The sequence below is a fragment of the Robinsoniella sp. KNHs210 genome (assembly GCF_000686105.1).
In the GTDB taxonomy this organism is placed as follows: Bacteria; Bacillota; Clostridia; order Lachnospirales; family Lachnospiraceae; genus Robinsoniella; species Robinsoniella peoriensis.
In genome coordinates this window covers 461,373-519,043 of the sequence record NZ_JMLZ01000002.1, presented here as the reverse complement: position 1 = coordinate 519,043, position 57,671 = coordinate 461,373, and the positions used below count along the sequence as shown (strand labels likewise).

Genomic DNA, 57,671 nt, shown 5'->3' with positions numbered 1-57,671 from the left:
GCAGACTGCAGTTTTGTTTCCGTCCCTAGTAGCAGCAATAATATCCACTTTACCATTGCCCACTGCGCTGATCATTCCACTTGCATCCACCGTAGCCACCCTGCTGTCGGTAGACCGGAAGCTGACGGTTTTATCCGTTGCGTTCTGAGGAGATACTACTGCCTTTATCTGTACCCGTTCTCCTGCTTTTGTCAGGGTTACCGCAGTTTTATCCAGTTCTACTTTGCTGACCGGTATAACAGGAGCAGGAATCTCCACGGTTACCAGACAGGTTGCTTTTAGATCTGTACCTTCTACTGTGGCTGTTATTACAGATGTTCCATTGGCTTTGGCACTCACCAGACCTTCCTGGTTTACCACAGCCACACCCTGGTTGGATGACTCCCAGATGACATTTCTATTATCTGCATCCTCCGGTGTAACGACTGCCTCCAGCTGTAAGGTTTCATTTGCTTTTGTAAGCAATGCTTCCTCCTGGTTCAGGGTGATACCCGTTGGCGGAATTTCTTCGGGAGCAGCTTTTTCAAATACTTTGAATTCTGCAAATCCAGGCCAGTAATCGTATCCCGGGAATTTCGTCAGGATTACTTTCAGATAACGGTAAGTCCCGTTTGTCCCAAAGGTTCCGGTCTGTACTCTGGAACCGTCTGTATTATCTGACCTGTCAAATAACATTTCAAATTCATCGTCCGGACCTCTCCTTCCCTCAATCTGATATCCCCAGGCCTCTTCTTCATCCTGTTCAAATACCAATTCAAAGTTATTTAAATCATATTCCTGTCCAAGATCTACCATCCACCATTCGTTTAACTCATCTCCTGCATGAACCCACATGGTTCCTTCATTTCCGTCGTTTCCGCAGGATCCCGGATACTGGTCATTGCCGCTTGTGGTGACAGGCTTGTTCAGGGCAATGTTTACCGGTTCATATTCTCCTTTTTCCAGAAACAGGTTATCAAAATATACCCGGCTTCCTGCACTGCCTTCCACCGTTACGGTGAGATTATCAACCGCTGATGTAAGCCCTGTATTGAAATAGTTATTTGCGGAGGTTATCAGGAATGATTTCTTATATCCCTCTGCTTCCAGAGTTACCCATGCAGTCCCTTCACATTGTGCCTGAAAGCTTTTCAGTTTCTGGCCCTTAGGCAGGGAAATTACTCCACTGGTCTCTCCGTCAGCCAGATAAAGGGTTTTGAGTCCGTCTGCTGATCCTGTTCTCCACTCTGTGGAAAAGATACAGTCTTTGTACATTTGCGTAAATGGAGTTTCATCCTCCGGGCGGTCCTCAAAATCAATCGTACCCTCCGGTACCTGATTTGCTGCTTTGCTGTTGTCAGCTCCGATATTTGGTGCCCCTACAGCCGATACCGGATTGCCCCAGTAATCACGTCCGCCATTATCTTCAATTAATGTTCCAGCTTCTATACAGCCGGAATTTTCGCTCAGCTGATAACCGCCTACACTGTCAAGCCCCAGAGATCCTGTGCCTATATTTACAAAATCATCCGCAGTAACGGTAACTGCCTTCTCGTCATCGCTTCTTAAGATGCTGGCATCACTGCCTCCGTATGCATTGTTTTCAGCCATTCCCATTAAATCCTCGTGCCAGCCTTTGGAAGTGGCATCGCTGTAAATTACATTGTTGGTAAACCGGAAGTTCTCTTTCTTAACAGGAGTTCCATCCCAGTTATTGGTGATATAGCTGTTATGCCCCTCACTGAGATAAAAATCGTTGTTATATACATACATCCTGTTATTATCGCCGGTGGACCAGCCGCCCATTGTGACAATGGCGCCTCCACCATAGCTGTTTGTACCATAACCGTCATTCTGACTGATATTATATCGTATATGAGTGGTATATGTAGTGCCCAGTGCACATTCAAAATAAGCTCCGGAAGGATTGTCATGTGTATAATTATACTGTATGTAATTCAGTGTTGCATTCACATCCGCATCAAATGCCTGGGAATCTTCTTTAGACTCCGAAGCACCTGAACCGAATACCTCATTAAACTGTGCTACTGTGTATTCGCCATTTTCCCACCAGATCGGTACATTTCCATTTGGTCCGCTGTTGCAGCCGTCACAGGTATTATACTCAATCACTGCATTTGAATATGCGGTAGGGCAGATAGCCGCGTTTCCAATATCCTCACAATAATTGTTGCGGATTACCAGATTCGTGCTGTTATATCTTGAACCTGCATACTCACTGTCTGGAATTCCCGTTTCATGCTCAAAGCGGCTGCTTCCCCAGGTAGACATAAAATTGATTCCATAGTGGTTGATATTAGGACCTACAATATTGTTTTCCACGGTGATATCATTCCATCTGGTAGGAACCTGATTGCCTCTGATACTGTAAATGATTCCGCCGCGTCCGATACCTGCCTGCTGGCCAATGGGATGTGATACAATATCATGCACATAGAGATCCCTGCAGTTCATCTGCTCTAAGGTTCCCGCATCTTCCGCCATAATCAGTACGCCATATTTTTTAATATGGTCATCCGGATTGTCGCCGGGAATCCGATTGGTCACCTCAAGTGAGGTAATTTCCCAGTATTGCTGATTATAGAAATACACTGCCGCATTAAAAATCCTGTTTTCCAGGTCATCTCCGTTTTCACCGCACCAGTTATTTCCCTGTATGAGAGGCCTTGCTTCTGAATCTCCATAAGCACCTATCTCGATGGGGTTTCCTTTTTCCCCGGAGCCTTTTGGACTTAACTGACCAGTCCAGACATCTCCCTTTTGGAAGAGTATCTTATCACCGGGTTCAAAGGTAGTGCTGTTTATCTTCTCCAGAGATGACCATGCATCCTCTTCACTTGTTCCGGGATTCCCGTCATCCCCTCCGTCATAATCAATATAATACGTAGTTCCGGCTGACTCCTCTGCCTGAACTTCTACCCCCGGCACGAACAGGCTTCCTAATACCAGCATAGCACTAAGCCCCAGGCTAATCCATCTTTTGCTCTTTTTTAGCATAACTTTCTCCTTCCATTAACTGTTATTTTGTTCCGTGAGAAACCTTATAAAGCTTCCGACACCTCCTCCCACCTGCTTTACCTCATTTGGACGTAAGCCTTCTGTGTCTGACACATCGAAGAATTCCCCGTGTCTTGTTTTCTCCGTTATCATATAACTGTCACTTCCAAATAAGCATTCATCAAAACCGATATATTCATCACCCCAGAAGCTGCATTCCTCTTCCCGGATCTGATACTGATTACCAAAGTAATCCATGAAATCATTCACATTGTCGCTCTTACTGGAAATTCCCACCTCCAGATATTTGGCATCTGTAGTTGCACATACCGTTATGCCGTGTTTTCTTCCCATATCCTCTGCCAGGTCAATCAATCCCCTGATTCCTCCGGTAAATCCATGGCTGTTCAGATTTGCAATAAGCTGCTCCTTCTCCCCTTCCTGTAAAAACAGGGATTCTCCTCTGCTGTTTTCTACCATCAGATCGATCTTGCAGTAATTTGGACGGCTGAATACAATATCGGTAGGAATTTCATAATCCTCCTGTAAGCACCTGTGTATGTCATAGCAGATATCATGAATCCGGATTAATCCTGACTTAGCCGGGATCCGGTGGCTCAGCAGGTAAGGGCTGCCGTTTTCATCGAAAGCATAATTATATGCCCCTCTGCCAAGTCCTAAGAACAGGCTCTTACGCTCTTCTACCGTAAAATATTCATGCAGTTTTCCCTCCGCAATATTTTCCAGGGTTGTACCGCTTATGACCGCCAGTTTTACCCCCTGGGCAAGGAGGTTTTTCATGGGTGCCACCACCTCATCTACCGGTGCCTTCCTGGACAGCACCGCCGTACCATCCCAGTCAAAAAAAATCGCTTTATATTTTTTCACAGCAGCTTGCCTCCTTTTCTGATAGCTTTATTTTCTTTCCATTTACAGATAACTCTATTCCTTCACCGCTTATTAAAGTAAAGGTACACTGATCCTTCGTCATGCTGGCTTCCAGTATGCTTCCCCGGTAATTAATACGGAAGGCATATCCCTCAAAGCCGTCTGGCACAAATGGGTTAAACTGAAGAATTCCCGCATTTGTCCGAAGCCCGGCAAAACCATTTACGATAGCCAGCCAGGTGCCGGCCATATTGGCGGCATGTATTCCGGCATAAAAGTTATTATGATAATCATCCAGGTCCATTCTTGCTGACTGGGAAAAATACTCATATGCTTCCTCATGATATCCGATTTCGCTTGCCAGAATTCCAAATATACAGGTGGATAAAGAAGAGTGATGCAGCGTCACCTCCTGATAAAAGTCATAATTACGCTTCAGTTCCTCTCTGGTAAACAGGTTGCTGTGCAGATACATACCTAAAATCGCATCTGCCTGCTTGGACATCCGCTGGCGGTATATAAACAGCGGGTGATAATTCTCGTATAACAGATGCCGCTTCTCCACAGGAATCTTCGAATCATCCCATGGCTTTCTCATCATAAATCCGTCATCCAGCGGATAAACCTTGCGCTTTTCGTCATATGGAAAATACATATTTTCTACAATCCGCTTCCAATACTCCGTTTCCTGGTCTGTTATGGACAGCCTTCTGACAAACTCCTGATAAAATTCAGGTTCTGTTTCCTTAAGCCGGCTCAGTGCATTCAGCGCATACCGGATATTCTCTCTCGCCATCAGGTTGGTATAAAAATTATTGTCTACAATTGCATTGTATTCGTCTGGACCGGTCACTGCACAGATGCAGTACTTATTCCCTTTGCTCTCTGCAAAGCATCCCACGTCCGCCCATACTCTGGCTGTCTCGCAAAGTACCTCAGCCGCCATTTCCTTTAAAAACTGTGTATCCCCTGTAACATCCACATACAGCTGGAATGCATAGGCGATATCTCCATTGATATGGTACTGCGCCGTTCCCAGTGGAAAATAAGTGGATGCCTCCTCCCCATTAATGGTTCTCCAGGGATAGAGTGCGCCTGTTTCATGACCCAGCACCTTCGCACGCGCCCTTGCCTGATCCAGGGTATGGTAACGGTATTCCAGCAGCTTTTTCGCCAGTTTGGGCGCCGTATAGACAAACACCGGCAGCACATACATTTCTGTGTCCCAGAAATAATGGCCTTCGTACCCCTCTCCGGAAAGTCCTTTTGCTCCCAGGGAAGTACGTCCATCCCTGCCCGCAGCCTGCATAATATGGAACAGATTAAACCGTATTCCCTGCTGCAGCGCTTCATCTCCCTGTATCCTTACATCTGCAATGTCCCAAAATGCCTTCATATAATCCTTTTGTTTTTCTTTGAAGTAATCGTACCCCAGTGCGGTACACTCCCGGCACTTTCCTTCCACAAATCCAGCCAGACTGTCCTCCGGCATATCAAGGGAGGATGTACAAATGATAAATTTATCCAGTATTAGCTTTTCACTCCGCTGTCCGCGGTATGTCCACGCAAGCTCTGCATATGCATCCTTTTGCATTGCAGATATAGACTGAAAAGACATAGAACCGTGGCAGCTGTGTCCCACTCCAAAGGCAGCGGTCAATCCGCTTTTTTTCGTCTTTCCTTCAAAATACAGCAGTTCCTCAGAGGCACTGCATCGATTCTGCGTAATCCGCTTTCCAAACGGACCGTAATCCACTAAGGGGTTTGTCTTTCTCGTATGGTTTTCCACATCGGCATCTATATAGGAACATATCCTTACTTCACAGTCCTGATTCAGCAGCAAAAGGCTGAGCCTTTGCACCATTACATTTTTATCTGCAAAAGACACCATGCGTTCAAATAAAAGCCGGATCTTTTTCCCCTTGGGAGATGTCCAGTCCACCGACCTCACTACCGTCCCATTCTTCATGTTCAGCGTTCTCTGATAAAAATCCAGACACCCCTGCCTCATATCAAATAACTCATCGTCCAGATATATTTTTACGGGTTTTCCGTTGGGAAGATTCAAGAGGGACTGGCTCTTTAGCGGAAATCCGAAATTCCATTCCCCGTAACGTATATCTTCACTTTCATAAAAGCCGTTGATAAAATTCCCTTCCAGGCCCTCATCCACGGAAAAATCATAGTCTTCCTCGAAGGTTCCCCTTGTTCCGATATAACCGTTAGACAAGGCAAATGTTGTCTCATTCCTGTAGTTGTTCTCCATACAGAACCTGTCTTCTGTAATATTCCAGGGTTCTATGGGATATATTTTTTTATTATGTAATTCCATCCTGTGATTATCCTTTCACCGCACCTGCGGTTAAACTTTCCATTACCTGTCTCTGCAAAATGATAAATACGGCTATTGTTGGCAGAACAGTCATGACTACAGCAGCAAAAAGAGCCGAATAATTATTGGCAAATGTCCCCATGTAGTAATTCAATGCAATTGGTATCGTTCTTGCCGTATCCCCGCTGGTAAGCATTAAAGCAAAGTAAAATTCATTCCAGGTATTGATGAACTGCAAAAGTGCTATGGTAACCAGCCCCGGTTTTGCCAGAGGCAGAATAATATGCCAGAAGGTCTGCAAAAATGTTGCACCGTCAATATAAGCCGATTCCTCCAGTGCCATGGAAATCGTTTTATAGTAGCTCGTCATAACAAAGAATGACATAGGAATACCCATAGCAGAGTAAACAATAACAAGTCCAAGCTTCGTATCGAAGATCCCAAGCTTCTGGAAGATGGAAAATAACGGCTGGGATATGGCCTGTGCCGGAAGCATTAACGATGCCGAAATCAAAAGCACAATTAACGGCTTCATTTTGAACTCGAATCTTGAAATAATGTAGGCACACATAGCTACAAATGCCAGAGTTACCAGTACGCTGCAGCCTACAATAACTACACTGTTCAGAAAATATTTGGCTATAGGAGCATATTTAAAAGCTGCTTTATAGTTGTCCAGATTAAATGTGGACGGCCAGGACAGTGCAGAGGAATTGATCTCTGAATAGCTCTTAAAGGAACTTATAAATGCCCATACAATCGGACCTACTGCAATAAATACAAAGAATATTAAAAATATATATTTACCTATGACGGCACAGACGGTTGATACTTTTGATGTTTTCTTCAATTATTTCCCCTCCCTTATCTCTTTTTTTTCACGGAACAGCTGCTGAATCAGAACCACCAAAACCAGCCCCAGCACGATCTGTACAACCCCCACAGCATTTGCCTTTCCGTAGTTATTCTCAAGCGTCGCCGCTTTATATAAAAACATCGGCAGGTTTAAAGTGGTACTTCCGGGCCCGCCCTTTGTTGTCACATAGATGATGTCAAACTGTGATACCATTGCAACGGATGCCAGTATGACACAGGTGCCAAAAATATTTCTCATGAGGGGAAGCGTTATAAACCGGTCAACCTGCCAGGGCTTTGCCCCGTCCACCCGTGCAGCCTCGTATATCTCTTTATCTATGGCGCCCATCTCAGCCAGGAATATAATGGTATTAAATCCCGCATAGAGTATCCAGGTCAGTGTTACGGTCCAGAATGCATACTTGGAGTTGCCGAACAGGTTAGGCACCTGAGATGCATTGAATCCAAGAGCCTCAACGATGGGCTTCACCACACCAAAGGAAGGATTCAGCAATAAAGTGAACATAACGCCAGTTGCCGCCGTAGGTATAATATTGGGAATCATATATGCGGTCCGCACTATTTTCCATCCTTTTGGCTTTCGTCTCAACACCAGTGCCATAGCCAATCCCAGGCACACATGGAAGGTCGATTGCAGTAAAACCCAAACAAGCGTATTTTTAATTGCTGCTAAAAACGTCTCATCCTGAAAGATGACCATAAAATTTTTCAAACCGGTAAAAACCGGACCTGAAAAAGTCGTATAATCACAAAGTGAGGTATAAATAACGGTAACGATAGGCGCTGCGTACACAAGGGCAAACAAAGCCATACATGGCAGCGTAAACATAATGATCCAAAACTTCTTATTTTTTACTTTCATATCAACACCCTTTCATCTCTCTTTAAAAAATTAGATCCGCAAGTTTTCTGCCTGCGAATCCAATTTTTTATCCCGGAGCGTGTCTTAAATCCTTGAATTTTCAAACACGCTCTAGAGCGTATTTTAAAATTGCTTTCTGGCAGCTGTGCGTCACACTTTGTGGGAGATTTGTCCCGGATGAAGGGCGCGTAGCGGGCTACGTAACCTGAATTCGGGGCAAATATACCGCAAAGTGGGGCGTGCAGATGGCAGGAATGAATTTTCAAACACGCTCTAATCTATTCCTGATTTTTAGCTGCAGAATCAGATAATTTTTGACAGAATTCTTTTGGTGTAATATTACCATATGCCAGTTCCGGAAGTTCTGTAGAAAATGTATCGATTGCATTCTGATACCAATATGCCTGGTTCTGCCCATATGTTAATTTAGCTTTATTCTGAATCTCCAGAACCTGAGCCATCAGTGGATCTTTTTCGCTTAAATCAGAAGGAATGTCCAGATTGTTGGATACCGGCTGAAGCCCCGTCATCTCCAGTGCTTTAATCTGATTTTCAGGACTTGTCTCAAACTTTAAAAATGCTACTGCAGCTTCGATTTTATCTTTGTCCTTTGCTCCCACCATATCTCCTGGTGTTGGAACCATTTCCATACCATCACCCGGCATCAGCATAATTCCAACTTTGTCATAGAAGCCTTCCGGAGCCTTTTCTGTCTGGGAAAAGTCAGGAATCATCCATGGACCATTGGGGAACATCGCTACTTCTCCATTGAAGAAATGAGTTGCCATTGGATCATATTTTCCACCTATCGCATCGGCAGTGGTGTAATTCTCAAACATTTTTTGAATGTTTTCTGCTGCTTTTTCTACTTCCGGCGTATTAAAATCAGTAGGATAAAGTGTATTCATCCATTTATTTCCCGCATCTCCATCTGTGCCTATCAATGCGCTCATCCAGAGATTTGTAAGCCATCCGCTGTCTGCGGTATCCATGCCAAGAGGTGTAATATCAGCTGCTTTGAGCTTATCGCAGGCTTTAAAAAATTCATCCCAATTTGCAAAAGATGTTTCCGGAACTTCAACTCCTGCTTTTTCAAATAATTCCTTATTATAATAGATATAAGAGATTTCCTTAGAAACCGGCACTCCGTAGATTTTACCGTCTACTGTATTAAAGTTCAGGGATGTTTCATCAAACAGTGCCTTCCACTCCGGATCTGCTTCAAAATAAGGTGTTAAATCTGTAACTTTTCCTGACTTTGCAGCCAGCTCTGTAATATTATTTCCTCCGTTGAATACAATATCCGGGAGGTCACCGCTGGATATCAGCAGCTTAATCTTTTGATTATAAGCATCTGTTGTGGGAATCTCTTCAAAATTAAACTCTACATTTTTACCGGCATCGGTCTTTTTGAATTCCTCAAATAAATATTTGTAATATTCAGCTGCATAATCCGTACCAACATGGTAGTTGATTACATTTAACTCTACTTTTTTACCTTCTTCGCCTGATGCATCCCCACTGCCGTCATCCGATGCCTGTCCCTCTGTTGCAGCATCTGTTGTCTTACCTTCCGTCGTCTGTCCATCAGTTGTCTTCTCATCTGCTTTACCTGCTGTCTCACTATTTCCCCCACATGCAGTAAGCCCGAAAACCATGATACCTGCCAATGCTGTAGCAATCACTCTTTTTGTTAATTTTCTTTTCATATGAATCCTCCTTGTCATCTTATGGCTAAATTATAACTTTAAATTACAAAATAGTGAATAAAATATAAGATTCATGACTTGAACTTTCAGATCCCATTCCCGCCATATTTTTTTCACAATTCATAATTTTGACAAAAACTATGAAAATTTTGACCTTTTCTTTAAAAATCCGGTCATCCTGCTGAAACTTATTGATACCCTTCTTTAAATATGGCATAATTCCTATTATTATCACAGAACCTGAATAACGCTTTTTAAGGAGATGGCATATGTCCAAAGAAGGAACTGTTACCAGCAAAACGCTGTCCTTGCGTACATTTATCACCGTGATCATTTCACTGACGATTACTGTAATACTGGTGTTATCGATTTTGTTCTTTTATAAAGGAACGTCTTATATTCTAATCAATGAATATGAGCAGTCCATTACGGCTCAGCTAAGCCAGGTAAACCAACAGATAAGTGAACAGATCGATGCACTGGATTCCATTATTCCCATGTTTCTTTCCAATTCACTGATATCAAACACACTGGAATCCATCAACTATAATTCGGTAACCTACGACAGCAAAATCAGCATTGAAAAACAAATGTCCCACACCTATTACAGTACCTCGCTGTCCAGCAAAAATTTTATAAACGGGATCCACATATTCAGCGATGACGGTACGGAATTTTACATTCCCACCTCCGGCAAATCGGAGCGGGATATTGACCTGAACCAGAAACTGCTGGATAATATAGATCCCTCCGACCCCGGACTGATCTGTATGTCACTCTACTCCGAATATAAAAGTATCTTTTTTGCCAGAAACATATTCAGCAGCAATACCGGCAGGCATATAGGCATCTTTATAGTAGACGTTGCTCCTGTGAACTGGATTCAGTTCTGTGCCAAAGGGCTGGATCCCTCATGGTTCATTTATTTATATAATAATGAAATGAGCATACTTTCCAATGAAGATATGGAAGTCCAAAGCGCACAGCTGCTAACACAGATCGCTCCCCAGAATTCCACCGTTTCCTTCCAGGAGCTAACCCTTTCGGGAGAACCCTATTTTGTGGCAGCCCAGGAATTACAGGGACTGCATATCACTTCAGCCGTTGCTGCACCGAAACTTTTAATGATGAGTGATTTGAACCAGACCTTAAAATCTTACCTGCTTTTAATGTCCGGAATCGTATTAATCGCCCTGGCGGCAGCTGTTGTTCTAAGCCGTGCAGTGACAAGGCCGATTAATAAAATGGTCTTTCATATTAATGAAATTTCCCAGGGACGCCAGGACAGCCTGCCACCGCTTAAGATGCATTATGAGTTTCAAATATGGATGAACGCATTCAATGAAATGTTGAAAAAGCTGGACATCTCTTATAATGATAATTTCCAGAAGCAGCTGCTTCTAAAAAATGCTGAGATCCAGGCTCTGCAGTCCCAGATGGATCCCCATTTCCTGTTTAATGTGTTAAATACCATTGCCTGGAAAGCCCAGATGAGCGATAATGAAGAGATCTATGATATGATTATCTCCCTCGGGGAACTGCTCAGAATCAACACCATATCAAAAGAATCTGCCTACACTCTGCTGGAGCAGGAAATGAAATATGTGAAATTCTATATCTACCTGCAGCAGATGCGGTTTGAGGATAAAATTTCCTTTGATATCCAGGTACCCGATTCTCTCATGCAATGTAAGATACCCGGCTTTTGCATACAGCCTCTGGTGGAAAACGCAATCGTACATGGGCTGGAGCCAAAGAAAGGGAATGGAAAGTTATCCATCAATATTATTGAAACAAAACGGTATATGGAAATATCCATCAATGATAATGGCATTGGATTTGAAACCATTCCTGATATACGGCAGATTGCTTCCAAGAACGATGGATCCCATACCCATGTGGGGCTTAAAAATCTGGATAAACGCCTGGAGCTCTTATATGGGGAAGAGTCGAGATTACATATTCTGAGTACGCCAAATGTATGTACTTCCATATCTTTTCGCATTCCAATTCATACGGATATACCGGAATTATAATGCCAGGCTTTAACAGAAATTGCTTAGATTCAGAAATATTTTAACTGCCAGAACGCTGCATAGTCATATCTGACAGTAAAAAAGGAGATGAAGTTATGATATTTCAACTATTAATTGTGGATGATGAATCCACCATGAGAAAAGGCATTTCTAATTTTATGAACTGGGAATCCATAGGATGTGAAGTTGCAGGAACTGCCAGTGACGGCATAGAAGCCATAGATTTTATCAAAAAAAATCACGTGGACATTGTGATAACCGACATTCGAATGCCGGTCTCAGACGGGCTTGAGGTAGCAAAATATGTATACGAAAATATGCCTGATGTACAGGTCATCCTGTTGACTGGCTTTGCAGACTTTGAATATGCCCAAAGGGCAATCCATTACAATGTCTCTGCATTTATCCTGAAACCCACCAATAAAAAGGATCTATTTGAAGCAGTCCAGTCGGCACAGAAAAAAATGCTCACATCCAAAAAAAATAATTCTGCTGCAGAGGAAGATCTGACTTTTTTAAAGGAACAATTGCTTCAGGAACTGACCGTGTCACTCCTGACTCCTTCACTGGAACAGAGAATTGATCAGTATGGAATATGTCTGGAACAATACTATATTGCAGCTTTTCAGATTACCCCTCCAAATCCTGATATCTCCTCCTTTAAAAAACTAATCTTATCTGAACGTGCCTATTGCTTCCGCTACAACCACCTGGTTATCGTTGTCTACTACCAGGCAAAGAGCGGCAATCAGGTTCCCGGATGGATTCTGGATAATTGTTCGGAAATAGCTGCTATCACCCATACCTTGGATTCCAGCCAGGCTGCCATCGGTATCAGCCGCAGTCATGATACTGCCGCAGAATTCAGTACTGCCGTATCGGAAGCGATCTACGCACTCTCTCTGGCATTCTATACCGAAAATAATATTGCACGTTTTACCCAGACAGCAAGTCCTGATGATTACGACATTAACGCTGAGAATTCTATGGATTTGCTCCAGCTGGAAAACACCCTGAATCAGTTTAGCTTTGATGAATCCCGCAACATTATTCACAACCTTTTTACAAAGTTCAAGCGAAACCTGGTGAAATCCAGAGATGCCAAGAATATCTGCTCCCAGATTTACTATATCTGTTCCAGAGTATCCCTAAAAAGGGGCATTACGCCCTGCGGCGCGGAATACCTGACGGGAATATATAATTCCAACGATATTTTCACCCTGGAAACTTCCATGCTGGAAATGCTGGATACTACCATAAGCCACTTAACCGGAAGCAGAACTTCTCAGAATAAGATTGTGGAGGATACCATCAAGTACATCCACAGCCATTTATCGGAATCCCTTTCTTTAGAAACGATAGCGGAAAACTTACATATATCTCCTTCCCATTTAAGCAGAACATTTCGAAAGTCATACAGTGAACCGCTTACGGAATATATCAACAAAACAAGAATTGAAAAAGCAAAAGAATATCTGATCAATCCGGGTACCCTCTCATATGAGGTTGCCGGACTGGTAGGCTATAATGATCCCACCTATTTTTCATCTATCTTCAAAAAATATACCGGGACAAGCCCCACAGAATTTAAACATCAGTACCGTTATAAACGAAACTGATGTTGATTTACCCCGGAAACGGCAGGCACAGCAAGCTGTACAGACTATTTCCGGGGCAGTTTACCTATCCCGGTTCAGCTGTCGCCGGGATTTTCCATCTCAATCTTTGACTTCACATTTTTAGCCCCGTTAATCTCCAGCACAACCTGGATCTTTCCCGCCTGATACTCTGTAAGCGGATATACAAGGGGCTCCTTTAAATTACTCACATCAATTATTTCTTCTTTCTCATCCTGAATAATATGCATGAGCAGCTGACCCTCTTCACAGCTGATCTGGGCGTGCAGCACTGCCTGATTATCATCAATCCGGAATTTTGCACTTTTGCGGAATCCCTCCGATGCATATTTAAAGCTTAAGTTCCAGTCATCTCCCCATTTATTTTCAATGGATGCCATGATAATACCAGTATTCCAGGTGTTTTTATCCAGGAAATCATCTGTGGTGAATGCAAGGACGACAAAGGAAATAAAACATCCAATCATCAGGATTCCTGACAGAATAGCCGCTATCATAAATCCAAAGCCTTTACTTGATTTCTGCACTGCCATTTCCTCCTGACGTCCCGGGTTTTCTTCCCCGCAGTTTTCACAATATCTGGCTGACGCCTTGATCCGATATCCGCAATACCTGCACAAAATCCTGTTTTCCCCCCTGGTAATCATATAGATAATTATTCCTAATATGGGAGTTGCAATGAACACGATGATCATCCAAAGCAGTCCATTCTCTCCTCTTTTTGCACAATCCCGGTAGATCCAGATACAGATGCACACATAGACCAGAAGAGCACATAGAAGCCCTACAATCAAAAGGCCGGCTGCAAGTAAACTAATGCCTCCTATCCCTTCTTTCATTCCCCATGCTGCGGCCCGTATCACAATTGCTGCAAATAAAACCACAATCCCAATGATCATATACTTTTTCTTTTTATCAGAAGTCATGACTTGTTCCCTCCTTTTTCAAATACCAGAACCATCTTTTCTTTTAAATCACAAAACCACATACCTGCAGCTGTGAGCGCCACACCTGCTATTGCCATGTAGATGCAGATACTCATAACCAGCTTTGCCAGTAACACGCTTGGAATCAGATAGTACCCCAGAAAAGCCAGCATGCCAAATAGCAGTCCATTTAATAGCATGGGAAGATACCACAGTGATATGGTTCTGGCGCCGGAAGGCTCTTTTAGATATGCTTCTTTTTCCCGGATCTGCCTCATCAGGATTTTATTGAGATTCTCATCCGGTGTTTCATAAGAAGCCATGGCATTTTTAATCCCTTGTCCCAAAGGGTCATCTAACTGCGGCTCTTGATTATCCCGGATTTCATATTCCTGGCTATTATCCTGGCTACGATTATCCTGGCTATTATTATCCTTCATATTCATATCCCTGTTCCTCCAATCTTTTCTTAATGATACTGCGGGCTTTATGCAGCCTGCTCTTTATAGTACCGACGGGTTTTTTCATAATCTTACTGATCTCCTCCAGTGAAACATCACAGGTATAATAGAGAATAACCGGTATCCGGAATTTCTCCGGCAGCTCCTCCATGATCCTTCTCAGCACTCCATCTCTGATTCGTGCCAGTACTTCACTTTCCAGATCAACCTGGCCAGCCGCCAGATTTTCATTGTCATCATCAAGGGAAACACTTGGTGCAATCCGGCTGTGCCTTGCCATTTTACGGACCTCATTCATCCACAGTCCATTTGTAATAGAAAACAAAAATGCTTTCGGATTTCCATCCCGGTTCAATTCCATGGAAAGTTCCAGAACTTTTAAAAAAGTCTTTTGATATAAATCCTCCGCATCTGACCTGTTTCTGCATAGTTTGGAACAAAACCGGTATATATCCGTTCCATATTGTTCAATTAAAACCTCTACCTGATCTGCAAGCACATCCACACCTCCTTTTTACCCTGCTATTATATAATCGTCACAACTCTTTTAGAGGTTCATTTATTTTCATAAATATTTTCATAAATTCAGCCCCGGATATCTTCTGCTGTTCCAAAACTCCTTGGAACAGCAGAAAAACCGGGGCTTTCATCTGCAATAACATAACTGCTGCTTTGTCTCTGTATTATCTGTATTATCTGTATCATCTGTATCATCTGAATTATCTTTATTCTCTGTATTCTCTGTATCTTCCTGTCAGCTTCAGCTGCTCTGGTTCGGGATATAAGTTCGTATCCTGCCCACGAATTCCGAAAAATTCTGTGTCTGCAGCACGACTCTTCCAGGTCCTGTGAGCCTTGTAATAAACAGGCCTTCCCCACCCAGGAAAATATTCATACCGCCGCGCATCATTTCCACCTCATACCGCACTGTGTTCTCAAATGCCACTAAATTGCCGGTATCAACCTTAAGAACTTCGCCTGGTGCCAGCACCTTTTCCACCTTATTACCGTCCACTTCTAAAAATGCCATGCCATTTCCGGACATTTCCTGCAGGATAAATCCTTCGCCGCCAAAGAAACCGGCTGACATTTTTTTCGTAAAGACAGCTTTGACATCCACCACGTTCTGTGCGCACAAAAATGCACCCTTTTGGCAGATCAGGCTTCCATATGTACTTAAATCCACAGGCAGGATTTCTCCCGGAACCGTAGCCGAGAACCCTATGGTGACGCCATCCTGCATGGCAGAATAAGTGGTCATAAAAAAGGACTCCCCGGAAAACATCCGTCCCAATCCTTTCATAATCCCTCCACGGGCATTTGTAGACATCTCAATTCCTTCGCTCATCCAGGACATGCCGCCTGACTGGGTATAAATTGCTTCTCCCTGTCTGAGGCGCATTTCAACTGCCGGCATAACCTCTCCTATCAATCTGTATTCCATACCTTTGACCTCCTTATATAATATAAAATTGCAGTTATCTTCTCTATCTTCTCTTTCCCAACCAGTTTACCATGTCCGGATATAAATTTCCATAAAAATAAGAGCTCCTCCCCAGATTCATTCGGGGGAGCAGCTCTCACTTATCTTCTACTCAGAGCGTGTTATCAAACTGTCTTCTGACAGCTTTACGCCACACTTTATGGAATATTAACAGCTTTTTTTATCCACTGCCGCCTGGAAGCATGCGGTCAGCTCCGCATTATCCGGCAGAATACTCTCGTATTTCACTTCGCCGTCCACACAGATCGTCGGTACATTCTTAGCACCTAATTTCATCATACAGGCAACGCCCTCTTTTTCTTTGATCTTATGCTCGATAATCTTTACTTTATCACCAAGTGGTGCAGCTGCAGTATAAACTGCTTCCATATTGTACTGACATGCAGCACAGGATTCAGAATCCAGTGTAATACAGTCTATAATAACCTGTTTTTCACTTGCATAAACCGGTAATTCATAGTCTACGCCAGCCATAACGTCTTCGCCTTCAAAAATCTCTTCAATATTGCCGTGCACAGTGCTGGTAACAGCCTGAACGTTGGCAACCGGGGTTGCATAAGGCATATCACAGCCAGGAGCCAGAATGTATCCTTTTTTGCCACCGATATTCATACAGTTTGTAGCATCCCGCACGTTGTCATAAGGAGTACCAAACAGCATGGTCAGCGTCAGCTTGATATTTCCTCCAACTGATACATTGTATGGTTTACAGGTTTCCACTACGTACTCCAACGGAATATTCTCGTCAATGGAGATGTTGTCGCAATGGGTCTGGCACATCGCTTCAATATTACGTTTTGCATTTCCGCATACGAAGAAGGAGCCTAATTTTCCTCTTTCACGGATATAATCAAATACAGGAGTTACATAAGGCGTTACAAATTCTTCGAAGTTATCCGGAGAAATCTGGGATGTCATAGGATCTACGATTGCCACGATATCCACACCAGCGTCAATATACATTTTAGCAGTATTGATTGCTACCTTCTGGCAGAATTCCATCAATTCTTCCACTTCTTCCGGTTCATCTAACATATCATAAAAGATGTCGGTTCCTTTTAAATGAAGTGCCAGGGTAAACGGACCTGTGATTAATCCGTAAACTGCACATTTATCACCAATTGCTTCCACAATACGTCTTGTGGCATCCATCGCTATAGGGAAACGTCCGTCTTCCTCTGTAGGAATCTTCAAATCTTCCAAGGTCTTACCCTGCTCTAAGATATGGCTGGATACTGCCGGAGGGTTATCTTTTGCATACGTCAGGTTACATCCCATTGCTTCTGCTTCCAGCTGAAGGTCAAATAACGCGGGAATGCCATCCGGCTGATACAATTCTACTGCTTTTAATACACCATTTACGATATGGTCTGCGCTTTTAAAAAACTCCTCACAATTTACATCTATCAGACTTGCTGCATGGCATCCTACAAAAGGAACCCAGGGTATACGGTCAACTTCTTCGCACTTCATCGCACGAAATACTAATTCTCTTGAATTCATTCTATTCATTCTCCTTTTTGTTATTTATTGTCTACTGTTCCATTATACCGTCTGTCAGAATGTATTTGAAAATCCTTTCTGACAGTTGTGCGCTTCATACGCTCTGATGCCGCCTGCGGATTAACGGCATCAACCATACACTCATTATATCAGCATGTCAAAATATTTTTTGAAATAATCATAGTAATTTGGTAATTATTTTAGTAAAAACACTCCATCAGTTCTTCTTTTGTAATATTGCCAAAATACTTTACAAGAGGTGTGTGGTCCAAAATTCCTTCCACCGCCTCCCGCCTGTATTCCAAACCCCTTAGCTGATCTTCAAGATCAGAGGCCGGACAGAGTGCAAGGAAATCACCGCTGATTTTACATTCGGTAATCCTGCCCTTCTTTATCAGCATCTCCACCGTCACTTTTCCATTTGTAAACCGCTTTTCTTTTCTGTGGTTAAACATAGGGGACCTGCCGTAATTCCAATCCCTGGAGACATATTTATGAAGTGCCAGTTCTTCCGCAGCGGCAATGATCTCCGGTGTAATTGTTACCCTTGTGATCCCTCCTGCTTCCTTTTCAAAATATGTGCGCAGGTAATCCCGAAATTCCAGTACGCTCATCCGGGGATCATTCAGGTAGTCCCTTATATTTCCAATCCTGCTTCTCACCGACTTCACACCTTTTGAAGATAACTTGTCCTGACTGACCTTTAAGAGTTCCCCTGCCATGGCAAGATCTGCATCAAATAAAAGCGTACCATGATGAAGTATCCGGTTTCGATGCTGAGCCTGGGCATTGCCGGATATCTTTTTCCCATCTGCGGTAATATCGTTTCTGCCGCTTTTCACAGCCGGAATTCCCAATGCCTGCAATGCATGAATGACTGGGTTCAGAAATCTCTCATAGGATATATCCACTTCCTCATTCGCAGTGGTAATGAATGAAAAGTTCAGATTCCCCAGATCGTGGAAGACGGCTCCGCCTCCGGTATTTCTGCGCACTACTTTTGTGCCGTGCTTCTCTACTGCTTCTTCATTTATTTCTTCCAGAGTATTCTGGTGCTTGCCAATGATGATGCTGTTTTCATTCTGCCATAACATCAGAATGTCAGCATCCGGATTCCCTGCTATGTTTTGATAAAACAAATACTCTTCCAACGCCAGATTTTTATAGGGGTCTGTAAATGGACTTTCCACATACAACATCCCATTTCCTAACTGCCTGGTATCATTATTCATATATCTCACACGCTTCCATACAGGTTGATTTCCAGGTATCTTCCAGTCTCTCTTCAAATTCCTCCGGTCCATTGCCGATGACTACCAGTTTTGTATGCGTGATCACATCCCTTTTACCGGCTTTAAAAGGTTTTATGTCCAGATAATCCCCTACGGAATCTACCTGGATCCATCCCTCCTGCGTTTCTGCGATACCTTTGATCCGCAATGCCAGGGGCTGCATTTCCTTCACGAACTGCTCTAAAGCTGTCTTATTTACTTGTGTCCCGCATTCCAGGGAATAAGTAGCCGGCCGATTCCATGGCTGATTACTGGTCTCACCCACATATCCGTTATCAATCAGTTTTTCATCCAGTAGCCCCAGCGGGACCTGTGCAAACATCGTTTCATACAAGTATGCTTCCGGATTTAATTCATGGATTTTCTCTTTTATTTTTTCAATGGTCACCTGGTTCACCAGGTCCACTTTATTAATCACAATAAAATTACTGGTTGCAATCTGGTTCTGCACCGGTGCCAATACCTGCACATGCCTAAGAAACGTAACACTGTCCGTAATGCAGACTGCTCCACGGTACTGATAGGGGCGGAATTTAGAATCTTCCCTGGAATGGCTCACCATACTTTCCATCTCCTGCAACAGTAAATGCATATTGGAAGGATCCGCCATTCCTGAATTCTCTATGAGCAGGATATCAATTTCTTCCTTAGAAAATCCAATGAGCGTCTTTACAAATCCCCCTTTTAAGCAGGCACAGAAAATAGAGCCGTTGTTGATCTCTACTAATTGAATGCCCTCTTTTTCTACCAGCATGCCATCAATTCCCAGGCTCCCAAATTCATTAATAATGACTCCAATCTTCTTATCCGGCAATGCCTGCAGGAGTTTCTGCAAAAAGGTTGTCTTTCCCGCCCCCAGAAATCCTGATATCAGATATAAATCAATCTCTTTTTTCATTCCTGCTCCTTTCCATCCTCGATATAGCCCAGTATCTCCTGGAATGCAAACTCTTCTTCATCTTCGATACAAATCTCACACAGGATACCGCTGCAGGGTGCCGTAAATTCCAACGCCTTTTTTTCAACTTCTCCCTCGCATACAGTCTCCCCTTCTTCAACTGCTTCCCCTACCTCTTTCAGCCAGGTCAGCGTACCCGTTTTAAAAGTCAGGTTCACCGGGCGGTCCTGACACGGACATGGGTGCACCGGATCCTTTTTTGGCATTGCCTTTTTCGGTACGGTTATTTCAATTCTTGACATAATATCCTCCTGGAACGTGTATTAAAATTGATTGATAACAACTGCGCCACACTTTGTTAGAGATAAGTACCAAATGAAGAGCACACAGCGGGCTATGTAACCTGAATTTGGTGCTAATATACCGCGAAGCGGGGTGTGCAGATGGCTGGAATGCCTACTCAAAATATGGACAGGCTTTTCCCTTACACTCTTTATTGTTTTTATAGTATTTGCAAGTAACCTTTTCCGGCTTTTCAAGTTCAATCCCAAGGTACTCCCGGATACTTTCCGCCGCACTTTCTAAAGCAAGGTAAGTATTCCGCTTGCAGCATCTGGGTCCGTCCACACCGGAGATAGCAAGAAGAGCCTTGCCTACTCCATGGTTGGTCCATGCCCAGGTTCCCTTAGACAGTGGTGTTGTCTGGGTATAAATGCTCAGGAAGATTCCCACTCCCACTGCAGCACCGCAGGAGCCATAGAGACCGCAAAACCCGCCAAGTACATTTTTAGCTCTGGACAGCGCTTCCCTTAAATCCTCTTTAAGAATCTCTGTCTCATCCCCTTCTTCCTTATGGCAGGCGGTTAAAAGCACCCCCGGCATGAGATAGTGGTGGGGCGGGCAGTGCATGGGAAGTCCATCAAGATCCATCAGTTCTTCCGCCAGCTCCCAGATTGTCTTGTTTTCATCTGATTCATAATATGTAATTAGTTTCTCAGTCATCTTATCATAATAAATATCTAATTCACTGTAATTTCCCATATACTTTACCCTTTGCATATAGCACGCGTACTGCTATGCTGCCCTTTCTGTATTTATTATAAACTCACTGTCCTGATTAAAAAAGTAAAAAACCTGGATTATTGGGAAAATTTTTAGATTTAAGATAAATTTAAAACAGAAAAGCTGATTATCTGCTCTTTGCTGAATACCTGCCCTCGATGCGAATACAGGAAATAGAACAGGTCAAACTTTTTAGCAGTCAGATATATCTCTTGTCCTTTGTTATTCGTAAAGATTCTAGTAAATGGGTCTATGGAAAACTCATGGCTTTGCTCTGTAAGAATAGAGGGAACACAGATTAAATTTTCAGACAAACAAATTATTTTAGTAATTGAGATGTGTTTTCACATCTAATCAACGAAACACCGTACGGTGTAAACGATAATTCCATATCCCATGTTTCTACTCCCTTTTCAATAGCATTGCTCATTGCATTATACACTTCTCTGTAGTGTGTGCTTTTTTGATGTGATTTGGGGCAAGTGATTTTGTATTGGTAAACAGTCAACAAAATTGCTCTCTCTTGTTCTTTTAATAAATTGGCTAACGCATTAATGTGTTTTGTAAAACGCTCTGTAGATGAAAAAGGTGTAATTGGCTTCGTTTTGATACCTGTTCCATATTTTGCATGAATTGTAGTTAATGGTGTTTTAACTTCAATGTATGTATTATCAACAAGAATATCTAATTTGGAATTTCCAAGAGGAACTTCACGTTTTATATTTTCATATCCAGAAATCATATTGCCTAATTGATGAGTGATTAAAAAATATTCCACTAACTTGTTTGATAAAATTTGATTTATACCTATCCAGTTCTTTTCTTTTGTATCAAGTTCATCACAAGAAATTGCTTCCACAGTATATAGTAATTTCCTTTTAGTATTATTACTTTGAGATACTAAACAAGAAATGTTTTTTACATCTATATCACCGATACGCCCTGTTGTCGGACAATGACATTTCACAATCTTATCATCTAATAAAACATCCATTGTAAACTGACTGTTTCGTTTCAAAATTATTCCTTCTTGAAGTGGAGTGGTAAATGAATACATTAGCGTCCTTCTGGTTTATCAATCCATTTTCCTGATAAATGCTCTATATTTAATTCAAAGGCAAATATATTATTAAGGGCATGTGGTATTCCCTGCTTCGCATTTTCCCATGCAATTTCTGGAACAAATTTTTCTACAAGTTTTTCTAAGACCATTTTTCGTTTTTCATTAACCTCATTGGCTGTACCAAAAAAAATCACACTTTGGCTTTTTATTCCATCTTCTGTTTCTATAACCGTGAAACATATTTTAGGATTATTCTTCAAAGCATCAACTTTATGTCCACCTGCTGAACTGCAATGAAAATATAAAGAATTTTCCAACATGATATAATGAACAGGTACTCCATAAGGATAGCCATTTTCTCCAATAACAGAAAGAACACCAAACTTTCCTCTTTTGAGGATTGCCTTTGCTTCTTCACTACTCAAAACCCTATCTTGACGTCTTAAATCTTTAAACATCTTTTTATCCTCCATTTGACATATAATTAAAAATATAATATAGTAAGTGCAACATTTGTTGCACTTGGATTATATCTAAATAAGATGAATTGGTCAAGTTTATAACCTTTAATTGCAACAAAACAGGAGGTATTGTTGCTAATGAAAAAAAATAAAATTTCAGAAACTATGAAAGGATATATTGTAGAAGCATTTCTTTTGATACTGCATAATAAACCGTTTAATGTAATTACAATAGGTGAAATAACAGCAAGAGCAGGGGTAAACCGTTCAACATATTATCGCAATTTCAACTGTAAAGAAGATATTATCAAATTTTTTTATTATCAGATCCTTGAAAATTGTATTTCTAACAAAACTGATAATAATATTGAACAGCATTTAATCAATATTTTTGAACAATTCCTATTATATAAAGATGATTTACTCTGCTTACATAAAAATAGTTTATCGTATTTATTATTGGAATCTCTTAATAATTTTTTTGCTATCCAAAATCCGAATCTCAATCCAACCAATGTAAGAGATAATTTTGAAATATATTATCATACAGGTGGAATATTCAATACTTTTTTATTATGGTTTGACTCTGAAATGAAGATTAATCCCCAATCTTTAGCTAGAAAATCTCTACAAATTTTACCGTCTGATTTTAAACCAATGCTATAACATTAAAATAACATATTTGAAAACATTGTGATATTTTATTCCTAGAAGTCAATCAGGCATTGGGCGATTTGGAATTAAACGGAAACAGTTTGAGAAAATCATAGATAACTTTGGAGAACAGCAATCGGTATATTCATGGAAACTGGTGGCTACGGACAGAGTGCCGAAAGGAAAGCGTGACTGTGTATCTATTCGGGAAAAAGAAGCGGAGATACGCAAAGACCTTGAGGACGGCATAGACGCTGTAGGCAAGAAAATGACGCTGTGCCAGCTTTATGCCAAACAGAACGCCCAGAGGGGCAACGTGAAGAAAAGCACACAGAAACAGCGTGAACAGCTCATGGAGATACTAAAAGCGGACAAACTGGGCGCAAGGAGCATTGACACAATAAAACCGTCAGACGCTAAAGAATGGGCTGTCAGAATGAAAGAGAACGGCTACGCCTATCAGACCATCAACAATTACAAGCGTTCCTTTTCAAAGGCAAAACATGAGAATTTATGAAAAGAAATGTTAAGTATCTACGGATAGCAAAAATGCCTGTAAAGCCTATAGAATAAGGATTTTGGGACATATAAAAAGTTATAAAGAGATAATCAAAATCTTATTTTAGATTCATAGAAATTTTACTAAAAATCCAAAATTATGAAAATATCCCTGCTGCCGGAAACGCTATAATATATGTAGAAACAGCAGATTCCGTTTAGGATCAGGTTTATATACATCCTGACAAACTTAACCCTGCTTACTGATGCAGGAATGAATTTTAAACACACTTATGAATGGAGGAGATTATCATGATTGGAATTGGCATTGACACAGGGGGCACTTATACAGATGCTGTCATCTATGATTTGGAGAACAAACAGATATTAGAAAGCGCAAAATCCCTGACGACAAAAAGCCGCCTGGAAACAGGCATAACAAATGTACTGGAAAAGTTATCACAGACAGCTCTTCAGTCTGCATCGTTTATGGCACTGTCTACAACCCTTGCCACTAATGCCTGCGTGGAAGGCAAAGGCGGACGGGCTAAGCTGGTATTTATCGGGGTGAATCCCGGAACGGTAGATGAGACTTATCTCTCTTACGGGCTGCCTCCCTCCCGGGAAATATATTTTATGGATGGTGATCCGGCTGATGCACTGCGCCCTGAGATAAAGCCGGACTGGGTCAAATTCCGCCAGGATATCCGCACCTGTTTTACCGATTGTGACAGCATAGCCGTGGTGCAGATTCATCCCAAAGACAACGGTGCTGCTTATGAAAAAACGGCTCTTCAGATTATTACGGAGGAACTGGATGTCCCATGTATTACAGGTTACGAACTGTTCCATGACCTTAACGTCCTGCGCAGGGGTGCCAGTGCCCTGTTAAATGCCCGCCTAATGCCGGTAATGAAGGAATTTTTCAAGGCAATCAAAGTTTCACTTGAAAATCTGGGGCTGTCTCTTCCTATCGTAATTGTTAGAAGCGACGGTTCCCTCATGTCCCAGGGATTTGCCTCCACAAGGCCGGTGGAAACGCTGTTATGCGGTCCGGCTGCCAGCGTAATGGGCGGCGTGGAACTGGCGGATGAAGAAAATGCCCTGATCGTGGATATGGGGGGTACGACTTCTGATATCGCCATTGTGAAAAACCATACCCCCGTTACCGTCCGGGAAGGAATCCAGATCGGGATCTATAAAACCTTTGTGAAGGGCCTGTATGTAGATACTTTCGGCCTGGGCGGCGACAGTGCCATCCGCTATGAAAACGGCAGGCTCTATCTGGATACGGAACGGGTTATCCCCCTTTGTACCCTTTCTTCCCAGTTCCCTGGCGTGCTGGCACAGCTGGAAGAATTAAATCAGACGGGCAAGCCCCACAGCCATTTCCTCCACGAGTTCTTTGTATTAATGAAAGAACCCAGGAACAAAAGCAGCTACACACAGGTAGAACTGGACTTTTGCTCTGCTCTGTCAGATGGTCCCCTGATTTTTACAAAAGCGGCCGCCGCCATTCATAAGGATACTTATAACTTCAGTATGAAACGGCTGGAACAGGAAGGAATTGTCATGCGTTCCGGTCTTACTCCAACTGATATTATGCATATCCGAAAGGACTACACGCCCTTTGACCGGAAGGCTTCCGTGCTGGGCGCAGAGTTCATAGCCCGCTCCGTGGAGATTACAGCGGACCGTCTGACCGATAAAGTCTACCATCTGGTAAAAAAGAAACTTTACTGCAACCTTGTACGCATCCTGCTAAGCGACCATAATTCCACAAAGCATAAACACCTGAACCCGGATATGCTGAACAGCCTGATTGAAGAAAGCTACGAAGATGCCGTAACCCATGAAACGTCCAGTTTCTTTTCCACACAGTTTCAGACCCATGCTACGCTGATTGGCGTTGGTGCCCCGATCCACATCTTCTTAGAGGACGTGGCAAAACTGCTGGGCACAAAAGCCGTCATTCCCAGAAATGCAGCCGTAGCAAATGCACTGGGTGCCGTGGTAGGTAATGTATCTGCATCTTACGATGTAGAGATCAAACCACTTTACGACTCATCCGATTTGACCGGTTACCAGGTCTTCACGCGAAGCGGATGCCTGAGCTTTAAAGATTACGATGCCGCCAGGGAAACAGCCATTGAAGAAGCACTGGATGGCGCCAGATCAGAAGCTTACCAGAGAGGGGCTGTAGGACAAATCACAACATCTTACGAAAGCAGCATTTCTGAGGCTGCAATTGGGGAAAACAACTTATTCCTGGGTGAAATGATTGTGGGCCATGCCATAGGCAGAATTATTTCCCTATAACCTTTTAATGATTGTATTTAGTAATTTTTTTCGATAATCCAAAGTTATACCCTTTATATTATATTATCATTTCAGTATGAATTCCATATTTTTTACAAATTTTCTATGTTTTTTTCTAAAAATTTGTTTTGAAATATTCTATACTTTGCTCATGAAAATGAAACGGCGAGTACTGTTACCAGCGTAATCACAGCTGGATAGAGCACCTGAACCGGAACAAATAGAAAGCGGGGTATTTATTATGAATTCTATGGAACGTGTAGTCACTGCATTGCAGCACAAAGAACCAGACCGGGTACCGGTTTATCCCATCATCAGCGGAGCTTCCAGAAGGCTGATCGGTGCATCTTACAAGGACTGGTCCAACGATGCTGATATCTGTGCGGAAGCATTGTTAAAAGCAAAGGAAGAATTTGACCTGGATTGTATCGTAACACTCATTGACCTCTCCATTGAATGTGATGCATGGGGACAGGAACTGGTCTATCCGGAGGACGAAGCGGCACATCCTAATTACAACAACTGTGTCGTTCAGGAAATCGAGGACTATGCCAAGATAAAAAAAGTGGATTACCGTACATCAAAACGTATGATGATGCACATTGATACCTGTAAGAAACTGGTAGAAGCTGCTAACGGCGAATACCCGGTGGTCGCTTTTGTCTTCGGTCCACTGGGAACGCTTTCCATGCTCCGTAACCAGCAGGATATGTATATGGATCTCTATGACGATCCGGATGCCGTACATGACGCTGCGAGGGAAGTAAATGAAACCCTGAAGGATTACTGCAACGCACTTATGGACACCGGAGTCAACGGTATTATGTTCGACACGCTGTTCTCATCCGGGGCAATTATGAGTAAAACCATGTGGATGGAAATGGAAGGGGATCTTGTAAAAGAACTGGCTGATGTGGTTCATGCCAGAGAATGTCTGGTAATGATTCACAACTGCGGACAGAAAATATATTTTGACGCTCAGATAGAAACAATGAATCCCACGGCAATCTCCTTCCTTTATCCGCCGGATGACTGTGCAGATTTTCAGGAATGCAAAGCTAAATATGGCGAGAAAGTTACCCTGATCGGCTGCGTTACTCCTGCAAGTGCGGTTATCGGAACCGATGAGGAGTGGGATCTGGAATGTAAAAACAACATTGATGCCATGGCAAAAGGCGGCGGCTTTATGTTGGCGACCGGCTGTGAATACCCCGCCAATGCCTCATTTGACCGGGCAAGGCGCATGGTAGATATTGCAAAAACTTATGGCCGTTATTGATCTGATCACCGGATTTTTAGGCGCCGGTAAAACTACATTTATTAAATACTATGCCGATTACCTGATCCGCATCGGGGAATCTGTGACAATTATAGAAAACGAATTTGGTGCTGCCGGGGTAGATACCGCTTTTCTCCAGGGCCGGGGGTTAAAAATCAATCAGCTTACAGGTGGCTGTATCTGCTGTTCCCAGAAAGTCAATTTTCATGATATGCTACTGGAACTGTCCCATCAAGGCTGCTCCCATATTATTGTGGAACCCTCTGGCATATATAATATGGACGAATTTTTTGATATTGTGAACAGTCCTGCCGTCCAGTCCTGCTGCAAGGTGGGAAGCATTCTGACCATTGCTGATCCGCATCCTCTGACTGACCTGTCCGAGGAAGCAATGTATATTATGTATTCCCAGCTGTTGAATACCGGAAAGGTAATTTTAAGTAAAACGGGGAATGTAACTCCCGAAGAGATTTTATCTTCTATTGCAGATTTAAATGATCTCATGAAGCATTACAAAAGTGACCGGATATTTGGAACGGACGTCTGTATCAAAAACTGGTCTGATTTTACGGATGATGATTTTGAAAGTTTTCGAAATGTCGGCTGTCAGGCTCACTGGCACGAAGAGAAACGCTTTGACCACAGCCGCCTCTATTCCAGCACTACCCTTGCCGATTTCTGTCAGAATGAGGCAGACCTCCTTCATGCATTGAAACAGATTATGAGTGGGCGCTGTGGCTATATACTCCGCATAAAAGGCTATATTCCCACTCTGGACGGCAATTGTTACGAAGTGAATTGTTCCGCAAACGAATTACTCGTCACTTCCTGCCATCCCCGCGATGCATTGCTGAATATTATTGGAAAAGACATCAACCGTAAAAAAATAAAGGAATATTTTGTCGGAATGCCAAAAGTATCATCTTGACTTTTTCTGAAATAAGTTCTATACTAATTGCGCACGCAAACGGTTATTTGCGTGCGCAATTTTTATCATATAACCTATTCGGTTTAAACACTAAATCTCACATCCCGCTAATTCCAGCCTTTTATATGGTATCCAACGGTAAAAGTCCGGGAATACTATGGAGAAGTTGTGTTAATCACAGCTATTCAGAGATATTATGATAAAACAAAAGAAAAAGGAGGAACCAAAATGAAGCCAGTTTCACAAGAAGCAAATAATCCCCTGGGATATCGTAAAGTATCCAGGCTCTTGACCGGATATGCCATTCCCTGTATCATTTCCATGCTGGTTACCGCACTTTATAACATAGTGGATCAGATATTTATCGGGCAGGGTGTGGGCGTTTTAGGAAACGCCGCAACAAACATTGCTTTTCCATTGTCCACTACCTGCACTGCAATTGCTCTGCTGCTAGGTATCGGCGGCGCCTCCAATTTTTCACTGGAACTGGGTGCCGGCAGGAAGGATGATGCGGCAAAGTCCGCTGGAAATGCAATCACCATGATGGCAGTATGTGGAATCGCACTTTTTGTGATTGTAACAATCTTCCTGACTCCCATGCTGAAATTCTTTGGTGCCACGGATGATGTTCTTCCTTATGCCCAGACCTATACCCGGATTACCTCCATTGGATTTCCATTTCTGATTATCAACACTGCAATCAGTAAACTGATCCTGGCGGACGGCAGTCCTAAATATTCCATGACCTCCATGCTGGTTGGCGCCGTTATCAATACCATCCTGGATCCTATCTTTATCTTTGTATTCGATATGGGTATGGCTGGCGCAGCTCTTGCAACCATAATCGGACAGATCATTTCCTTTTGCATCAGCGTAAAATATGCATTCCATTTTCATAATATTACACTGACACGCAAAAGCTTTCAGCTAAAGTATAAATACTGCAGAAATATTTTTGCCCTTGGAGCCAGCGCCTGTTTTAATCAAATTGCCATGACCGTAACTCAGATTGTCATGAACAACGTGCTCTCCTATTATGGTGCAAGATCTATATATGGAAGCGAAATTCCCCTTGCCTGCGCAGGTATTATCATAAAAGTAAATATGATTTTTATGGCGCTTGTCATCGGTATCTCTCAGGGAACCCAGCCCATTGTAGGATTCAACTACGGTGCAAAAAAATACGGACGCGTCAAAGAGACTTATAAACTGGCAGTTTTCAGTGCAACGCTAATTTCTATTCTGGCATTCCTCTGCTTTCAGTTTTTCCCACGGCAGATTATTTCCATCTTTGGAAACGGAAGCGAGACCTATTTTAAATTCGCGGAACGGTATTTCAGAATCTTTTTGTTTTTGACTTTTATAAATGGCATACAGCCGGTTACTTCCAATTTCTTTACCTCCATTGGGAAATCCGTACTGGGTGTATTCATGTCCCTTACCAGACAGATTATTTTCCTGCTTCCGCTTTTTGTCATTTTTCCTATCTTCCTGGGAATCGACGGCGTAATGTATGCCGGCCCCATAGCAGATGCGGCTGCAGCGGTTGTCTGCATTTACTTCCTGATCCGGGAAATGCGTGAACTTACACGGCTTCAGAAAGGATTGGAAGAAGCAACACCAATTGCTTAAAATGAATGATTAATGAGGCACTCATTTATCTGCAGTGCCATATTATTATAAGCCCCCGAAGTATCCGATTTATCCAATACTCCGGGGGCTTATATAATCTCCTGATTCATCTTCTCAGGCATTTTCTTGATTTAAAAAAATATATTACTGAAATAAGTCACTGTATTTGCGCCGTTTATGTAATGGATCCCTGCCGCAGAGGCTTCTTTATTCACATAGATTCCAAAGCTTTCCACTGAGGGAAACATCTGATCCGGGAATCGGCACGGTGCATCCGGGTAGGTACAGGATTTGCAATTCTGGCACCCTTCCGATGACAGCATCAGGATATCATCCCTGTCTTCCAGGAAGATTTCCCTTACCTTTTTACTCACCTCTTCATGCCTTTTTTTCGCATCCATCATCCCATCCCAGTCAAAGGAATCTTCCAGATTGGAAACCGTAGAAAAAACTACCACGTTTTTGTATTTCATAGCCCGTTCCCTGCATTCCTCCACTGTTCCCACCCCCGGAGGACATGCCCAGGTCTTCCCATACTGCCCGCACTGGTTGACTGCGCACATTTCTCTCACTTCATCCGAAAATACAATCTTCTCCACAGGTACCACCGCTGCCTCGTGTACCCCCGCTTCCTTGCATTTGCTTAATACTTCTTCCAGATCTCTCATGTAAAATCCCCCATTGTCATCGTCTGTTTTACAGACTCATTATCCGGGAAAACAGTTATTTGTGTTTCCCTCTTTGTTATTCTTATTGTACCAAAGCAGCCCATAAAAGCAAGGGAATTTTTATGTTTTCTCCATTAAAATACTTTTTTGCCTCTGTATTCCCCGGCTGTCTTTATCAGATAATCCGCTTCCTCAGGAGTACTGCAGTTCATGCGGTATAATACACCCTCTGGCCTTAACTGCTCCAACAGTACCGGCAGATCTTCCTTAACAATATCGATGTGGATCATCTTCCCCGCATTCTGTATCTTTTTCAGCGTTTCAATCCAGTAAGCCGCCGTAGGCTGACCAGCTCCGTATACCCATTGAATGCCATCCAGCCCCTCCAGCTCCAGCAGGCTGTCCAGCTGCCGTAATGCGCCGGGTCCATCCAGGTGGAAAATAGTATGTTTCAGGAACCCGATTTCTTCTTTTAACTCAGGAATCACGAATTTCTGATACATTTCTTCAGAAATCATTCCTCCAAAATCACAGGATGTCACATACCAGCCCTGCTGATGGTAAATCCCCATCCAGTTGGAATTCCCCTGCTGCTTTTCTTGCAGAATATCATTCAGACTGTTATATACCTCCTTAAACCGCATGCACATTTCAAAATTCAATTTCTGTACCAGCTCCGGCTCTTCAAATATGTCAAAGCACAATTCCTGTGGTCCCCGTAATGATACCAGCCCATCTAATCCCGGATGGATATCTGTAATTCCAACCAGATAATCTCCACGGCTGTCATCCAGCATCGCTTTCGTCAGTTCCACAGTCTTACGAAACCAGATATTGTCTTCCTTTATGCAGCTTACATCAATATCCTCCGGTTTTTCAACATGGCTGGATGCCCAGCTGGTATCTTCCCCAAAAGTAATGCCGCATCCAAAATATGCTCCGAATACGTCAGGTCCCAGGTTCGGACATACCAATGGATATGCTTCTCCTGCAAAATATAAGGATTCCTGAAGTGCCCTCTCTCTTCTAACCACATATTCAGTATCCATCCACTGATCATACAGGTTTTCTCTTTTTTCTGAAAATACAGATCGGTAATCATATCGCGGCGCCCGTATGTCCATTAGCGGCCTGTCATGATTTTCCTTTGCCCAATAGGCATCATAGCGTTTTTTGATCTTATCAAAGTTATCAATGTGAATCATTTTAAGCCCCCTTTTATGATATCTCCCCTAATAAGCCCCATATTCTTCCACTGCCTCGAAGAAAGCAATCAGATTCTCCCAGCTCACTTCCGGCTCCACCATATGATTGGGTCCGATGAGATATCCACCGTCTTTTCCAAGGATTTCAATACAACGTTTAACCTCTTTCTTCACCTGCTCCGGCGTACCAAAAGAAAGGTTGGTCTGGGCACTAACCCCTCCCCAAAACGCCAGCTTATCTCCATAGGTATCCTTTATTTTCTGCAAATCCATGCATTCAGGCTGGATCGGATTTAAAATGTTGACCCCTATCTCAATTAATTCCGGAATAATCTGGCACGGATTACCGCAGGAATGGTAAAAGACCGGTATATCAGGGGTTATCTCCCTTGCTCTCGCAATAATCCGTGCAAGTCTGGGCTTAAGGAACTCCCGCCAGGTATCCACTCCAATCAGCATTCCTGTCTGCATCCCCACATCATCCCCCAGCATAAGTACATCTATTCCGGCCTTTAGCATAAGTACTACCTGCTCCATACGCATCCGGGTGATGCGCTCCATTAATATCGTAATCGCCTCCGGCTCTGTTAACATGTCCATCATAGTTTCTTCAAATCCCCGGATAGCCCAGGTTTTTTCAAAAATTGTCTGGGTCAGGCTTCCGCACACTGCAAGCCCTTTTTCATGGCACTTATCCACATAAGACTTAAAATGTGCACTTCTCCTTGGCTCTAAAAAGTCCGGCAACGGAAATTCTTCTGCCTGCCGCTCTGTCATGCCGGCCTTAAAAGGGGAGATAATATGTTCAAAATGTAAATTCGTATCCCTGGATTTTCCGCTTCCCACGCCCCATTCATTGACAGAAAATCCTGGTTCCTGGTCTCTGCCCGCATAATATTCCGAGAAATCCCTTTTTACTTCGGTTGGTGCAAAATCCAAAAACCGGATATCCAAGCCAAAGTATTCAAAATAATCATCACATCCCGTTCTTTTACGGAATTCTGCTTCCAGCGCCGGACACAATCCCCAGCTTAAATCCTTTGGAATTTTATCCGGAACCTTTCTGTTCACCACCGCCAATACCCGCTCTCTTCCATTCATGATACCATCCTCCTGACTTTTATCTCATCTAATTACTGCCTTTGCTACATTTTTCGGACATTACGCCCACTATATGCTATTGCTTTACACTGCCCGCAGTCAGACCGTCTATAATATTTTTTTCGAACAATATAACAAATAATACAATGGGGATCATCATAATAGTTGCCAGTGCACTGATTTTCTCCCATGGTACGTTATACTGATTTATTCTTGGAATCAATGTCAGCCCCACACTCAGCGGTGTGGCTTTCCTGTTGGTAAAAACCAGCGGTATCATAAACTCATTCATGGTATTAATAAAATTAATAATTGCCATGGTGGCAATTGCCGGCTTCATAAGTGGAAACAGCACCTTGAATATCTTGGTGCAGACGTTTGCCCCGTCAACTGCAGCCGCTTCTTCTAACGAATAGGGTATCTGCTGTATGAAGGTCACAAAAGACATCGTGGTAAATGGTATAAACCCGCTGACATATAATAGGATCAGACCCAGGTGGGTATCGTGGAGATGCAGAGTCTTATATGTCTGAAACATGGGAATTAAGGTCATAATAACCGGCAGCATTGCAGAAAAAACCAACATTGAATAGGCCGCACCTGATCCCCGGAATGTAAATCTGGCAAAGGAATACGCAGCCAGTATGCTGATTACAATTGTTGCGATAATGGCAAATACGGCTACAATCAATGTATTGAACGCTAGCCCGCTGACATCCACCTCTTTAAACAGCGTAAAATAGTTCTGAAGTGTAGGATTCTCAGGAAAATAGGTAACCGGCGTAGTGAACAGCAATTCTTTTTCCGTAATGGAAGATGTAAATATCCAGAATACCGGAAATAAGATGATCAGAGCCAGTATCATAGTTGTAATCCAGATAAAAATCCGATAACCTTTTGACTTTTTCATTTTCCCACCCCCTAGTAGTCAATCTTTTTCTGCAGACGCATACCGCCGCCTGCAACAATTACCATGATCAGGAACAACATCATTGATATGGCTGATGCATATCCATAGTTCAGGTTTTTAAAGGCTTCTGTCGTTATCTTGTAACTAATTAAAGAGGTCTTAGCCCCCGGTCCTCCCTGGGTCATGGCATAGACCAGATCAAAGCTTGTCAGCCGCCAAAGAGTAAAAAATAATCCCATGGTAATCAGAACCCGCTTAATATGCGGCATGGTAATTGCAAAAAAACGTTTAACGGCACCTGCACCATCCATGGCTGCCGATTCATACAATTCCAGTGAAACACTTTGCAATGCCGCCAACACCATAATCGCAAAGAACGGCACATTTTTCCAGACATCTACGATGATAACCGCCGCCTGGGCACCTGCAGGATTAACCAGCCATGCAAAATTAAAATTAGATTGGCTGAGCCTTGAGAACAGGTCATTTACAAATCCATAAGTATCGTTAAACGCCCATTGTGCTGCTATACCAATGACGATCGTAGGCATCGCCCATGGTATCAGAACTATGGAACGCAAAAATTTTTTCCCTTTGAATTTTACGTTTAAAACTAAAGCCAGCATTATGCCCAACGTCATAATTAATATAACGGAAATAATAGTAAAGATCAGAGTAAACCGAATAGATTCCTGCACACCGGGATCTTTCAACAGCTTTGCATAATTTTGAAATCCTACAAATTTCTTTGTCTGTGTGATCATTTTATAATTTAAAAGACTGTACCACGCCGTAGTAATCATCGGATAAATAATGGTGGCGCCCCTTACGAGCAGCGCCGGCAGTACCAGTGCCCAGGCTACCAGTACTCTCTTTTTTCCCATTGACATTTTTTTCATCCCGCAACCTTCCCCTCTTTTTCTATCTGCCTGCCGCAGATGCCAAGAGGGAACCCCGCAGTGTTCCCCCTTTTATTCTTACGGCCTGTAAAATACTGTAACGGACTGATAAAGTGCAGTTACTTTTATTCTTCAACCAGAGCCTGAATCTCTGCAGTAGCTTTTTCTACACATTCGTCCAAAGACATTTGATTGGTCAGATAGGACTGTGCATAGGTCTCCGCAACCTCCATAAGCTCATTTACCGTTGCCGGCATCGGTCTTGGAACTAACGAACCTGCTGCCGAATATTCTTCCAGCGCCTGGCCTGCCCGGTTTACTTCCTTAGCCTCCGGTTTTGCCATTACCTTAGCATGAGAAGAACCTTCCATCTGAAGATTGCACATCTGTCCTTCTTCACTGGCCCATACCTTAAGCACTTCTTTTGCTGCATCCACTTTTTTAGAATTCTTATTAATTGCCATATGCCAACCTGCTACGATAGTATGGTTTGTTTTAAATACCGGCATGGGTTCAATCTGTATGTTATCCCCCCATTTATCTCCGCAGACATCTGCCAGGTAAGCCCACTGGAACACCATTCCGTATTTGTTGTCGATAATCTTCTGGTTCATGGCATCATAGCTGTCACCAAGTGCTGCTTCCGATACCACTTTATCTTTATAAAGCATATCATACATAAACTGCAGTGCTTCTTTTGACTCCGGTTTTGTCCAATCATATATATCACCCTCAAAACAATACATCCACCGGATTAAATCATTATATAACTGTCCTCCCTTTGACCAGGCTGCGCCATATCCATAAGCCTCCTCATTCGTCATAGCCTTTGCCGCTTCCAGAAATTCATCTGTATTCGTGGGAATCTTTGCGCCCGCCTTGTCAAATACCTCTTTGTTAATAAACAGATACATGGCATTCAATTCCTGGGGCAGCAAATAATAATTTCCATCTGCACTCTTGCAGATCCGTTCCAGAACATCTGCCGGATAATTTTCTTTTTCAGCCTCAATAATTTCATTAATGGGTTCCAGATAGCCTGCTGTACTGTATGTAACGCCTAATAACTCGTCCACATGCACAATATCAAAAGAATCATCTCCGGCAGTCAGTATCGAACTCAGTTTCGTTACAACATCCGGATAATTAGTCGGTGCAACCACTCCCTCAACGATTATGCCTGTTTTCTCTTTTACCAGATCAACAAAGGGCTGCCATCCTTCCATATCTACATTTCGCGTATATACCGTAACCGTTTCTCCCGCAAATGGCTGATCGCTTCCTTTCTCCGGCGCTTCGCTTTCCTGTACAGATGACGATTCTGCTCCCTGTGAATCCTTTGCATTTATCACCTTCTCTGTGCTTTCAGAACTCGTTCCCGCACTTCCTTTTGTTTCTCCTGCCCCGCTGTTACCTGAACCGCTGTTACCTGAACCGCCGCATGCTGTCAGACTTGCTGCCAGTGCCAATGTTAATAAAACGCTGATAAACCTCTTCTTCATAGTACCCTCTCCTTCACTTGTTTAATATAACTAATATAGATTTTATCCGTAAAAAAAACAATGTACCAATTTCTAGGAAATGGTACACTTTTCTTATATCTTCTATTATATTTTCTATTATTTGTTCAGAAAATGGTTCTTGTATTCCTGTGGCAATTCCCCTGTACGTGCCCGAAATACTTTTGAAAAGTATCTGGATGAGTTATATCCGATCATCGCAGATATCTCGCTGATTTTATAATTTCCGAACTTCAACAGCTCTTTCGCCTTTGCAATTCTTAAATTTGTTACATAATCATTGTAATTGCTGCCCGTCTTCGACTTAAACAACGCCGAAAAATAGCTCTGGTTAAAATAGAAAACACTGCAGATTTTCTGGGTAGAGATATCCTGGGTATAGTTTAAATGAATATAATTGATTACTTCATCGATTGTTCCGCCATAATGCTTCCCCTGAATCTGTTCTAATGCCTTGCATGCAGGCACTACAAATGAATAAAATCGTTCCATCAGCCGTTCTGTGTCCGGTGCTGCCGTTAACTGAGAGAAAATATCCTTTTGTTCAAATTCCGGCGGTAAAACCGTATTTTCTTCGCACAGATTCCATATTTCCTTTGCACATTTTTGTACAAACGAATAAATGACATAAGGCGGCAGAGATATCTTATAACGATCTGCAGTCTCCTGTACTAACTCCAGTACCTGTTCCCTGTTTTGAAGATGAAGTGCACTTTCTACCACTGAGATATCCCTGGCATAAATGCTGCCGGGACTTTTATATGTATATGGGAGGCGCTCAAACAAGCAGCAGCGGTCCTCTCTGCACTGGGCCTCATATAATGCTGCTTTCGCCTTCCTGTATGACATGGGTATTTCCCTCATTCCTGATACGGTATCCCCGATTCCCATAGCCGCGTTTCCCCCCTGCCCTTTTGCATATGCCAGCAGTTCCATCCAGATCTTTTCAATTGCATGTTCCCGGGTATCTACCCCTACCAGGATAATAATGATCAGCCCGTTCTTGTTGTAAACAATATATTGCTCATATGCCTGCTTTTGCAGAATTTCATCACAGTATATTCTGGCCTTTTCCGTATCCCATCCATTTTTCCCGCTGTCATATCCGTTCACTGCCAGAACCCTGTGGGGCATCTGCTGCTGCAATTGCTCTATATGTTCTTCATCTGCAGACATAACTTCCTCTTCCAGCACCTTATCATAAATCGTGGACTGTAATTTTTTCCTGATCTTATTTTTATTCCCGATCACCCGTTGTGCATCTTCCAGCATTTTCTTAAGCAGCGCCGGATTGATCGGCTTATTGATATAGTCCAGAACCTGATAACGTATCGCCGCTCTGGCATATTCAAATTCACTGTATCCGCTGAGCAGAACAAATTCACAGGTAATATCCTGCTCCCTGCAAGCACCAATCAGCTGTATGCCATCCCATTTTGGCATCATAATATCACAAATTACCAGATCCGGTTTTTTTTCCCGGATTGAATCGTAAGCCGTGACTCCATTTTCACAAGTCTGCAGCAGTTCAAATCCTTCTGTTTCTTTTACAAATCTCCCGATTCCTTCCCGTATGACTTTCTCGTCATCTACTACAATAACCTTGATCATTTTTTTCCCTCCGCAATTGGTATTAAAATCTCAATTCTTGTATAATGTCCCACACGGCTTTTTATTTCCAGGCCTTTTTCCACAGAGTAAGTCAGACAGATTCTTTTGTTAACATTAGAGAGCCCTATGCTCTCCTTTATTGTTCCTTCCGTACTCTGATATACCTCCCTTATTTTCTGCTGTTCCATACCATTTCCGTTATCAAATACCATAATTTTCAGCATGTTTTCCTCAATACGAAGTTTTATAACCAGTACACCGTCTTTCTTATCCTTTAAACCATGTACGACTGCATTTTCAACTAGCGGCTGAATAATCAGGCATGGTATAACCTGCTTTAATGCTTCTTCCTCTACATCATAAAAAGCTTCAAAAGAGTGGTCATAACGAATCTCCTGAATATACAGATAATTCTTAATCTGCAGAATTTCCTGACTTGCTGTTACATATTTCCCATACTGATAAGTCGTATATCTCAGCATGTCGCCCAGGCAGGTAATCATATTTGTAACCTCCGGCATATCCAGGAACATCACCTTCCAGTTAATAGTATCCAATGTATTAAATATAAAATGTGGATTAATCTGGGATTGCAGCGCCTCTATCCTGGCGTTTTTTTCATTCAGGCTTATGACATAATTCTCATTGACCAGGTTCTGTATCCGCGTGAGCATATGATTAAAATCTTCCGCAATATTTTCAATCTCACTGTATCCGCTGGCATCTACTTTTCTGGCAATGTCAGTTATTCCAATATCCTGAATCTGATCCACAAAGTTATGCATAGGCTTTGTTAACTTTTTCGAAATCAAAAGCACTAATATCAAATTTAATATAACTAAAATAATAAGAAACTCAATCAATGTATTCTTAAAAGAGCTGATAGAAAGGCTGATATCCTGAACCGGTGTCACAATCACCAGCCTCTGCTCCAGAGATTCAATCTCACGCTCCAGCATTTGTGGTGATGTACCGCCATCTGAATCTTCTTTTACCACTTCCGATAATAATTGACCGTTAAGATCATCCCGGGTAGCATAAGTCACCTCACCGTCCCCATTTACTAACATAGCATAACTACCCGGTGTCGTAACTGCATTTTTCAAAATATCCCGGATATACTGCCCACGGATCATGACCATAACCGTCCCTGTAATCTGATCATCTTTCAGAACATTTTTAAAATCCTTAATCGTTCTTGCAAATATAATGCTGTGTTCCTTTCCCACATCATAGCATTTAATTGCTCCTTTATTTCTGATTACCTGTTCCTGCGCCTGTTCCCGGTAAGCCCGGTGTACCTGATAGGTCGTACTGCTGTAATTCTTGATCAAATAGATATCTGTCTTTGCTGAATCCTCCAGAAAAATACCTACCGAATGTATAAAATTATAAGACAGCAGATAATCATAACACAGGCTCTCAGCCTCAAAAGCCAGGGATTGACGCTGGGCATTATTTTCAAATTCCCCTCTGAATATCCGGCTGCAAATATCATTCAGGTTTGCATCCGAATACATTTTTAACGTAAGATCATTTAAATAAAACCGGACATCATCAAAATTTTTATTAATATTTTCCGCTGCAATTCGATTATTTTCCAAAATATTAGACTTTGCTATTTTGAAATACTGGGAGTTGATCAGATAAAAGAACAGCAGGAAACTGACCACATTTAGGGAAATAAAAAAAATGGAAATGCTGAATGCGATACTTTTAGATCTTTTCTTTTTCATAGGGCAATCCTCCCTGATCGAAATATGTACTTTTATTGTTATCATATAATATCCTGGTAAATGTTACAACTGTTGAATATCAAATCAAAAAAACTGCCCCACCAAACTGATCACTCAGCCCTGCAGGACAGCTTTTACCTGTCTTATTTTGTTATTTTTACGGTCTTTGCCTGTCCTTTTCCACTAAATAACTTTGTATAAGTATTTACTTTAGACTTTGGAACAGAGATTACCGCTTTTGTTGAAATTCCTTTCCATGCATTCTTGCCAACTGAATTTAACCCTTTGGATTTAATGGTAATATTCTTCAGTCCTTTTGTACCATAGAATGCCTGGGAACCAATCTTCTTCACATTAGAACCAATAGTTACTTTCTCCAGAGTTCTCCGGTTCTTAAATGCCTTGCTTCCAATTTCCGTAACCTTAAACTTCACTTTCTGAATGGTAACTGTAGAAGGAATGGTCAGTTTCTTTATTTTTTTATTTGTGGTGCCTGTCACTGACACGGTTTTCGATCCGGATGTAAGCTTTGTTATTTTATACTTCAGGGAACCGCTCTGGTATATCTTGCCTTTCTTCAGGCTTGTAACGGTGTCTGTACTTCCCTTTTGTGCGGCTTTCTGTGCTTCTTCTGCTTTTCTCTGCGCCTCTTGTGCCGCATCTCTTGCTGCTTCTACTGTCTTTTGTACTTCTTCTGCTGCTTTTTTAGCTTCTTCAGCTTTCGCCTGGGCTTCCTGGGCGGATTTCTTTGCTTCTTCTGCTGCTTTTCGCTCTTCTTCAGCTCTTTGTCTGGCTGTTTCAGCTGCCTGTTTTTCAGCTTCTGCCTGTTTCTTTGCCTCTTCTGCTGCCTGCTTTTCGGCCTCCGCCTGTTTTCTCGCTTCTTCGGCTGCCTGTTTTTCAGCCTCTGCCTGCTTTTGAGCTTCCTCTGCTGCTGCTTTCAAACGGACAATTTCTTCTTTGGTGGCTTCTGTCTTAGACTGCGCCTCCTGGGCTGCTGTTTTTGCTGCTTCTGCGGCTTTCTTCGCCTCTTCTGCTTTTTCCTGGGCTTTCACTGCTTCTGCTTTGGCAGCCTCAGCCTTCGCCAGTGCTTCTTTTGCTGCTTCTGCATCCTGATCTGCTGCATTTTGTGCTGCTTCTGCCGCAGCCTTAGCTTCTTCAGCCGCCTTCTTTGCCGCTTCTGCTGCGATCTTTTCTTCCTCAGCTTTCTGCTGTGCCGCTTCTGCCGATACTTTTGCTGACTCTGCATCCGCCAGCATTTTCTCCAGGATATCCAACAGCTCTTCGTTATTGCCCAATTCGTGGATAATATAAGAAGTCCCCGGCTCTGTGCTAAATTCAATTGTTTTCTCTTTGGAATTTTCTGTTTCCCCGTAAGCTGTGGATACCAGGCTTCCGTCTTCCCTGGTCACAAATGCTCCGTCCCATGGAATAACAACTTTTGCATCCGTTCCCTTTTCACTTGTAATATGAATGGACGGAACCGTTCCTTCTTTCATCTCTGCAGATACCAGAAATGCTCCTTTTACGCGGATATCCTGAAATTCTGCGTTATTGCCTGTCCAGGTTGGGAATGTCTTGATAAATCCATTATCGGAATAGACCATCATATCATTCAGAGCTTCCATAACCCCTACTTTTTCCCAGCCGTGGGTGTTGTCATCAACGTAATAATTACCTGCCATTTTCTTAACTACATACTGTTTGATCTTGCTGACCAGTGTTGCAGCATCATATTGTACCCTGGCTGCATGGGTGAAGATCTTTGGCGTGTTATTTACCATATTCCAGCCGGCGCTTCCGTAGGCAGCACCGTCGTTTCCGCATACATTTACGGTATTGCGCGCTACTTCCAGTAAGTAGGGATCGGAATCAAATCCCAGCTGATCCCCTGGTTGTATTCCTTCCAGATTAACGGTTGCAGATATCGGACGGATCTTACGGTCTTCTGAAAGTCCAAATATTTCTTTTCCCAAATAATTAGAGTTTTTCTGGGAATTCGCATTAAATCCCTGATATTCATATATGCTGACTTCCATTCCGGGCAGGTGGGTGGAAATATCCTGCCATACTCCAAACTTTTCTTGTGACGGTGCTGCTTCACTGCCGATTCCAACCAGCGTATCCAACAGGTTCTGTAAATTGCCTATGGTCACATTGGGGTTGAATTCAAAAGAGCCTTCGTGGGAACCGTCAAATAGTACATAAGTATATTCGCCTGTACCGTCATATTCCGGATATTTCTCATAGTTTTTAGTATATTTTGTAGTCTGTGACTGTCCTCCTGCATCGGAGCACGGATTGTCCTTTACAAATTCATCATCGACTCTGGCACTCCGTTTTTCTACCCACTGTTCATAGAAATTAGCTGTCTTTACAAGAAAATCATATGGGGAATACAAATTTCCTGATGCAGATTCCTGCTTTTTCATCAGCCATTCCTTATCCAGTGTATAGTTGTAATATGCACAAATCTGAGATGCACAGAACAGAGCATTAATCGTCTGGTTCAAATAAGAAGCATCATCCGATGATACTTTGAATGGCTTTAATCCTACAGGAAGCAGTAAAGCATCCTCAAATCCGTTTTTAAAGTCTTCCTCTCTGGTTCCATAATACCAGCTGCTGATGGATTTTAAATGTTCCGGATTGGCTGCACGTTCTATTCCGGTATCCATGTATTCAATAAACACATCAAACATTGGCTGTGAAAATTCTTTCAACCTGTTGCTGGAATATGAGCCGTAATACGGGGACTGGAAATTATAATTTAAATGGTAGTCTCCCTGCCATCCTGAATTGTCCCTGGTTGTCCATACTCCATATAAGCCCGGTGCCTGGGAACCTTCTCTGGTACAGCAAGCAAAAATGTATTGTGAACCATAATACAGCCTGTTTAATTCCGTGTCATGAAAGTCTGCATAGGACAGCTGATAATAATCTTTCCACCAATTGAGATGTTTTTCATGCAGGTTATCCACATCATCTGTACTCTTTACTTCATCCAGGAGTTCCAGTACATTCTTAACTGCCAGCCCTTCTGCACCATCCGCTGCATCGACTGCCTGATTTTCTGCACAGTCTATGGCTGTAACAACGGTTACCGTCTCTCCTGCCGGGATTTCAATGCGGATAATTCCTTCATTGTCCTGAGAAGAATATTTTAGGTTATCTGTTCCCAGTACTTTGGATGCAATGGCAAACTCGCTCATCCAATCCGCCGCCTTTACCGTCTGGCTTCCATCGCTGCTTTTCTTTATTTCATCTTCTACATTTGATTTTCTGGTTGCCCATACTGTATCATTGCTGACTCCGGACTGGGCAATGGTCTGCGGTTTACTTAATACATTGGCATCTGTCGTTGTCTTAGCCAGGGTGTTTTTCCCCCATGGGCGGACATCTACAGTCTGTGCCTGGTTGCCCTTTGAAGTAATCTGGGTAACCATTATATTCTTATCTGCCACAAGCCAGTTTGTCATATCCACGGGAACATTTCCCATGTCCATTACGGTACGTACTTCTGCTTTTGCAATGTCCATCTCTTCCCGGAAAGGAGTAGCTTCTCTTGTCTGGTTAGCCGCTGGCTCCTCCTTTTGTACCACTGCCTCTTCTGGTACAAATGCAACTGACTCAGCAGATACATATTCCTCTTCTGCATATCTTACAGATTCCGCCTGCCCCGCTGCCGTGGCCTGCTCCTGATATACCGGATATTCTTCTACCGGCATTACGACTTTCGGTGTCTCCTGATTGTTAAATGCATAAATCTTACCGATTCTGGCTCTCTGATCCGATGCCGGAGTCTGCTGCCCCTGGCTAACATTTACTCTGATATAGCGGGCTTCTGCAAGTTCCGGTAATTGAATCGTTACTTCGCCTGCCCGGTTATCGGTATAATTACCAATTTCATCCCAGGATTCGCCGTCCTTACTGAGCTCTACGGTAAACTGCTTAGCCCGGAATCTGCGATATCCGATATTTCCTTCCGCATCCGTATACTTGCTGTTATCCGCATTTACAGCTCCCCCTGCTGCAAGATCCTGTACCAGGGCTTCTGCTCCTGCAAATAATATTCCTACTTCATCAAAAGACTTCACCTCACCCAGATCCACTTTTGCCCATTGAGGCATTTGTGCATGAACGCTGATCCAGCCGTTATAATCGTTGATTCCGTTTTTATCCAGTTTTATAAAATTATCTGAGATCAGGGTTTCCTGAGTTGTGTAAGGATCGGAGGAGGTAGTAACAGAAGCTCCCTTGTCCGCCATTGTAAGGCTGTTTGCAAAGTCATCATCCTGATAAAGTTCAAACTGGCTGATGCGTGCTCTTGCTTCCCCGCCGTCTTCTCCGGATGCTTTTGTAATATGTAATCTCACATACTTCGCGCTTACCGGATAAAGCATCTGCCTGTCTGTGACATCTTCCTGGTTATCCACTACCTGGTCAACTGTTACCCATTTTTCACCGTCTCTGCTGATTTCCAGTTTGAAATCCCTGGTGTTATAGACAGCACCTTTTCCGGTAGTTGCATTGTTATGTTTCACATGCCAGCGGCTAAACTGGATCATTTCCGGGAAACTCAGCTGGAGATACTGCTCCTGCCCGAGCATGGATACCCAGCCTTCAAACGCTTTTTCTTTCGAATCATCTATGTACTGGTACACACCGCCTACCGCGTTTTTCCCTTCATATCCTTCGCTCTCAGAACTAACGCTGACTTCTGCTTTATATGCCACGTTGTACTGTGCCTCTTCCGGAGCAATTACCTCTTTGTTGTCATCCGGCTCCGGTTCCACAGGTGTAAACTCTAATGGCATGGAATATAACGGATTTTCATCATTATTAAAGGCAAATACTTTAAGAATCCGCGCCCGGTCATTTGCACTTTGCTCTGATTTCCCGATATCCACCCTGAGATATCTTGCCGATATAGGCTTGCTCAGTTTATTGTCGTAAATACTTGCCTTATTTCCTGTGATATCGTCCAGTACATCCCAGTTTGTTCCGTCTACACTAACGGAAACCTTATAATTATTTGTAGTAAACTTTTGATATCCCGGAGCATTTTTATTTCCCGTCGCGTACAGATCATCCATATGTGCCTGCATTCCCATATGTAAAATCGCAATTTCATCTATAGACCGTTCCGTCCCAAGATCAATCTGTGCCCAGTGGGGCTTTACATTGGTGTTGCTGACCCATCCGCAATAGTCATTTCCGCCGTTTCCTTCCGTATACCAGTTATTATTAATCATATTATCACCGGTTCGCGCCTCATTCATAATGCTGGAAACCTTCGCCTGTGCCCCTGCATCCAAAGTGGCATAACTGGTACCGTAGTTGTCATCCATATAGATTTCAAACTGGCTGATTCTTGCTCTTGCAGTCTGGTCATCTTCTTGGGAAGCTTTTGTAATATTTAATTTTACATAACGCGCCTGATGGTCATAAAGCAGCCTTCTGTCTGTCACATCCGCTTTATTGCCGGTCACAGAATCAACCTTTGTCCAGTTCACGCCATCCTCACTGGTCTGCAGATCAAAAGAATCTGTATTCCTGTCTGCTCCTTTACGGGATGTATAATTATCATGCTTCACATGCCAGCGGTTAAATTTAGTGGATACCTTCAGATCCACTATCAGATACTGTTCCTGTCCGATATCAGATACCCATCCTTCTGCCTGGGTTACGCCGCCCACGGCTTTTTCAGCTTCATGCCCCTGGGTCTGGCTGCTTGCATAAGCCGGCATCTGGTATACTTTATTATAGGGATGTTCCGATCCTTTATTATCGATAATCGGCATCTGGTATTCATCATTTTTGTAATAACCTTCCAATTGCCCGATTCTGGCAATTCCATCTTCCCCTTCAGCAGTCGCTTGGGTAATATAGATCCGAAGATACCGGAAGCTCTGTGCCGGATTTAATTTTACTTCCGTACTGTCGGCTTCATTGCCAGTGATTTTTTCTACTGTAACCCAGTCTTCTTCCCCTGCATTTTCCGGCTTGATGCCATTCTTTAAAGTCTGAATCTCAAAATCCTTTGTATTGCGCCCGCTTCCCTTGCCGGACGTGTAATTGTCATGGCGCACAACCAGACGGTCCATAATCTCATTAAATCCCAGATCATATAAAATCCACTGGGGTGTACCTGTTTCTGCTGCTTCCCAGCCCGTAAAGTTTTCACCGTCTCCATTTAAATTTTTCAAATATAATCCGCCAGCAGTCAGCGCTGCCCCATGGTCCCGGGACTCAGAACTGGCTTTGACCTGGCTGCCATAAATCAGGTTATATTCATGTCCGGCTTCAGCAGGGGTTATTGTCAGCCCGCCCCCCGTTATAATCTGCGGTGTTCTTCCCACATACCCAAAATACAGTGAATTGTCTGACCAGAAATCATTGGATGATAAAAGCCAGGTTTTTTCCGTATCATTCCCATAAGAGGTAGCACCGATTTCTCCATTTCCCAAAAGTGCGGTACTGGGCATTTGCTGCGTGATAGCCTGATCATATTTTGTATTCGTCCAGACCGCTTTATCCGCAAATGTATCCATGATTCCAGAAATCTTTTCCCACTGCGCATCGCTGTTTCCACCTTCTGCCTTCGCCGTAAATGCCGGGCTGATACATGGTACCAGCATTGCCGTGCATAAAATTCCGGCCAATCCCTGCCATACTTTTCTTTTCTTCCTTCTCATAAATGAAACCCCCATTCCTTTTTTTCACAGTGAGACTAATCAAAACGCTTCCATGCAGCTGACCGTAGTACCCTTTACTGTGATATTCATAAGTATAACAAATGGATTTTTCTTAGGAAATGCACATTCCTGAACAATGATGTGGAAAATCCGGAACAGTTTTTTGTTTTCTGACGCAAAAACACCGAAAAACTAGGTATTTGTAATTTTCGGTGTCAATATTTGGGTTTAGCTGATTAAATTACGCTTTGTAGATGGAGGTAGTGTACGGAAAGATGGGGGTGGGAAACTGATATGGACTCCGTCAGCTTGCCACAGAACTGGTATTTTCTAACCTTTCCGAAGCACTTTTTGGCGGCACGCGGGCATTCACCGAGAAATCCTGATGCATTTCTCGGTTCAGTGCCCGCTTAGTATCCGATGGGAGCCAGTCGAATACTATCCGCCAAAAAGCACTCCGGAAAGCTAAGTAAATACTCAGCTCTGCTCTACGCTTCCTCCGCCCATATCAGTTTCCCACCCCCATCTTTCCGAGATTCATGTTACCGCCACAAAGCTGGTTTTCTCAGTAGGTTGGAACCCCTGGGCTGTAGCAGGCTGTTCTTTATTGGATGCAGCGTAGTATGTTTCGGCTGTTTATGCGTAAAAAAAGATGAAAGTTTGCTACTTTTTCTGGAATGAAGAAGCAAATTACGGTGATAAGTCCAGTTACCCTATGCTACTCGTTCTCAGCAGGTTGGAACCCCTGGGCTGTGGCAGGCTGTTCTTTATTGGACGCAGCGCAGTATGTTTCGGCTGTTTATGCGTAAGAGAAGATGAAAGTCTACTTCTTTTTCTGATCACAGAAAGAAAAACAAATCCCGTTCTCAAGATCAGTTGCTTGACATCATTAGCTTTACACCAATAGCGTCCAGCTTGCCACAACCCCAGGGTCCCACCATGCTGAGAAAACCGAGGCCACTGAAAAAGTCCCCTATTTTTAAAAGCGTTTGTCATATTACACAAATAAATATTAGTTTTATGTTTTTATAGGACCTTAACAAACGAATCTATCACGTTCCTTGGAGAGTAGAGAACTTTAAAATTTTAACCTTTTGTGCAATATTACTTTGGCTTAAACTTTTTCAGTGGCCTCGAGAAAACCAGCTTTGTATCAACGAATGCTATCTCGGAAAGAGAAGGGGGCGGACCAGGACATTGGTTTGGAAGGCGTATAGCAGAGCTGAGCATTTACTTACCTTACCGGAGTGCTTTTTGGCGGATAGTATTCGATTGGCTCCCATCGGATACTAAGCGGGCAGTGAGCTGCGAAATGCATCAGGATTTCGGAGCGAATGCCCGCGTGCCGCCAAAAAGTGCTCCGGGAAGGTTAGAAAATGCCAGTTCTGCGGTAAGCCTTCCAAACCAATGTCCTGGTCCGCCCCCTTCTCTTTCCGTACACTACCTCCATCTACAAAGCGTCCCTTCCTCAGCTAAACCCCAATATAATGCATTTAATAAAACATCACAAAACGTTCCCTGCAGTACTAAGCCATCAACTTTCCAATCTCTCCGCTTACATCTTCATATCTTCGTTCCTCTGCATTCAGGTTATTTATTTCACCTGTGATTTTTTGATCCTTAAATACCAGGATGCGTCTGGCAAGGGTAATCATCTCAGGCATATCGGAAGAGATCAATATAATAGATTTTCCCTCATCCTTTGCAAGGCTCCAGATTAAATCATGGATATACTTTTTGGCTCCCACATCGACACCTACCGTAGGTTCGTCTATGATCAGCACATCACAGTCTGCTGCCAGCCATTTCCCGATACTGACCTTTTGCTGGTTTCCGCCGGAGAGGCTTCCTACCCTGGTTTCTGCTGTAGGCGTTTTGATTTTCATTTTGTCGATCATGTAACGGATTGTTTTTTCTTCTTCCTTTATATTGATCTTCTTAAACTTATTGCGGATGCGGGACCAGATTGTTATGGTTGTATTGGTCCCAACCGAAAAATCCAGAATCAAGCCTTCCTCTTTTCTGTTTTCCGATACATATCCGATGCCATACCGCTCCAGGCTGTCCTGTACGGAATTTATGGCTGCTTTTTTTCCTTTTACGTAAACTTCACCCTGATCCATTTTATCCGCACCGATCAAAAGCCGCACCAATTCTGTTCTTCCTGAGCCTACAAGCCCGTAAAAACCCAGTATCTCACCACGCTTTAACTGGAACCCAACGTGGTCGAACTGCCCATATGTGGTGATATTTTTTGCTTCCAGCACCACGTCTTCTTTCACATCCAGAAATCCCAGATGTTCATTTGACTCTTCCCGTCCAATCATCATTTTGACTATGTCCTGACGGGTAATTCCCACACAGCTTTTTGTCCCCACATATTTTCCGTCTCTCAGTACGGAGACTTTATCACAGAGTGCGATTACCTCTTCCAGCTTGTGGGATACAAATATGACTGCCACATTCTGTTCCTTTAAGCGCTTTACAATCTTAATCAGATTGTTGCTCTCATAGGTAGTCAATGATGATGTAGGTTCATCCAGAAGTATGTATTTTGCATTTGAGGACAAAGCTTTCGCTATTTGTATCAGCTGTTTTTGTGCAGCCGTCAGGTGTTCAATCTTCTGGGTAGGGCTGATGTCCAGACCCACAATGCGCAGATACTTGACAGCGGTCTCATTTATCCTCTTCCAGTCCACCACAAGCCCTTTTTTAAACTGGTCAATCCGGTCTAAAATAATGTTCTCAGCGACTGTTGACTCCGGAATCACCTGAATCTCCTGGCTTACCATATTGATATCATGGGCAACTGCATCCCTGAAATTCTTGATATCTGCCTTTTCTCCATCCAGATACACCTCTCCCATATCAGGATGGTAAATACCTGTTATAATTTTCATGAGGGTCGATTTTCCGGCTCCATTTTCACCCATTAGAGCGTGTATTTCGCCTTTGCGAAAGCTCAGGGAAACATCATCCAGCGCTTTTACCCCCGGGAAGATTTTACTTATATTTTTTAATTCCAGCATACGAACCTCCACTAGGTGCCTCCTGGGGTAAATACTCCGGGAGGCACAATATTCTATTTCGTCAGATACTCGGTTGTAAGTTTTCCTAAGATATCCTGGGTTACCTGATCCAGCTCTGCTTCATAGGTAGTCTGATTATCTTTCGTAACAATAACATTTCCGGCATTGATAAAATACTGGCCATCCTTTACTTTATATCCTTCTCCCATATATTTTAAAATCATACAGGAAATGTAACCGTGACCTGCTGTATTCTGGGCAATTGTTGCATCTACAATACCATTCTCAATCCCTTTCATAACACCGGAGTCCGTATCAATGGCAACCGTATAGATATGCTTGTCATCTCCCTGTTTTTCGTAATAATCAGATAAAGTCTGTGTCATACCTACGCTTGTAACCAGTCCGGTACAGACAATTCCATCAATCTTTCCAACGTTTGCAGAAAGTGCACTTTCAATTTTGCTGACTGCCTCTTCCTGGGTTTTAATTCCAGCTATTTCCTGTATGATCGTAACATCCGGATACTTAGCTACTGCTTCTTCCACACCTTCTTTACGAAGTGCAGTATTGGGATCTTCCAGTACTTCCAGTACATTTAAGATATTACCTTTTTCTCCCATCATCTTTATTACAGCTTCTGTTGCATCATATGCCGCCTGTTTTACATCGGTAGCTACTGCAAAGGAAGCAGTGGTAGGTTTTGCCGTATCGGTACCAAAATTAATGACATTAACCCCCATCTTTTTCGTAATTTCTTCATACAGGCCGTTAGCTCCGGACGCATCACAGGGATAGATGGACAGTGCATTTACTCCCTGGGCAATTAAAGCTTCCACTTTTTCATTTTCACTTGCCTGGGTCCAGTCTGGACCGATCTGGATTACGACTTCCACACCCTGGTCTTCCTGAAATTTCTCAACGCCCTTTTTAACTTCGTCGAAATAAGGATGGGGCGCCGGAGCATACCATGCAATCTTTGTTGCCGAATCGGAACCCGATTTTTCTTCCCCTGCTGGTTCTTTAGCATCCACATCTGTCGTCTGACCTGATTTCGTCTCTTCTGTAGGTGCTTTTGGACTTCCGCATGCACATAATCCCGTTACTAATACTGCACATAATAAAGTTGCCATCATTTTCTTCATATTATTTATTCTCCTTTTCTTAGGAGCTTTATAGCTCCTGCTTTCTATGTAATACAACCTGATTCACTGCATCCTGAGATGCCCCTATGCCTGCTGCTTCTTTTTCAACTCCTGCTTCAGCTTCCTGCTGTTCATGATAGATTTAATGCTGTCCAGGGAAACCGCCAGCAAAAGAATTAATCCCAGATACGCTTGTTCGTAATAAATATTAGCATTTAACATAACAAGTCCGTTCTTTACCATAACAATCAGAAATCCTGCAAAGAATACTCCAATTGGATTAAATACACCGCCCTTTAACGCCGTTCCGCCAATTACTGCCACTGCAAAGGATATAACCATCCAGTCTACACCTGTAGACGGCTGTGCAGATCCGGTTCTGGATATCCATAGCAGCCCTGCGATTGCTGCAAATAATCCGGATCCCACATTTGCCAGAATAATCATTTTATTGGTATTGACACCGGACATTCTTGCTGCTTCCACGTTGCCTCCCGTAGATAAAATGCGCCGTCCGGTCACCGTATATTTAAAGAAATATCCCAGTATCAGCAAAGCAATCGCTGCCATCCAGAGAAGAAACGGAATTCCAAGAAACCCTTCCCTTCCCAGGAATGTAAAGCTTTCCGGTATCTCATTATACGGATAACCCTGGGATATACCGTTGATTAATCCGGTAAATATAAAGGAAGTAGCCAGGGTAACTACAAATGAGTTTAATTTTAAAGTTGTAATAATCACTCCGTTTATGCAGCCTGCTGCTACGCCTACTGCCAGGCCGGCCAATACCGCTGCCACCGGCGGAAGCCCCAATACCTGCATACTATAACCGGCAGCGACAACTGTCATACCCCCGATATATCCAAGCGATAAATTCATACCGCCTACAATGACTACCAATGCCTGCCCAATTGCAATGAATATATAAATTGCAGCCGTTCTTCCCATATTGAATAAATTATAGGCGGTAAAAAAGCTGTCTGAAAATGCTGTAAAAATAATTCCCAGAGCCAGTACTGCAGCAATTACCGTTACCTCACTTCTTGCAAACAATTTTTTCAGCTGGCTTTTGTTGACTTTATTGCCCTTTTCCATTTCTTAATACTCCTTTCATGCCATTACATGCTATCTTTAACTATCGCAAATTGTCACTTAACCTATCTGGCATCAGCCACTGCCCGATACATTGCCAGCAAATTCTCCGGCGGTACATCCGGCATAATATTGTGTTCCTGATTGAACACGAATCCACCGTCTTGATAGAAAATATCAATCATCCTCCTGGTGTAGTCATATACTTCCCCGGGAGTGGATCTGTTAAGCACAGACCGGGTATTGCATCCACCGCCCCAAAAGGTAATGTCTCTGCCAAATTCTCTTTTTAATACCTGCGGATCCATCTGGTACGCAGTGGTCTGAACCGGATTAATCACATCATATCCCGCATCGATGAGATCTCCCATTATCGGGTAAATAGAACCACAGGAGTGTAAAAATGTCTTCATGCTGCTGTGCTTGTGGACATATTCATTTAACTTCTTATGATAAGGCTTAAAGAGGGTCTGATATTTCTCCTGAGACATAAACATTCCGGTATCCATTCCCAGGTCATCTCCAAATCTGAGAATATCCACAATATCTCCCACCGACTCACATACCTTTTCCAGGGTGGCCAAATGGCGCTCCATCAGCTCTCCTACCAATATCTCTACATTTTCCGGATCTGCATAAGTGTCCATAAGAAAATTATCCATTCTTCTTAAGAAGGTTCCCCATTCAAAAAGGTTGCATCCGCAGGTTATCATAAGTGCCCGGTCTGTCGTCGCCCTCATTTTGAGTGTGCGCTCCCGAAGCTGTTTATAAAAATCCGGCTCTGTGGCATGATCCCAGGGGCTATGTACCAGCGCGCTCCACAGTACTTTTCCCATTTGATGGTCCAGGTCACGATAGTCATCCGGGTAATCGTCACAATATGGGAAATATGTCTGATCAAAAAACGTTGCTCCTACCGGCATTTTAGCAATGGTGGTTCCTTCCTTGTCAATTACCAGATAATCTCCGTTCTCCTGTTTCTGTGGATGGAACCATTTGGGATACTGCCCAACAGATCCATCTGCTAAAGTAATGTCGTACCAGTCGCTGTCTTTTTCATTAAATGCCCTTCCAATATCAACTACATCTACTCCGAACATATCCATAATATTATCTTCCGGCTGTACAACCTGCTGTACTACATCAAAGATTCTCGTATGCCCTCCCGTCAGGTTCAAATGCCTCTTTAACTTGTTATAAGCAATTGCCGATATACCCGAGCTGGGTGTTCCCCCTAAATCCAGAGGAACATAATCCGGCTGCTTGTGTAAGATTGATGTTAATATCCGTTCTCTTGATGTCATATTAATCTCCTTTTCTCTAAACGTTTAGATTTTAATCTAAATGATAAACCTCATTCATTTCAGCCCACCATTCACCTTCTGCAGCCGATTCCACCGGCTCCTGACATGGATCACATAGCCCCCACCACTCCTGTGTCTTGGGATCATCTGCCATCTTCTTCATATCCGCTTCGTAGTCATTTCCCGTATATTCATAGTAGCTGAATAAATAGCCATCCCGGTAATATATGGAATAATTACTGATATTGCATTCTTTGATCTTTGCATTGATCTCCGGCCAAGGCTGTGCATGCAAAGCTTTATAAGTTTCTAAAAATTCTTCTTTAACCTTGATTACCTGCCCGTATCTTCTCATATGAATTTTCCTCCATTTCTAATTTTCCAAAGCATAATCAAGCGCCTGTTCAATTATTACTTTTTCACATTTTCGTTTCGATTTTAGTATCACTCTGGTATATCTCATTCCCGCTTTCGTCATATTGTACAATATATAAGTGATTTTACATCTCTTTTTCGTTTTTTTATTGTTCATCTGATATTTACATTATATATTCTTAATCATTATTTACAATAGGTTTTCTAAAATATAAATCTAAACGTTTAGATATATTGACTGTTTTATGATTTCATGATAACTTCTTATTAACCGGTACTGCAAAATGTTAATTTCAGTACCAGATTCTCTTTAAGATAAGGGGGTATGCCATACATGGCAACTTTAAATGATGTTGCTAGAGATGCCGGTGTATCTATTGCAACAGTTTCCTGTTGTCTCAGCGGAAAACGCCAGGTGAAGCCGGAAACAAAAATGAAAGTTATGGATTCCATAGAAAAACTGAAATATATACCCAACGCCTCGGCCAGAAACTTGAAATTATCTGCTACCAACCGCATTGGCGTTGTACTCACTGATATTGACAACCACTATCATGCAGAAATATTTAAAGGAATTTCATCTTATCTGCAGAATAAAGACTATACGATCAGTGTGGCATTTTCTAATAATTCACCGGATATTGAATGCGAGAAAATCGAAGATTTTGTGAGTCAGAACGTATCAGGGCTTTTAATTATAACCTGCCAGCCGCAGAACACAGAATTTTTTCAAAACAGGATTAAGAATTTTAATATTCCGGCTGTCTTTATTGAACGGAGGCCCCACAATGTAGATGTCAGTTTTGCCGGTTTTGACAACTACCGCACTACCTGTTTTATTACTGAAAAACTATTATCCAAAGGTTACCGAAACATTGCACTAATTACCGGAGCTTCTCACTTTTCTTCAGAAAAAGACTGTATATGCGGATACCAGACAGCATTTCAAAATTATGGGTTGAAATTCGATGATACGCTGGTCTGCAATACTAATATGACAAAAGAAGATGCATTTAAATCCACTATGCATCGTCTCAGCGGCAAACCGGTTGAAGCAGTCATCACCTCTTCCGAGAACATCGCTTATGGCGTGCTGGAAGCATTCCAGATCCAGGGACGCAACGTTCCCCGTGATATCCAGGTTATCACACTTGGCGAGGAAAGCTGGAACAGTTCTGCCAAACTGCCGGGGACCATTTATACTTCCAGAACAGCTTTTACTCTGGGTACGGAGGCATCCCGCCTATTGGCAAAAAATATTGAATCCCCTATGTTTTTCGAAGAAAAATTACTGAATTTTACCGACAACATAACAGACTCCTCCCTGGACTTTCCAAAACCTCCATCCTTACCTCTGCCATCTGCCGTGCCTCTGAAAAAGGCCCCGGTACTACGTGCTCTAATGGTAGACCTGGACACTTCCCATTCTACGAAACTCCTGACCAGTTCATTTACCAGGGAATCCGGAATTTCGGTAGAATTCGATTTTGTTCCGCAAAATAACCTTTTGAATAAAATCATCGAAGATATTGACCGATCCCGCAATTATTATGATATCTATATGTATGATGTGCCCTGGCTGGAGTATATGGTGCAAAACTCACTGGTGTCGGAAATCACCGATTTCATTGCCAATGGAAGCTTTAACCCGCTTTTACTCTTTGATGAAAACATGGACAACTGCTGTTATGAAAACCGCTACTATGGTATTCCCATTATAGGCGGATCCCAGATCATGTTTTACCGCAAGGACCTCTTTGAAAAGCGGGACCTGATTAAGTCATTTAAAAATAAATATAAGATCTCCCTTCGTCCGCCCAAGACCTGGACGGAATTTAACGGAATAGCCAATTTTTTCACACGTTCCTGTAACCCTGATTCACCCACCATTTATGGTACTTCCTTTGCCGGAAGCATGGATGAAGAACTGGCACCGGAAATTCTGATACGCCTCTGGTCTTTTGGCGGAAAGTTATGGGATAAATACAACCGGGTATGCATGAATACTCCCGAAAATATAAAAGCATTCCGCCATATATTAGAGACATTACACTATGTAGAGCAGTCCCCTTTTGAGACATCCATACAAAAAACTGTCTCAGATTTTTACTCCGGGAAAACCGCAATTCTTCTTACATATACGGAATACGCAGCACAAATTAGCAACAGTATTCATGAAAATATCATAGGACGGGTAGGATATGAACCCATTCCCGGCAAAACTCCGGTGAGCATCGGCTGGAATTTCGGCCTGAATCCGTTCACTACAAAGTCAGAAGAGATATTCCAATATTTTAACTGGCTCTGCCAGCCGGATACAAGCAGCTACATGACAATTCTGGATGGACAGTCACCGGTTATCGCACCTTACCACAGCCATGAACTTATGAAATTGTATCCCTGGATGGAATTAACCGAAAAAAGTTTTGCCTATTGCCGCAAAAGAAACGGACCTTACCGAAGCAGGTCCCTGATAATACCCCAGAACAAGATCGAATCAATTCTCTGCGGGGTGCTGAGAAATATATTAGAAAAGGGCTATACCATAGAAGACGCACTGATCCAGGGTCAGACAAAGCTGGAAGCCCTTTTCCGTTCCTATGGGTATCCGAAACCGCTTCACTTTATTAAATAGATATTGGGGTTTTACTTACAAAAGATGCTTTGTAAATGAGAATTGTGCCGGGTAAGATAGGAAATGAAGGATCCTATAGATGTAAAATTCGCCAGAGCGTGTTTAAAATTGCTTTCTGACACGCTCTGGCAGTACCGGCACCAAATAGTCCCCCACTCCCGCCAGTTACTTAACTGAGAACCCGTAATTTCTGCAATGCATCCTTTTCCAATATACATTCAGAATGTTCACACAGCAGTGCCTTTTGTCCTCTGGTGACCGATTCCACATCTGCAAATTCAGCCAGATTAATGGTACACCATGCCATCTGTTCTCCCTCGTCCTTATTGGGTTCTACAAACAGAAGGTATTCTCCTTCAAATTTGTATAGTGCATTTTCCAATGGAATCTCCGTATTGATAAGCCTTGATACCCGAATTACATCATCCAGTTGTGCAAATTCATAAAGCAGATGTAATTCTTCTTCTGATCCCAGTGTATGTTCAACCGATTTTTCCTTTGACTGGTTTTCTTCTGTTTTTGGCAGCTGTTCTTTTCTTGTAATGGAAAATGTGATTCCGCTTGCCGATAATTCCTGAAGCTGACAATGAAGGAGATAACCTTCCACCTGGAACATTAAATCTTTTTCAGCTTTCCTCATTGCTTCCTGGAATAGTGTGCGTGCTTTTTGCGTCCCGTATAAAAAATCGTTGACATTGAGTTTATATTCGATAAAGTCCTCTCTATTCAGTGACCACAGAAGCCTTGAATCATTCACTTTTTCTATTTTCATGGTTATTTCCCCCTTTCCAGACCATGTAAATTCAAAATGGTATTATTATATTTGTTATACTGTAACTATAACAAATTATTATGTAAACAGCAATAGGCAGATGCAAATTTATAGAAATTTAATCTATTTGTAAAAAAATGCTGTATTTACCAATTAAATAACTGGCAAATACAGCATTTTCCATTTTAATATCCTTCCTGCCTTCTGGTTTTCCGTAGCTGGTACCTCTTCTCTCCGCCTTCCCATTCAGCCCGGGCAGCTTCCGTTTCCAGTGCCAATCCCGGTATCCGTACAGGAGTCCCCTCCTTGTCAATTGCCACCATAACCACATATGCCCGGTTGATCACTTTTCTGGTTCCATTAAGCTCTTCTACATAGGTATCCACTCTCACTTCCATAGAAGTCCTTCCCACATAAGTAATCTTTCCGATAAGTACAACGGTCTGGTTCAGGTATGCAGCCGATTTAAACTGTAAATTATCAATTGCCGCTGTGGTAACTTCTGTCTGTGCATGCCGTTTTGCCACAATACCGGCAATCTCATCTATCCATTGCATCAGCATCCCTCCGAACAGCCTGCCATACCCGTTAATATGTCCCGGCATCAGCAAATAGGAATTTTCTGTCCTGGAATCTTCTGCTTTCTTAACCTGTGTCTGATCCTTAATCATTATTTCCTCCATCCTGTATATTTCAATCTTGAATCTTTCAATATTGAATCCTTCATTCTTGAATCTTCCAATCTTGAATCCTTCATTCTTGAATCTTTCAATCAAAACCGGCAAAAGCAGATCTTTCAATTAATCCGCCTGTCTGTTCTCTGCAGTTCATTATATTACGCGGCATGTCAGTTGTCAAAAAATTACGGTCTGTTTCCTCTTATTTTATCATTGACAACCCCATTTTTTTCATATACTATATACTTTGATAATCAAATCTTTTGAATATATAACAAAAGGAGATTCCCATGAACGATTTTGTAATCACTACAGATTCCAATTCCGACATTCCTTCGGAATACATAGAAAAATATAATTTAACCATTATTCCTCAATATTATGCTTTCGGGGACGAGGTATTTGGGGATGAGAAGCATCTATCTCCATCTGAATTTTATAAAAAGATGAGGGAAGGTGCACTACCCACTTCCATGGCTA

44 protein-coding genes and 1 pseudogene (2 of these 45 cut by a window edge) are annotated in these 57,671 nt (G+C 42.6%); 10 read left to right on the top strand and 35 right to left on the bottom strand.

What is annotated here, in order from left to right; genetic code table 11:
• The 7 genes in view from CD03_RS35930 to CD03_RS0109085 are tightly spaced (at most 15 nt apart) and all read right to left on the bottom strand, a layout consistent with a single transcriptional unit that may run on beyond the window.
• Positions 1-2,997 carry the 5' portion of an Ig-like domain-containing protein gene (locus CD03_RS35930; protein WP_052377743.1) on the bottom strand. 834 nt of this gene lie to the left of the window's left edge, so the window shows 2,997 of its 3,831 coding nt (coding positions 1-2,997); the start codon lies at positions 2,995-2,997; its stop codon lies off the left edge, out of view.
• Between the two features lie 15 nt (positions 2,998-3,012).
• Positions 3,013-3,885: a hypothetical protein gene (locus CD03_RS0109105; protein ID WP_027293374.1), complete on the bottom strand. Its 873-nt coding sequence runs from the start codon at positions 3,883-3,885 to the stop codon at positions 3,013-3,015.
• Positions 3,872-6,217 carry a glycoside hydrolase family 65 protein gene (locus tag CD03_RS0109100; RefSeq protein WP_027293373.1) on the bottom strand — a complete coding sequence of 782 codons (2,346 nt, stop codon included), beginning with the start codon at positions 6,215-6,217 and terminating at the stop codon, positions 3,872-3,874. The genes CD03_RS0109105 and CD03_RS0109100 overlap by 14 nt, the downstream gene beginning before the upstream one ends.
• 7 nt (positions 6,218-6,224) lie before the next feature.
• Positions 6,225-7,067, bottom strand: a complete 843-nt coding sequence (locus CD03_RS0109095) for a carbohydrate ABC transporter permease (RefSeq protein ID WP_027293372.1) — start codon at positions 7,065-7,067, stop codon at positions 6,225-6,227.
• Positions 7,068-7,955, bottom strand: coding sequence for a carbohydrate ABC transporter permease (locus CD03_RS0109090; RefSeq protein ID WP_027293371.1), 888 nt, complete (start codon positions 7,953-7,955; stop codon positions 7,068-7,070). It lies immediately after the preceding gene.
• Positions 7,952-8,221 carry a DUF6783 domain-containing protein gene (locus CD03_RS39455; RefSeq protein ID WP_081820201.1) on the bottom strand — a complete coding sequence of 90 codons (270 nt, stop codon included), beginning with the start codon at positions 8,219-8,221 and terminating at the stop codon, positions 7,952-7,954. Before CD03_RS39455 ends, CD03_RS0109090 begins: the two co-directional genes overlap by 4 nt.
• A 12-nt stretch (positions 8,222-8,233) precedes the next feature.
• A complete protein-coding gene (locus tag CD03_RS0109085) occupies positions 8,234-9,664 on the bottom strand; it encodes an ABC transporter substrate-binding protein (RefSeq protein ID WP_027293370.1) in 1,431 nt (476 codons plus the stop codon).
• Positions 9,665-9,933: 269 nt separating this feature from the next.
• Between CD03_RS0109085 and CD03_RS0109075 the strand changes: the two genes are divergently transcribed.
• Positions 9,934-11,700, top strand: a complete 1,767-nt coding sequence (locus CD03_RS0109075) for a sensor histidine kinase (RefSeq protein WP_027293369.1) — start codon at positions 9,934-9,936, stop codon at positions 11,698-11,700.
• Positions 11,701-11,795: 95 nt separating this feature from the next.
• Entirely contained in the window at positions 11,796-13,319 is a 1,524-nt protein-coding gene (locus tag CD03_RS0109070) for a response regulator (RefSeq protein ID WP_044289262.1), read from the top strand.
• 74 nt (positions 13,320-13,393) lie between these two features.
• Here the strand turns inward: CD03_RS0109070 and CD03_RS0109065 are convergent, their stop codons facing one another.
• The 12 genes from CD03_RS0109065 to CD03_RS0109005 form a co-directional block, all read right to left on the bottom strand.
• On the bottom strand, positions 13,394-14,263 hold the full coding sequence (locus CD03_RS0109065; RefSeq protein ID WP_027293367.1) for a zinc ribbon domain-containing protein: 870 nt from the start codon (positions 14,261-14,263) through the stop codon (positions 13,394-13,396).
• Entirely contained in the window at positions 14,260-14,709 is a 450-nt protein-coding gene (locus CD03_RS0109060) for a hypothetical protein (protein WP_027293366.1), read from the bottom strand. The genes CD03_RS0109065 and CD03_RS0109060 overlap by 4 nt, the downstream gene beginning before the upstream one ends.
• Positions 14,693-15,223: an RNA polymerase sigma factor gene (locus CD03_RS0109055; protein WP_027293365.1), complete on the bottom strand. Its 531-nt coding sequence runs from the start codon at positions 15,221-15,223 to the stop codon at positions 14,693-14,695. The genes CD03_RS0109060 and CD03_RS0109055 overlap by 17 nt, the downstream gene beginning before the upstream one ends.
• Positions 15,224-15,484: 261 nt before the next feature.
• Positions 15,485-16,168 carry a TIGR00266 family protein gene (locus tag CD03_RS0109045; RefSeq protein WP_027293364.1) on the bottom strand — a complete coding sequence of 228 codons (684 nt, stop codon included), beginning with the start codon at positions 16,166-16,168 and terminating at the stop codon, positions 15,485-15,487.
• A 207-nt stretch (positions 16,169-16,375) separates the two neighbouring features.
• Positions 16,376-17,731, bottom strand: a complete 1,356-nt coding sequence (locus CD03_RS33000) for a uroporphyrinogen decarboxylase family protein (RefSeq protein WP_044289261.1) — start codon at positions 17,729-17,731, stop codon at positions 16,376-16,378.
• A gap of 200 nt (positions 17,732-17,931) precedes the next feature.
• Positions 17,932-18,963 (bottom strand): lipoate--protein ligase, encoded by a 1,032-nt coding sequence (locus CD03_RS0109030; RefSeq protein WP_242849178.1) that lies wholly within the window; start codon positions 18,961-18,963, stop codon positions 17,932-17,934.
• Positions 18,956-19,921, bottom strand: coding sequence for a CobW family GTP-binding protein (locus CD03_RS32995; RefSeq protein WP_052377742.1), 966 nt, complete (start codon positions 19,919-19,921; stop codon positions 18,956-18,958). Before CD03_RS32995 ends, CD03_RS0109030 begins: the two co-directional genes overlap by 8 nt.
• On the bottom strand, positions 19,918-20,223 hold the full coding sequence (locus CD03_RS0109020) for a biotin/lipoyl-containing protein (RefSeq protein WP_052377741.1): 306 nt from the start codon (positions 20,221-20,223) through the stop codon (positions 19,918-19,920). The genes CD03_RS32995 and CD03_RS0109020 overlap by 4 nt, the downstream gene beginning before the upstream one ends.
• 154 nt (positions 20,224-20,377) lie before the next feature.
• A complete protein-coding gene (locus tag CD03_RS32990) occupies positions 20,378-20,980 on the bottom strand; it encodes a DUF5714 domain-containing protein (protein WP_052377740.1) in 603 nt (200 codons plus the stop codon).
• A 101-nt stretch (positions 20,981-21,081) separates the two neighbouring features.
• Entirely contained in the window at positions 21,082-21,297 is a 216-nt protein-coding gene (locus tag CD03_RS37155; RefSeq protein WP_242849072.1) for a winged helix-turn-helix domain-containing protein, read from the bottom strand.
• A gap of 5 nt (positions 21,298-21,302) precedes the next feature.
• The gene (locus CD03_RS0109010; protein ID WP_027293361.1) at positions 21,303-22,040 is read right to left on the bottom strand and encodes a DNA/RNA nuclease SfsA; all 738 of its coding nucleotides are present in this window, start codon (positions 22,038-22,040) and stop codon (positions 21,303-21,305) included.
• Positions 22,040-22,504, bottom strand: a complete 465-nt coding sequence (locus tag CD03_RS0109005; RefSeq protein ID WP_027293360.1) for a pyridoxamine 5'-phosphate oxidase family protein — start codon at positions 22,502-22,504, stop codon at positions 22,040-22,042. The genes CD03_RS0109010 and CD03_RS0109005 overlap by 1 nt, the downstream gene beginning before the upstream one ends.
• A 141-nt stretch (positions 22,505-22,645) precedes the next feature.
• On the opposite strand from CD03_RS0109005, the gene CD03_RS0109000 reads away from it, so the two are divergent.
• From CD03_RS0109000 to CD03_RS0108975, 6 genes and pseudogenes are all read left to right on the top strand, one after another.
• Positions 22,646-23,173, top strand: coding sequence for a TetR/AcrR family transcriptional regulator (locus CD03_RS0109000; RefSeq protein ID WP_027293359.1), 528 nt, complete (start codon positions 22,646-22,648; stop codon positions 23,171-23,173).
• A 37-nt stretch (positions 23,174-23,210) separates the two neighbouring features.
• Positions 23,211-23,648 (top strand): annotated as a pseudogene (locus CD03_RS32985) (integrase DNA-binding domain-containing protein); the annotation flags it as partial.
• A gap of 323 nt (positions 23,649-23,971) precedes the next feature.
• Positions 23,972-25,978 (top strand): hydantoinase/oxoprolinase family protein, encoded by a 2,007-nt coding sequence (locus CD03_RS32980; protein WP_052377739.1) that lies wholly within the window; start codon positions 23,972-23,974, stop codon positions 25,976-25,978.
• Positions 25,979-26,228: 250 nt separating this feature from the next.
• Complete coding sequence (locus CD03_RS0108985) at positions 26,229-27,257, top strand: uroporphyrinogen decarboxylase family protein (protein ID WP_242849071.1); 1,029 nt, start codon at positions 26,229-26,231, stop codon at positions 27,255-27,257.
• Positions 27,232-28,185 carry a GTP-binding protein gene (locus tag CD03_RS0108980; protein ID WP_156042840.1) on the top strand — a complete coding sequence of 318 codons (954 nt, stop codon included), beginning with the start codon at positions 27,232-27,234 and terminating at the stop codon, positions 28,183-28,185. Before CD03_RS0108985 ends, CD03_RS0108980 begins: the two co-directional genes overlap by 26 nt.
• A gap of 228 nt (positions 28,186-28,413) precedes the next feature.
• Entirely contained in the window at positions 28,414-29,817 is a 1,404-nt protein-coding gene (locus CD03_RS0108975) for an MATE family efflux transporter (RefSeq protein ID WP_027293355.1), read from the top strand.
• A 131-nt stretch (positions 29,818-29,948) separates the two neighbouring features.
• On the opposite strand, the gene CD03_RS0108970 is transcribed toward CD03_RS0108975, so the two are convergent.
• From CD03_RS0108970 to CD03_RS0108905, 14 genes are all read right to left on the bottom strand, one after another.
• On the bottom strand, positions 29,949-30,485 hold the full coding sequence (locus tag CD03_RS0108970) for a DUF2284 domain-containing protein (protein WP_027293354.1): 537 nt from the start codon (positions 30,483-30,485) through the stop codon (positions 29,949-29,951).
• A gap of 134 nt (positions 30,486-30,619) precedes the next feature.
• The gene (locus tag CD03_RS32975) at positions 30,620-31,690 is read right to left on the bottom strand and encodes a hypothetical protein (RefSeq protein ID WP_044289259.1); all 1,071 of its coding nucleotides are present in this window, start codon (positions 31,688-31,690) and stop codon (positions 30,620-30,622) included.
• A 27-nt stretch (positions 31,691-31,717) separates the two neighbouring features.
• A complete protein-coding gene (locus CD03_RS0108960) occupies positions 31,718-32,791 on the bottom strand; it encodes a uroporphyrinogen decarboxylase family protein (RefSeq protein WP_027293353.1) in 1,074 nt (357 codons plus the stop codon).
• 76 nt (positions 32,792-32,867) lie between these two features.
• On the bottom strand, positions 32,868-33,701 hold the full coding sequence (locus CD03_RS0108955; protein WP_027293352.1) for a carbohydrate ABC transporter permease: 834 nt from the start codon (positions 33,699-33,701) through the stop codon (positions 32,868-32,870).
• Between the two features lie 11 nt (positions 33,702-33,712).
• Positions 33,713-34,585 carry a carbohydrate ABC transporter permease gene (locus CD03_RS0108950; protein WP_330377166.1) on the bottom strand — a complete coding sequence of 291 codons (873 nt, stop codon included), beginning with the start codon at positions 34,583-34,585 and terminating at the stop codon, positions 33,713-33,715.
• A gap of 140 nt (positions 34,586-34,725) precedes the next feature.
• The gene (locus tag CD03_RS0108945; protein WP_027293350.1) at positions 34,726-36,102 is read right to left on the bottom strand and encodes an extracellular solute-binding protein; all 1,377 of its coding nucleotides are present in this window, start codon (positions 36,100-36,102) and stop codon (positions 34,726-34,728) included.
• 117 nt (positions 36,103-36,219) lie between these two features.
• Positions 36,220-37,731, bottom strand: a complete 1,512-nt coding sequence (locus CD03_RS0108940) for a response regulator (protein ID WP_027293349.1) — start codon at positions 37,729-37,731, stop codon at positions 36,220-36,222.
• Complete coding sequence (locus tag CD03_RS0108935; RefSeq protein ID WP_027293348.1) at positions 37,728-39,467, bottom strand: histidine kinase; 1,740 nt, start codon at positions 39,465-39,467, stop codon at positions 37,728-37,730. Before CD03_RS0108935 ends, CD03_RS0108940 begins: the two co-directional genes overlap by 4 nt.
• A gap of 143 nt (positions 39,468-39,610) precedes the next feature.
• Positions 39,611-46,162: a discoidin domain-containing protein gene (locus CD03_RS32970; RefSeq protein WP_044289258.1), complete on the bottom strand. Its 6,552-nt coding sequence runs from the start codon at positions 46,160-46,162 to the stop codon at positions 39,611-39,613.
• 1,526 nt (positions 46,163-47,688) lie between these two features.
• Complete coding sequence (locus CD03_RS32965) at positions 47,689-49,203, bottom strand: sugar ABC transporter ATP-binding protein (RefSeq protein ID WP_156042838.1); 1,515 nt, start codon at positions 49,201-49,203, stop codon at positions 47,689-47,691.
• 41 nt (positions 49,204-49,244) lie between these two features.
• The gene (locus CD03_RS0108920) at positions 49,245-50,336 is read right to left on the bottom strand and encodes a sugar ABC transporter substrate-binding protein (protein ID WP_027293347.1); all 1,092 of its coding nucleotides are present in this window, start codon (positions 50,334-50,336) and stop codon (positions 49,245-49,247) included.
• 84 nt (positions 50,337-50,420) lie between these two features.
• The gene (locus tag CD03_RS0108915; RefSeq protein WP_044289256.1) at positions 50,421-51,431 is read right to left on the bottom strand and encodes an ABC transporter permease; all 1,011 of its coding nucleotides are present in this window, start codon (positions 51,429-51,431) and stop codon (positions 50,421-50,423) included.
• Between the two features lie 62 nt (positions 51,432-51,493).
• Positions 51,494-52,732, bottom strand: coding sequence for a uroporphyrinogen decarboxylase family protein (locus tag CD03_RS0108910; protein WP_027293345.1), 1,239 nt, complete (start codon positions 52,730-52,732; stop codon positions 51,494-51,496).
• A 31-nt stretch (positions 52,733-52,763) separates the two neighbouring features.
• The gene (locus CD03_RS0108905) at positions 52,764-53,087 is read right to left on the bottom strand and encodes an L-rhamnose mutarotase (protein WP_027293344.1); all 324 of its coding nucleotides are present in this window, start codon (positions 53,085-53,087) and stop codon (positions 52,764-52,766) included.
• A gap of 354 nt (positions 53,088-53,441) precedes the next feature.
• Between CD03_RS0108905 and CD03_RS0108900 the strand changes: the two genes are divergently transcribed.
• Positions 53,442-55,742 (top strand): extracellular solute-binding protein, encoded by a 2,301-nt coding sequence (locus CD03_RS0108900; RefSeq protein ID WP_027293343.1) that lies wholly within the window; start codon positions 53,442-53,444, stop codon positions 55,740-55,742.
• A gap of 169 nt (positions 55,743-55,911) precedes the next feature.
• Here the strand turns inward: CD03_RS0108900 and CD03_RS0108895 are convergent, their stop codons facing one another.
• Together CD03_RS0108895 and CD03_RS0108890 are read right to left on the bottom strand one after the other, a co-directional pair.
• Positions 55,912-56,514, bottom strand: coding sequence for an adaptor protein MecA (locus CD03_RS0108895; RefSeq protein WP_027293342.1), 603 nt, complete (start codon positions 56,512-56,514; stop codon positions 55,912-55,914).
• A gap of 185 nt (positions 56,515-56,699) precedes the next feature.
• Positions 56,700-57,185, bottom strand: coding sequence for an acyl-CoA thioesterase (locus CD03_RS0108890; RefSeq protein WP_027293341.1), 486 nt, complete (start codon positions 57,183-57,185; stop codon positions 56,700-56,702).
• Between the two features lie 296 nt (positions 57,186-57,481).
• On the opposite strand from CD03_RS0108890, the gene CD03_RS0108885 reads away from it, so the two are divergent.
• Positions 57,482-57,671: the beginning of a DegV family protein gene (locus tag CD03_RS0108885; RefSeq protein ID WP_027293340.1), read on the top strand. The gene runs 683 nt beyond the window's last position; 190 of the gene's 873 nt are visible here — the first part of the coding sequence; its start codon is at positions 57,482-57,484; its stop codon lies beyond the right edge, outside the window.

Excerpts from the sequence above, each read along its gene's own strand:
- CD03_RS32980 (WP_052377739.1), top strand. The coding sequence starts at position 23,972 with ATGATTGGAATTGGCATTGACACAGGGGGCACTTATACAGATGCTGTC.
- CD03_RS0109005 (WP_027293360.1), bottom strand. The coding sequence starts at position 22,504 with ATGTTTAAAGATTTAAGACGTCAAGATAGGGTTTTGAGTAGTGAAGAA.
- CD03_RS0108985 (WP_242849071.1), top strand. The coding sequence starts at position 26,229 with ATGGAACGTGTAGTCACTGCATTGCAGCACAAAGAACCAGACCGGGTA.
- CD03_RS0108915 (WP_044289256.1), bottom strand. The coding sequence starts at position 51,431 with ATGGAAAAGGGCAATAAAGTCAACAAAAGCCAGCTGAAAAAATTGTTT.
- CD03_RS0108920 (WP_027293347.1), bottom strand. The coding sequence starts at position 50,336 with ATGAAGAAAATGATGGCAACTTTATTATGTGCAGTATTAGTAACGGGA.
- CD03_RS0109020 (WP_052377741.1), bottom strand. The coding sequence starts at position 20,223 with ATGTCAAGAATTGAAATAACCGTACCGAAAAAGGCAATGCCAAAAAAG.
- CD03_RS32990 (WP_052377740.1), bottom strand. The coding sequence starts at position 20,980 with ATGCAAAGGGTAAAGTATATGGGAAATTACAGTGAATTAGATATTTAT.
- CD03_RS32975 (WP_044289259.1), bottom strand. The coding sequence starts at position 31,690 with ATGATTCACATTGATAACTTTGATAAGATCAAAAAACGCTATGATGCC.
- CD03_RS0109000 (WP_027293359.1), top strand. The coding sequence starts at position 22,646 with ATGAAAAAAAATAAAATTTCAGAAACTATGAAAGGATATATTGTAGAA.
- CD03_RS0109010 (WP_027293361.1), bottom strand. The coding sequence starts at position 22,040 with ATGTATTCATTTACCACTCCACTTCAAGAAGGAATAATTTTGAAACGA.
- CD03_RS0108900 (WP_027293343.1), top strand. The coding sequence starts at position 53,442 with ATGGCAACTTTAAATGATGTTGCTAGAGATGCCGGTGTATCTATTGCA.
- CD03_RS0108940 (WP_027293349.1), bottom strand. The coding sequence starts at position 37,731 with ATGATCAAGGTTATTGTAGTAGATGACGAGAAAGTCATACGGGAAGGA.
- CD03_RS0109065 (WP_027293367.1), bottom strand. The coding sequence starts at position 14,263 with ATGACTTCTGATAAAAAGAAAAAGTATATGATCATTGGGATTGTGGTT.
- CD03_RS0108935 (WP_027293348.1), bottom strand. The coding sequence starts at position 39,467 with ATGAAAAAGAAAAGATCTAAAAGTATCGCATTCAGCATTTCCATTTTT.
- CD03_RS0109030 (WP_242849178.1), bottom strand. The coding sequence starts at position 18,963 with ATGAATAATGATACCAGGCAGTTAGGAAATGGGATGTTGTATGTGGAA.
- CD03_RS0108895 (WP_027293342.1), bottom strand. The coding sequence starts at position 56,514 with ATGAAAATAGAAAAAGTGAATGATTCAAGGCTTCTGTGGTCACTGAAT.
- CD03_RS0109070 (WP_044289262.1), top strand. The coding sequence starts at position 11,796 with ATGATATTTCAACTATTAATTGTGGATGATGAATCCACCATGAGAAAA.
- CD03_RS0108970 (WP_027293354.1), bottom strand. The coding sequence starts at position 30,485 with ATGAGAGATCTGGAAGAAGTATTAAGCAAATGCAAGGAAGCGGGGGTA.
- CD03_RS0109075 (WP_027293369.1), top strand. The coding sequence starts at position 9,934 with ATGTCCAAAGAAGGAACTGTTACCAGCAAAACGCTGTCCTTGCGTACA.
- CD03_RS0109085 (WP_027293370.1), bottom strand. The coding sequence starts at position 9,664 with ATGAAAAGAAAATTAACAAAAAGAGTGATTGCTACAGCATTGGCAGGT.
- CD03_RS0108950 (WP_330377166.1), bottom strand. The coding sequence starts at position 34,585 with ATGGGAAAAAAGAGAGTACTGGTAGCCTGGGCACTGGTACTGCCGGCG.
- CD03_RS0109045 (WP_027293364.1), bottom strand. The coding sequence starts at position 16,168 with ATGGAATACAGATTGATAGGAGAGGTTATGCCGGCAGTTGAAATGCGC.
- CD03_RS0108955 (WP_027293352.1), bottom strand. The coding sequence starts at position 33,701 with ATGAAAAAGTCAAAAGGTTATCGGATTTTTATCTGGATTACAACTATG.
- CD03_RS0109060 (WP_027293366.1), bottom strand. The coding sequence starts at position 14,709 with ATGAATATGAAGGATAATAATAGCCAGGATAATCGTAGCCAGGATAAT.
- CD03_RS0109090 (WP_027293371.1), bottom strand. The coding sequence starts at position 7,955 with ATGAAAGTAAAAAATAAGAAGTTTTGGATCATTATGTTTACGCTGCCA.
- CD03_RS0108890 (WP_027293341.1), bottom strand. The coding sequence starts at position 57,185 with ATGATTAAGGATCAGACACAGGTTAAGAAAGCAGAAGATTCCAGGACA.
- CD03_RS0108910 (WP_027293345.1), bottom strand. The coding sequence starts at position 52,732 with ATGACATCAAGAGAACGGATATTAACATCAATCTTACACAAGCAGCCG.
- CD03_RS33000 (WP_044289261.1), bottom strand. The coding sequence starts at position 17,731 with ATGAATTCAAGAGAATTAGTATTTCGTGCGATGAAGTGCGAAGAAGTT.
- CD03_RS32970 (WP_044289258.1), bottom strand. The coding sequence starts at position 46,162 with ATGAGAAGGAAGAAAAGAAAAGTATGGCAGGGATTGGCCGGAATTTTA.
- CD03_RS0108945 (WP_027293350.1), bottom strand. The coding sequence starts at position 36,102 with ATGAAGAAGAGGTTTATCAGCGTTTTATTAACATTGGCACTGGCAGCA.
- CD03_RS0108975 (WP_027293355.1), top strand. The coding sequence starts at position 28,414 with ATGAAGCCAGTTTCACAAGAAGCAAATAATCCCCTGGGATATCGTAAA.
- CD03_RS32995 (WP_052377742.1), bottom strand. The coding sequence starts at position 19,921 with ATGAAAAAAGAGATTGATTTATATCTGATATCAGGATTTCTGGGGGCG.
- CD03_RS0108960 (WP_027293353.1), bottom strand. The coding sequence starts at position 32,791 with ATGAATGGAAGAGAGCGGGTATTGGCGGTGGTGAACAGAAAGGTTCCG.
- CD03_RS0108905 (WP_027293344.1), bottom strand. The coding sequence starts at position 53,087 with ATGAGAAGATACGGGCAGGTAATCAAGGTTAAAGAAGAATTTTTAGAA.
- CD03_RS0109100 (WP_027293373.1), bottom strand. The coding sequence starts at position 6,217 with ATGGAATTACATAATAAAAAAATATATCCCATAGAACCCTGGAATATT.